The following is a 57,671-nucleotide window of genomic DNA, read 5'->3' as shown; positions in this document are numbered from 1 at the left end:
TCGGCGCGGCCTCCGCGCTGGATGACCTCGGAGATGAAGGCCTGGATCCCTCGACCGGCAGTGTCGTGCACTCGACTGCGTCCATTCCTGTGCTGCGCCCCGTACGCATCGGTGAGCTGTGTTGCGACGGGGTCCCGCGCCACGACTCGAGTTTCTGTACTCCAGAGTACGGGCAGGGGTTCGGCGGTCGCGGGCCGCCTCGGCCTCCGGCGGGTCGGGCCGGGTGCCGAGGCGACCCGCACCCTCCGCCGGCGAGGGGTAATTTCGCTGTCATGAGCACCACGTGGCAGGACCCGAAGGCTGTGAGCCTGATGCTCGACGACTGCACCACCTGGGCGGTGGTCGGGCTCTCGGGCAACCCGGACCGCACCGCGTACCGGATCGCGCGGCTGCTCCAGGAGCGCGGCAAGCGGATCGTCCCCGTTCATCCGAGTGCGCCGACGGTGCTCGGCGAGCAGGGTTACGCATCCCTCGCGGACGTGCCGTTCCCGGTCGACGTCGTCGATGTGTTCCGCCGCTCGGAGTCGGCGGGCGAGTTCGCCGACCAGGCCGTCGCGATCGGCGCGAAGGGCGTGTGGTTCCAGCTCGGGGTGATCGACGAGGACGCGTTCGCGCGCACCACCGAGGCCGGGGTGGCGATGGTCATGGACACGTGCCCGGCAATCGAGTGGAACAAGCGGCGCGGCTGATGCTTGAAGGTGCGGTGCGTCCTTTGGGCTGCCCTGGCCGCCCAAAGGACGCACCGATGCGGCGGTCGTCAGGTCGGACCGCCGGCGAGTGCCGTCGCGACGGCGCCGCCGAGCGCGACGTTGCCCCGGTAGACCTCGACGTTGACGTCGAGGCTGCGGCCGCCGGTGGCGCGGTGGAAGTGGTCGAGCAGGAACGGCGTCGTGTCCTTGCCGGCGACCCCGGCGGCCGCGGCCCGCTCCTCGGCCTCGCGCAGCACCCGCGCATGCAGTCCGGGGTCGAGCTGTGCGTCCTCCGGGACCGGATTCGCAAGCAGGACAGCGGTTTTCAGGCCGAGCGCGTCCCGGGCGCGGACCAGCTCGGCGACCTCGGCCGGGGAGTCGACGGAATACTCGAGCGGGCAGCCGCTGTCGCGGATGTAGAAGCCGGGGAAGCTCCGGGTGCGGTAGCCGACGACCGGAATGCTCAGGGTCTCGAGCCGCTCCAGCGTGGCCGGGATGTCGAGGATCGACTTGACGCCGGCGCTGACGACGAGGATCGGCACGGTGGACAGGGCGACCAGGTCGGCGGATTCGTCGAAGGTGCTCTGTGCGCCGCGGTGCACGCCCCCGAGCCCACCCGTCGCGAAGACCCCGACACCGGCGCGGTGCGCGAGCAGGGCCGTCGCCGCGACGGTGGTGCCGCCGGACAGCCGTCGTGCGACGGCGATCGGCAGGTCGCGCACGCTCAGCTTCGTCACGGTCTGCGACGTCGCGAGTTCGGTGATCTCGTCGGTGGACAGTCCGACGGTGGGGACGCCGCGGAGCACGCCGACGGTGGCGGGGACGACGTCCGCCGCCCGCAACCGCGCCTCCGCCTCGAGCGCCACCTCGAGGTTGCGCGGACGCGGCAGGCCGTGGGTGAAGATCGTCGATTCCAGGGCCACCACCGGGCGGCGGGCCGCGACGGCGGCGCGCACCTCGTCGGATATCCGGATCACCGGGTCCATGCGGCTCCTCTCGTCGCCTGCAGCGTACCGGCACGGCGCCGAGGGTCCGGTCACCTCAGAGCAGTTCGCCGATTCCGCACACCGGCAAATGGATCCATCCCTCCCGGACCGCGACGGCGTGCTGCGCCGCATCGGGCCGGACGGTTCTGCCGAGGGCGGCCGCGCGGGCGACGAGGCCGGCGACGACCGCATCGAACGCGTCGTCGGAGTCGACGCACAGGTCCCGGAAGCCGCCGAGCGTCAGTCCCGGCAGGGCCCCTTCCAGCGCAGCCACCGATGCGGCGCGCACCTCGCGGTTCTTCGCGCTCTTGTACCCCTTGAACGGCAGTCCCCAACCCTGCAGCGCGGCAGCGGGATACGCCTCCACCACCGCACCATCGACGCGGTCGACCTCCACTCCGACGGCATCGAGTTCCGCGAGCAGGCCCGCACACCGGAGCGCCACGTGGGCGATGAGATCCGCGGACACGCTCAGCGGGACGATCCCCGTCCGGGCATGCACCACGCGGTCGGTCGATCGTCGCACCAGCGGGAGGCGTCCGGGCCGGCTGCTCAGGGCGCGTTCGCGCGAGTACTCGAGGCGGTGATGCGCGCCGAGGAACTCGACGAACGCGTCGGGCCATCCGAAGGGCGCGTCGATCCCGCTCCGGTCCGCCGCGACGATCGCGGCCACGATCTCCGGGTCGGTCGCGCCGAGCCGCAGCGCCTGCACCGTCGCGGTGCCGTGCTCCCACGCGAGGGTGGCGACCGCCGTCTTCGCCGGCTCGGCCGCGAGATCGACACCTACCGTCTTCACGAACGCCACGGTATCCGCTGCCCGTCCCGGGAGCTTGCATCCGTACTGCGCACCTTGCATCCCCTCTGTCCCGCCACAACGGGTGCAAGCACGCCACAGGGAGTGCAAGCCGGTACATCATCAGGCGCGCACAGCCGTGGACTACGTTCCGCATCCGTGCCACGGTGGAGGCGGATATCTCTTCCAGGAGGTGCAACACCATGGAGCACACCCAGCAGAACAGCGCCGCCCAGGAATGCCCGGACTGCCATGCGCTCGCCGCGGACCTCGCGGCGCACAAGCAATGGCACTCCCGGGTCGTTCACGACCTGGCTCTCGCTGTCGAGAAGGAAGTGGATCGACGGACCCGGACACCCTGACCGGGACCGCTCCCCGGTCCGGTTGCGTCAGCGGAAGGCGTCGCCCTTCGTCGCGAGCGCCCTGACCCGTTCGACGATCCTGTCCTGCAGCTTCTTCGGCGTGCGCCAGCGCATGGCGAGGCGGTCGTGGTCCATCGCGTGCTCGGCGACGATGTCCTCGAGCTGCTCGACATCGAGGGGCGCCAGCTTCTCGCGCAGGCCGGCCTCGCCGCCGTCACGGAACGGATCGAAGGGCCCCGGGGCACGTTTGCCGCACCCCCAGCACCCTCGCTACTCGTTCGCTTGGCAAAGTACACCGGGACCCGGACGAATCCGGCGCCGGGCACCCGCGCACCCCCTAGATTCGAGGCAGTCGGCGACGGGAGGCCGCGTGCGCGAGGGACGGTGGTGGCGCTGGTGGCCGCTCGCGGCCGCGGCGGCGCTCGTCGTGCTGCTCGCGGTGACGAACGCGGTCCCGACGTGGCCGGGGCTGATCCACCTGGTGGCGTTGCCCCCGCTGGACCAGTTCGCCGACCTGCGACTTCTGCTGTCGCGGGCGCCGTCGTGGCCGGTGTTCCTGATGTTGCTCGCCGCCGTGTCCGCGGCGCGGGTGGCGCTCATGGCGTGGCTGCTGGGCGGTCTCGATGCCCGCCGCCTGCGGTTCGCGGCCCTGTTCTACGCGGTCGCGTTCGGGCCGGTGCTGCTGGCGGCATTCGCCGACGCCACCGCCTACGCCGTCCTGTACTCCCGGCTGTTCTGGCCGGCCGTCGCCCTGGTCGGGGTGCTGGTGCTGACGCTCGGTCCGGTTCCGTGGCAGGGCACCGTACGGCTGCGGGAGGCGCTCGCACTGACCCGGCGGCGGGGGCTGCGCGTCGAGGTGACGCTGCCGTACTGCGCCGTGGTCCTGGCGCTGGGCGCCCTGGCCGAACGGGTCCCTGTCCTGACCGTGCCGCTCGTCCCGGTCTCGGCCGTCACGACCGGCCTGGCGATCCGGGCGATGCACCGCCCGGCACTGCGCCGGCCGGGGGCGGCCGTGAGCGCGTTCGTCGCGGCGCTGGTCGCCGTATCGATCGCTTTCGTCGCGACCCGCGGGTACGACGAGCCGGAACCCGGCCCGCCGCAACCGGGTTCGCTGCTGATCCTCTCGGGGATCAACTCGGCGTCGGGGCGGGGCGCGATCCACGCGACGGACGTACACCGCCTCGGCTACCGCTGCGAGCAGGTGTACTACTTCTCGTATGCCGGGCCGGGCGACGGGCAGCCGCAGCGGGACGCGACGTGCCCGATCCGCACGGGCGCCCCCTACGGACCGAGCGACACCCAGCGCCCGTTCCAGGAACAGGTCGATCTGTTCGTCGAGCAGGCGTCCGGGCTGCCTCGTCCGCTGGTGGTGGCCGCGCATTCGCACGCGGTGTGGGTGGTGTGGGAGGCCGTCGCCACCGGGCGGGCCGACGTCGACGCCCTGCTGCTCGTCGGCCCGTTCCCGAGCACCCCGACCGGCTACCCACCGCCCGGCGTGAACGCCCCCGGCCGCGTCTTCGCCGACCTGCTGCGCCTCGCCGCACCGGCCACCGACCTCGTCCGGTTCCACTTCGATCCGGAGACCCCGGCCGCCCGGGACCTGCTCGGCACGGCAGGTGCCGCGGAGTCCGTCCTCGCTCGGCCGCTGCCCGGGGCGGTGCGCGCCTCGAGCCTGCCCTCGGCCACCGATCTGCCGCTGATGCCGGACGGCCGGGAGCTCGACGTGGAGCGCAACGAGTGTCCCGCCCGCGTCGCCCACCCGTACCTGCCCGAGTCGGCGGCCTTCGAGGACGCCGCCATCCGGTTCCTGAACGGCCGGCCTCCCCCACCGTGCCCGCCGTGGCGGGACTGGGGTGCCGTGCTCGTGCGGCCGTTCGGGGTGCCGGCCGGGCAGGCGCTGCGCTGATCCCGAATTCCCCCGCGACGATCGCCGCCGAGGGGGATATTCGGAGGAGGCCACCACCGGTCCCGAACAACGGCATCGCCGGACGCAGCGCGGTGCTCACGACCAACGACCGCCACGACGAACGACTGCCACGACGAACGACTGCCACGACGAACGACTGCGGAGTACCCATGACACTGCTTCCCCGCCCCGGTCTGTCGGCGATCGTGACGGTTGCCGCCGCCGCACTCCTGTCCGTGTCGATGCCACCGAACGCCCCGGCCTTCGCGCCCGACGTCCACGGGACGATTCTGCGGGCAGCGCTGCCGCCGGCCCCCGGCGACGGGGGCGTCGACGACCTGGCACTCGCCGAGATCACCGGAAGCCTCCTCACCGGCACCGGCAACGAAGGCAGCGACCTGTTCCAGGGCGACGCCTTCCGGCACTTCGACAACGCCGCGGGGCCGGCGGACGTCTGCGACCGTGCCCGGGACGCGTGGAACTTCTTCGTGCCCGCCGTGATCGCCGGCGCGCAACCCGCCGGACCACCGGAGTTCCGCACCCCCGTGAACGGCTTCGGAGCCCGCAGCGCCTTCGGCGGCCTGACGCACGCCCTCGCCGACTTCTACTCCCACTCGAACTGGGTCGAGGTGGCCGTCGCCGCGAACCGGGCCCCGGGGCTCGCTCCGCTCTTCCCGACGTGCGATCCCGCCGCTCTTCCGGCCGGCCTGCACACCGGGTTCTTCGAGCTGACCCCGGCCAACGGTCTCGACGGCTGCCCGAGCGGTCCGCCCGCTCCCCCGGCCGGGTCGTCCGTCCCGCCGAGCGAGGGCCCGCCCGCCCCGCCCGCCTCGTTCGAGGAGTGTCACCTGACCCTGAACAAGGACGATCCGGGCACGCTCCGCGGCCGTGAGCCGGTCCCCGGACAGGACGGGACGACGTACCACCAGCTCGCGGTGCAACTCGCCGTCGAACACACCACCGCGCTGTACCGGGAGGTCCGTGGTCTCGTCGCCGGTTCCGTCCCCGGCGGTGTCGACGGAGAGTGCGTCACCGACAATCTGTTCCAGGCCGCGCGATTCGCGCCCTGTGCGGTCCCGGCGCCCACTTCCGTTTTCCCCGAACGTATTTCGGTACAGCCAGTCGGCGTTGCGCCGAGTCCGCCGGCATAGGGGCGAGACCGGCCGCACCGGGGCGGGGCCCCGGCCTCCGCCTTTCACCTCATCGCTGCCACCGCGGCCGGGGTGAGACCGTCCAAGCCGGGCAGCACCAGCCCGGCGAGGGCGAGCGCATCCGGGTCGGGTGGGTACCGGGGATGGGGAATCGCGATCACCCGCATGCCGGCCGCCGCCGCCGACCGCAGCCCATTGCTGGAATCCTCCACCGCCGCACACCGAGCCGGGTTCGTCCCGAGTCGCTCGGCCACCGTCAGGTAGATGTCGGGGGCCGGCTTCCCCCGCGCCACACCCTCGGTGGACAGCGCCACCGCGAACGCATCCCCCAGCGCTGCGGCGTCGAGCACGGCCTCGATCAGCGCCTGCGGGGACGAGCTGGCCAGCCCGAGCGGCCACCGCGCCGCCATCGCGCGCACCGCCTCGACCGCACCGGGAATCAGCGGCAACCGCTCGGCGTAGCGGGCGCCCATGCGCTCGATGACCAGCGCCGCCACGTCGTCGGGTGGCAGGCCGACACCGAGACCCTCACTGAGATACCTCGCCCACTCCGGGGTACTCATGCCCATCAACCGGCTCTGCGCATCGTCGGTCCAGCGGCCCCCGTGCTCGGCCACGACCTGCCGACGCACCTGCTCCCACAGCGGTTCGGAGTCGACCAGCACCCCGTCCAGGTCGAACACCACCGCTTCCACACCACCGTTGTCGGACACAGGACCAGTCTCGGCCACACCGCCCGCCGGCAGGACACCGACACGCAGACGAGCGGCACGACCGGCCCCTCGCCGCAGATGGGCCCGCGATCCCCGAACCCGCCGAGTGCCGGACACCCGAGGTGTTGTGCGCGCAGAATCGGATCCGACATGACGTCGCGGCGGGAGGAGCCCCGTGGACATCGGAGTGGTATTCCAGTGCAACCCGCCGGCGGCGCGGGTCGTGGAGCTGGCCCGGCAGGCGGAGACACACGGCTTCTCCCACGTGTGGACGTTCGACTCGCACCTGCTGTGGCAGGAGCCGTACGTCGTCCACAGCATGATCCTCGCCGCGACGCGCACCGTGACGGTGGGGCCGATGGTGACCAATCCGGCGACCCGCGACTGGACGGTCACGGCCTCGACCTTCGCCACGCTCAACGGCATGTTCGGCAACCGCACCGTCTGTGGGATCGGCCGGGGCGATTCGGCGGTGCGCACCCTCGGCGGCGCGCCGGCGACGCTGGCGACGCTCCGCGACGCGATCGAGGTCATCCGTGAGCTCGGCAACGGCCGTGAGGCCCGGGTGCGGGACGTGACAGTGCGCTTCCCGTGGGCAGAGACGTCGGCGCTCGAGGTGTGGGTGGCCGGGTACGGGCCGAAGGCGCTCGATCTGATCGGCCGGGTGGCCGACGGATTCATCCTGCAACTCGCGGATCCGGAGATCGCGAGGTGGACGATCCTGCGGGTCCGCGCGGCCGCCGAGGCGGCCGGTCGCGACCCGGCGGCGGTGACGATCTGCGCGGCGGCACCCGCCTATGTGACGGACGGATCCGCCGCGGCCCTCACGCATGCCCGCGAGCAGTGCCGCTGGTTCGGTGGGATGGTCGGGAATCACGCCGCGGACCTGGTGGCGCGGTACGGCACCGACAGCGACGTGCCGGAGGCGCTCACCCGCTACGTCGCCGGGCGTTCCGGGTACGACTACAACGAGCACGGCCGCGCCGGGAACCCGCACGCGGAGTTCGTGGCCGACGAGATCGTCGACCGCTTCTGCATCGTCGGCGACGCGGAGGAGCATCTGAACCGGCTGAGGGAACTCGAGGAGATCGGGGTGGACCAGTTCGCCGTGTACCTGCAGCACGACGCGAAGACGTCGACCCTCGAGGCATACGGGGAGACCGTGATCCCGGGGCTCGCGCCGCGGCCGGCCGCGACGACCGCCCAGCCGGCCGGCGAGCGAGTGAACCGTTCGCCCGGATAGCCGGCACGTCCGCTCATTGCGAGCGTCGCTCGGCTTCTGCGGATCACGCGATCGGCGCCGCATCGGCGCGTATCGTTCTCCGATGTATGCACGTCGTGAGGGGGACGACCGTGAGCGAAACCGTAGGGCTGGTGGTGTCCGGCGCGGGCGCCCGGGGGGCGTACGAGGCCGGGGCGATCGCATCGCTGCTGCCCCACCTGCCGCGGTCGGAGCGCCCGCCGATTCTGGTGGGAACCAGCGCCGGCGCGCTGAACGTCGTCGGATTGGCCGCCTTCGCCGGGGACGGGTACAAGTCCGCCACCCACAAGATCGTGAGCCTGTGGTCGACGGTGGGACTGGACGACGTCTTCGGGCCCGTCGGCACGCTGGTCGGCACCGGCCTGCGTTACCTCGGTCAGGCCGCCGGTCTGGACGTCACGCTGCCGAGCCTTCTCGACACCGAGCGCATGCGCGACCTGCTGACATCTCTCATCTGCTGGGAGGACCTGCACGCCAACATCCGCAGCGGGGCCATCGGGGCGGTCGCGGTGACGGCGACCTCCGTCGCCACCCGCGGCACCGTGGTCTTCGTCGAGAAACACCCGTCGGTGCCGCTGCCCGACTACGACGAACAACGCAACATCACCTACGTCGAGACGGAACTGTCCGTCGAGCACGTACTGGCCTCGGCGGCGGTGCCGGTGCTGTTCCGGCCCGTCCGGGTCACCGAACCGGCGGCGTGGGCGGGCTGGTACGTCGACGGTGGTCTGCAGCTCAACACCCCGCTGAAGCCGGCCCTCGCCCTCGGCGCGGACACCCTCGGAGTCGTCGCGACCCAGCCGCGGCACTGGATCGAACAGCCTGCCGCCGATCTCGCGCCCGGCGACGACGAGCCACCCGACGTGTTCGGTGCCGCCGCACTCGTCCTGCGCGCCGTCCTCTCGGACCGCATGATCGAAGACCTGCACCAGCTCGAGGTCCGCAACGACCGGCTGATGCGCATCCGCGCAGCCGGAGTGGACAGCGCGGACGTGACCTCGGATCGGGAGATCGAGGTGCGGTTCGCGGGCCCGTCGCTCGAGCAGGCATACGACCTCGGCCGGCTCGCCTACGACATCTACAGCGAGAAGGGCGCGGGGGTGGGCGGCCTGCGCCACCCCTGGCTGTCGGTGCTGGGCCGCCTCGTGGGAGGGACCCGCGAGGACCACGGCGACCTGCTGAGCTTCCTGCTCTTCGACCCGGACTTCACCTCCGCCGCAGCCGAACTCGGACTCGCGGCGTTGCACCGGTTGGCATCCCGCGAACAAGCACCTCGGACGTCGTCGTAGGTGGGACCCTACGTCTTCAAGCGCCGAATCGGCGGTCGAGCACATACGCCTCTCCCGCCCGCACGAACACCAGTTGCAGTGCGCCCACCCGTTCCCCAGCGGCTCGGGTAAGCAGCTCCGCGTACAGGGTGAGCTGGGTCCAGTACGCTTCGAGCGTCTCATGCGTCACGGCAACGTCGGTCTTGTAGTCGACGATCACCAGAGTTCCGTCGTCCTCGCGATAGACGAGGTCCGCGATGCCTTCGACGACGGTGTCCGAATCGGCTGGCACGCCCGCGAGCGGCAGTTCGCGCCAGTGTTCGCGGGTGGCGGCTCGTCGCACAGGCGCACAGGTCAGGGCCGCCCGAACGAGGGCAACGAACCGGTCCAGGTCCCGCACGCCGGTTGCCACCGCAACCGCGGCGGCACTCGCATCCGATTCGTCCGTCGGGGCACGCAGGTCGACGGATTCGAGCGCGGCATGCAGAGCGATGCCGAGATCCGTGCCGCTCTCGAGCACTCCGGTGGCCGGTGGGACGACCTCCGGGCCGACGGGCGGTGGGACCAGGGCACGACAGGCGGCGGCGAGCGTGGCGACCGGCTCGGGTGGGTCGTGCGCGAGGCGAGTGGCGGAGACGGATGCCGGTAGCCCCGACGTCGCCTCCACCTGGTCGCTCTCGTCCTCCCACTGCTGCCAGCTGACACCGTGGTCGGCTGCGGTGGCGCCGTCGTGCTGTTCGGCGACGGGCTCGATCAGCTCGGGTGTCCGATCGGGGTGTCCCTCGATCCCAGCGGCGAGCAGAGCGCCCCAGCCGTCCCGGGCAGACCGGTATCCGGAGACGGCGAGCAGGCTCTCGGCGCGAGTGCATGCGACGTACAGCAACCGGATGCGCTCGGCGCGGATGTGCCGGCGTTCGACGTCGGCCAGCTCCTGGTAGCCGGGCGCGCAAACTGCCTTGGAAAGCCGCAGGCGCACACGACCGTGCTCGTCCCACAGGGCGGCCTCGTCGACCGCGCGGAATCCGCTGCTCATCCCTGCCACGACGACCATCGGGAACTGCAGCCCCTTGGCGGCGTGCATGGTCATGATGCGTACGGCGTTGACCCCGACCTCCGGCAGGACCGCTTCGGTGACGCGAGCGTCCTCCTCCTGTTGCGTTGCAGCCCACGCCAAGTAGCCGCGCAGGTCACCGCGCTCGGCGTCGTACCAGGCGTAGGCCTGGTCGATGACGAAGCGCAGCCGCCGCCACACATCCCGGTGCCGCGGCGAACCCATGGAGACCTCGAACACACGCCGCTCGTCGGCGAGGCGGGCGAGCAGGCTTCCCGGATCGGTGTGGGACAGATCCCGGCGCACCGTCCGCAGATACCTCAGCGCCTCGGCGACCGGCGAGTCCTCCTGCCCCAGCGGTGGTTCCGCGCCGAGGTACCACTGACCGCCGGCCTTCTTCCAGCGCAACAGGTCGTCGTCGCCGCAACCGAACAGCGGAGTACGCAGTGTGGCCACGAGTACGGCCTCGTCCGCGGTATGGGTAAGCGCGCGGGCGGTGAGCAGCAGGTCGTGGACATCCTGGGTCGAGTACACCAGTGAGGACGCCTCGGCGCGGAACTCGATCCCTGCGCGGTCGAGCGCGTCTTCCAGGAACGGCAGACAGGTTCGGGCCGGGATGAGGACGCAGATGTCGCTCTCCCGGACCGGCTCGTGACAATAGTCGCCGTCGCGGCCGGTCTCCTTGCACCAGCCGCGCCTGAGAGCGGTGGCGACGACGCGGGCGACATCGCGGGCCTCGGCCCCGCGTACTGTATCGGCGGTCGGTTTCTCGTCGAGGTCTTCGGTCGCAAACACGAACGGCAAGGGGCCCTGTGAGGTGTCCCACTCCGCTCGACCCGGCGCCGGGTCGAGCGGGGTGTACCCGGGCTGGAGGTGTCCGTCCGACACGATCAGGCGTCCGAAGACGTCGTTGACCCAGTCGAGGACCGGGCGGGTGGAGCGGAAGTTGGTGGTCAGTGACACCACCTGGTCGGCCTCGTCGCGGGCGGCCATATAGGTGGCGATATCGGCGCGCCGGAAGCGATAGATGGACTGCTTGGGATCCCCGACGGTGAACAGCCGGCCCGTTCGGTCGGGGCCGGCGACGATGCGCCGGGCGATGTCGAGTTGCAGTGGATCGGTGTCCTGGAACTCGTCGAGCAGGATCCGCTGGTAGTTCTCGTGCAGCGCCGCCTGCACGCCTGGATCCTCGAGAATGTCCCGCGCATGGATCAGCAGATCGTGGAACTCGAGCTCACCGCTGCGGCGACGAGCACGGGCCTCGTCGAGGACGATGCGGATGATCTCGCCGCCGACGATCTCGAGGGCGGCCGCGTGGAAGCGCTCGCACTCCTCACGTGCGACCGTACCCAGCTGCTTCAGTTCCTCCCTGAGTTCCCGGACCCGGTTCGTGCCCCCCAGCCAGTTCTTTCCCGCCCCGCCGGTCCCGACCCCGGGGCATCCGGCCGCTACGGCCGCCCACTCGTCGTCGCGAGCCGCGGCGAGACACGACCGCCACTCGCGGACCTTGTCGAGTTGTGCGGCGAACCTGTCGGTGCGGTCGGTGCAGTCGGCGAGGGCGTCGAGGAGCACGTCGGCGCGTCGCAGGATCAAGTCGATATCGGGGACCGGCAACGCGACGGGCGGGTCGACGGGCGTGAGCCGGTCCCAGTGCCGGTCGAGGCGGTCTGCGAGGTCGCGGAACCGGTCGAACGTGACGTCGGCGGCGACGAGGACTCGGGTGGCCTGCCCCACCTGATTCTCCTGTACCGGGAACAGCGCGGCGCGGATGCGTTGCCACCGTCGCTCGAACGCCAGGTGGGAGCCCATCGCGTCGACGACCCGGACGCGCAGGGGCACGCCCGCGTCGAGCGGATGCTCCGCGACGAGGCGTGCCGCGAACGAATGCAGGGTGCCGATCGCAGCGGTGTCGACCTGAGCGAGCGCCGCCTTCTGCCGCTCCGATTCGGGACTCTCCGCCAGGCGCGCCCGCACGCGCTCCCGCAGCTCGGCAGCGGCCTTTTCCGTGAAAGTGATCGCGGCGATGCGGTCGAGTTCGGCCCCGTCGTGCAGGACGAGGTGACAGATGCGTCCGACGAGGGCGTACGTCTTGCCGCTCCCGGCACCCGCCTCGACAAAGAGATTCGCTTCGGTGTCGTTCTCGATGCGTTCGCGCTCGCATCGGTCACGAAGGTCCTCGCCTACTGCCGTCACATTGCCTCGCTCTCGTCGGCGTGGACGGCGGCGAACTCCGCGAGCTGCGGGTCGTCACGCAGAACTTGCCACCAACGCTGCATACCGAGCCGTCCGATCACATTCGTTGTGTAGCAGTACCGCTTGCCGGGACGGGGTGGGAACTGACCGGCCGAAATCGCACGGTGCACGAATGCGAGGTCGTCTCGCACCGTAGCGAACACGTCGCCGGTCATCGTGTAGCCGATAGCCGCGAAACGGTAGCGCTCGGTGATGAACCAGTAGCGGACCTCGACCGGGTCGTCGACGTCGGCCGTCGCCCGCGCAAACACGCCGTAGACCGGAAGCTGGTAGCGGGTGCGCCCGGCGGTGGGGGCGTCAGCCGTCAGGGACTCGTAGTCGCCCGTGCCGCCGGTCTTGTAGTCGGTGACCCGAAGGCGCCCCTGCCGGTGCCGGTCGATGCGGTCCACCGTCCCTCTGAACATCAGCGTTGCGGCACCGATGTCGAACTCGACAGGTCGGTCCGCTCCGCCGAACTCGATCTCCGTGCCGATGGGCGCCCAACCGTCGGCTCGGTCCTCGGCGTCGTGGTCGTGCCACGATTCCAAATCGTGCCGGATGGCCGCGCTGTCGCGTTCCCACAACTGCGGCAGCCAGCCGGGTGCGGCGGCACGGGCCTTGCACAGCTCATGCTCCGCGATCTCGCGCAACCGCGTGCGTCCGCCGTCGGATCCCGAGATACGCTCGGCCACATATCTGTTCAGGATCTCGTGGATGAGGCTGCCGCGGGTGAGCGGGTCGATTCCGATCACCTCGTCCGGATCTTCGAGATGTTCGGCGTGCAGGATCTTCCGGATGAAGAACACGTACGGGCTCGTCACCCACGCCTCCAGGCTGGTCGGCGCGATCGGCTCGTCGAACACGCCGAGAAGGTCGGCAGCGGACGCCAGGTTGCCGTTGAACCGAGTGAACCTGCCCCACAGCCGGTCGCTGCGCATCTGCATTCCACGCTCGACGACGGCGTCGTCGAGCAGACCGGAGCGACGGGATGCCGGGACCGCGGCGAGGGCGCGCAGCCGCCATTCGGTTGCCGACGCTGCGCCGGTGCCGATCCGGGGGTCGGAGTTCTGTGTCGCGGCGTCGAACGACGGCACGATCACGACGTGGTCACACCTGTCCGTGTCCTTCGCCCAGCTCGTGGTGCCGACCCGGATACCCGTGAGGGCGTCCAGGGTAGGCAGCACCCAGCGCGAGGGCACCCGCTCTCCCCCGCCGCGCAGGCTGCCGCGAGGAAAGGTGAGCACGCGGTGGTGGCGTCCCGCTGCGACGGTCCGGAGGAACTGTCGATACTGCACCTCGAGCCGGTCGGACTGCCCGAACCCGGTGACCGCATCGGGCAACAGCGGGTCGTCGCGGCGGACGAACGGCAGTAGTCCTTCGGCTCCGCCGACGACGATGCTCACATCGAGGCTGCGTCCGCTGCCGATGGGAATCGGACCCACCGTGACTCCCGCCCCGCCCGTGCCCACAGTTCGGCGGTGTGCCTGCACCCGCACGGCGACCGCGCCGACGATGCGTTCCGGGGAGGGCGGCGGGGCGATGCTGTCGAGATCGCCCAGGCCGGTTGCGATGTGGTGGAGGACTGCCAGGTCGTCAGGGTCTCCGGCGGTCGGTCGGAAGTAGCGTCCGAGCAGGCCGGTGAGCCCCGTCGCCACATCTGACCACGTGTCCGCGCCAACTACGGCAGCGAGGTCTCCGCGCAACGCATCGATCAGCCCCCGCAACTGCTCCGCGGTCCGAAACAGGGGGCTCGCCGATTCGACGGTGGTCAGCTTGTGCCAGTCGTCGCCGGCGACGATCGGCATCTCATGGCACGTGAGCAGTTCGGCGAGACGGACGCCGAGGACGCCACCCCTGTCGTCGCGCCAGTACACGGCCTGCTCGGCGAGGATGGCGAGCAGTGCTCGACGCGGCATGGCGTCGAGGTCGAGTTGCAGCAACCGCAGCAGACTGCGCGCGGCCGCCCGATCACCGACGGACCGGTGCTCGGGGCCGTGGAACCCGATGCCGGCCCGTCCGAAATGCTCGTGCAGTAGGACCAGGTACGGATCCTCGGCCGCATAGAACACGCCGATGCGGTGCCCCGGAACACCGTTCGAAAGATGCCGCCGGACGAGCCGGGTGACCGCTCGGATTTCGTCGTCGGAGTCGGACGCATGAACGACCAGGGTGCCGGGCGGGGCAGCTTCATCCTCGACGTCGACGGTGACGGTGCGGTCCCGCAGGTGTTCGAGGAACAGCCGCGCCGCCGGGTCCTCCTCACACGGCAGGAAGACAACGATCGCGCCGGCCTCGCCGAGACGCTCGCGCGCAGCCGTGTATGCCTCGTGCTGCACGTGGAACCGGTGAGCGTGGGCGGCGATGCAGCGCCGGTGGATGCGGAACACCCCGTCTACCAGCGGGTTCGCGTCCTCCGGGCACGGAACGTCGAGGGCGCACAACTGCCACGACGCGTGCGCGAGCGATTCCGCGGTCGCGGACTGGTCGGCGACATCGGCGAACACTCCGGGATCGTCCAGAAGCGCTTTCTGCACGGCGGCCTCGAGCAGCGGATAGCGCAACGGCGCGCGTGGGGCGAGTGCCGGCCGGGCCAGGTGCTCGACGAACTGCTCCAGCGTGCGCACGTGGGTGTTGGCGAGCCCGCCGGTGCGCGCGAGATGGGCGGTGACGTCGCGGCCGACGCCGTGCCCGGGGACGACAACCGTCACCGGCGCGAGTGGCCGCCCCGCCTTGGCGTCGGCGACGGCGGCCGAGAGCCGGTCGTACGCGTCGATGATCACGATCCCATCATGACCGCCCCGTGGGACACGGGGCGTCCGAATCGGTCGACGCACTCTGGGGAAGATGGAACCCGGCAGGATATCCACTACCCCTCGGCTGTCCCGTCGGGGAAACCGCCCCATGCCGAGAGGGCGGTATCTCCCTCCTTCCGGCGGACGGCCGTCGGTTTTCAGACGTTCGACCCATCGACCGGGATGCGACCGTTGCTCGGTCGAGACGAGTACGGATCCGGTTGCTGGACGGCCATTTCGATGTCGCATGCACCGAGACCGACGTCGTATGTCGTCGCCGTGCCGTCCACCGGTCCGGGTTGCCACGGCCACCATGCGCGCAGGCGGCCGTTGGACCCGGCGAGTGGCACACGTAGTCGGGTGCTTCCGTCCTCCCACTCGGACAGAGTCTCCACGTCGCCGCGCGCCAGAGCCTCGAAATCCGGCACGATCTCGATATCGTCGACGACGATCAAAGCGGTGGAAGGTGTTCGGTCGGAGATCCGCAGTTCGACCGTAGCCGGCTCCGCGTCGCCCGTGCCGACGACATGGACGGCCCACCGTTCACTCCCTTTGACCGCCTCGAGTTGGTGCCCCGCGAACCCGCTGACATCTGTGACCCGGTATCCATCAGCCTCGAGGAATCGGCTCGCGGCTTCGAGTGCATGACCCTGTATCGCGGCGCGATACTGCGGGATCAAGTCCCGGACGACGGAGCGCTTCCGGAGTACCTTCGATGCACCCGAAGTCAGAGTCGCGAGCTCAGGCAACCGGGGAAGAACTCCCAGCAGTGGAGTCGGGAACCACGCTATCGCATAAGGACGTGGCTTCCTGATCTCGCGTTTCTTGTTCTTCATGAATGGGACAGCGAGCGGGCCTTGTGAATCGTCCGAGCTCTCCGACTCTTGGACGGCGAGGACGGTCTTGCTCGCGCGGCGTACGTCGGCAAGGGTCACCGGCTCGGGAAGTTCCCTTTGCCAGGACAACGGAACGAACAATCGGCTGCGACTGATGTCGAGTGATTCGGCCTCGGAGTCACCGGGCTCCGGCCTCGGGGTGATGGACTCGGCGTCATCATTCGTCGCGGTGTAATACAGGGCAGGGTGGTCGACCACCACAGACCACCCCCAGATGCCGGACGGGGCGTCGTCGCCGCACCACCAGTGCAACACCACGTCGCCGGGCAGCATGCGCTGGGCAAGCGCTGCGGAGGCGCACACCTTCCCCTCCTCCTCGAAGTAGGGAACGTCGATGGTCTCACCGAGGGTGTCCCATTCGTGGTCGGTTGTCTCCATCCACACCACCGGACCCGAGGACAGCGGAGTAGAGGGCCGACCGGGTTCCAGCGGTCCAGGTGTCTGGGGTTCTCGTCGCACGGTATGGCCCTGCACGTCGGACCGCGCTCCGTCTGCAGTAATGACCGAGTGCCGGACGTACGGACCCCACGCGGAGTCGACGAGTTCGGCGCGGTACTCGCCGATCACGAGTTCGTCGTCCCCCGCCGGCTCTCGTGGAAGGGTGCGGGCGCGGACCCGCTCCCGGGGACGGGGTCGGCGACGGGCCGAGAGCAGACCACCGTCCCCGGCAACTGGGCCGCCGTCCTCGGACCAGAGGAACCCGCACTGGGCGCACGAGTATTCGGGCATCCCGGTGCCCACAGGGATCACGCAGCCCATGGCCGCCACACCGGGAGGCGGCGGTCCCGGTGGCATTCCCCAAAGACACAGATCTGTGCGCCGGGCTCGACAAGCCGGGCAGCGCGGGCGGCGGGAGTACATCAGATCCTCGACGGACGGACCGAACGGCTGATGCAAAGTACTGTGGCAGCTTTCGCACACCCATGCTGCCTGCGCAGCTCGACCGAGTGGCTCGGCTCTTGTAGAAGTCCAGGCATCGACGCCATCCCGACCGGGGTCGTACCAGTGGAGTTCGAAACCATCGGGTCCGCTCCCGCCACTGGTGTCGCCAGCCATTTCACCGCAGCACAGGCATTCGCCGGGGTGGCCGTAGGCGCTGTCGGATTGCTGTGGCGCCTGCGCGCAGCCGGTCGTGTCGGTGACCTGCCAGGGTGTCGGCTCGTGCCGCTCTCGATCGATAGCTTCGAGCAGGCGCTGGGCATATCCGTCGCCCAGGGTCACCGGAGGCGCGGGGAACGGTTCCCGCATCCGGAGTTCGAGGGCCCGGACCGAGATCCCATCTGTAAAGGGAAAGTCGTAGGTCTCCGTGCCGATGAAGTCGTCCTCCGATCCGGTCGTGAGGACCTCGACGTTGAGTATTGCGAGTTCCCGCGCGGATACCACGACCACGAGTGTGTCGTCAGCGGAATACTTGTCAGGCATGCCCCAGTGCAGATCCCTGATGTCCGCGTCGTCGTCGGGCCCATAGCAAGCCAGAGCCTGCCTCCATGGGGTCAACAGACACAGGTGCGTTCTGGGTCCTGGTTCGCTGTGCGGCATGCAGCACAGAGTTCCCGAAGTGCGTGAACCGAAACCTGCGTCCTCACTCCACGTGGGATGCGATCGTATGCAGCATCTTCCGCCCCATGACGAACGTGATCGGTTCCATCAGCGTCGGGCCGAACGCGAGCCGGCTCCCGAGCGACGAACCGTAGCGTCCCCGGCCGTGTTCGAGGAGGCGGGTGCCCCCGCCCGGGGCCGGACGCAGGTGGAACGACCACAGGAATGCGTCGCCGGTCTGCTCCGTCGCGCCGTGCAGGACGAGATCGCGGTTCGGCTCGAGCACCGCGACGGTGAGCGGTGGGGCCTTGGGGTGCTGGCGGATCGGGTCGCCGACGGCGAGGTGCTGCAGGTCGGGGCGGATCGCGGTGGCATTGGTGATGCGGCAGCCGATGAGGTTCTCGGGGCCCTCGTAGCTGTAGAAGCCGCCGCGGCCCTGACCGATCTGCACGATCCACGGCCACACCCGCTCCGGCGGCGCGTCGACCGTGACGGCGCGGGTGAAGCCCCAGTCCGGGGCGGGGACCACGTCGTCGCCCGGATACTGCGCGGCCAGTTCCCCGGCGGTAGCGCCCCAGGTGGTGCGCCACCGCCGCAGGATCCGGGTGGTGAGCAGGTGGAACGCGATGAGCAGGGCACCGCCCACCGACTCGGACAGCGAGCGCAGCCGCCCCATCAGTCTCCCGGCGTCGCCGTCAGCAGCACCTTGAGCGCACCGGTCTCGGCGGCCCGGCCGAACACGTCGTAGGCCTCCTCGAACTCGTCGAGGGCGAACCGGTGGGTGATCATCGGCGAGGTGTCGAGCTTGCCGCTGCGGACCAGGCCGATCAGCGTCGGGGTCGAATGCGTGTCGACGAGCCCGGTGGTGATGGTGAGGTCCTTGATCCAGATGCTCTCGAGGTGCAGCGTGGCCGGCGCACCGTGGACGCCGATGTTGGCGACGTGGCCGCCCGGTCGCACCAGCTCGACGGCCTGTTCGAACGTCGCGGGCACGCCGACGGCTTCCATGGTGACGTCCGCGCCGAGACCGTCGGTCAGGTCGCGGACGACGGCGGCGACGTCGTCGCGGCCGGGGTTGAGTACCAGGTCCGCGCCGAGTTCCCGGGCCGCCTCGAGCCGACTGTCGGCGAGGTCGACCGCGACGACGTGGCTCGGGCTCAGCAGCCGGGTGGCGAGAATCGCGGCGAGACCGATGGGGCCGGCACCGACGATGACGACGACGGCGGCGGGGCGCACGCATCCGTTGAGCACGCCGACCTCGTAGGAGGTGGGCAGGATGTCGGCGAGCATGAGCATCTGCTCGTCGCTCACCCCCTCGGGCACGCGGTGGGTGGAGTTGTCCGCGAACGGAACTCGCACGAGTTCGGCCTGGGTGCCGTCGATGAGGTGGCCGAGGATCCAGCCACCGCCGCCGAGGCACTGGCCGTAGCGACTCTCGCGGCAGAAGCGGCAGCGGCCGCACGAGGTGATGCACGAGACGAGGACTCGGTCGCCGGGTGCGAGGTTCTGCACGCTCGGCCCGACCTCGACGACGGTGCCGACGGCCTCGTGCCCGAGGATGCGCCCGTCGGTGACCTCGGGGACGTCGCCGCCGAGGATGTGCAGGTCGGTGCCGCAGATGGTGACCGCGTCGACGCGGACGATCGCGTCGGTGGGGTCCGTGATTCGGGGGTCGGGGACGTCCTCCCAGGAGCGTTTGCCCGGACCGTGGAACACCAGTGCCTTCATTGGTTCGGCCCTTTCGCCGATCGGTGGGTGCCGGGTCCAGCGTCTCACCCGCAGCGCCGTCGGAAAATAGCCATTGGGCCTCGAATCGGGCGGGTGGAGGTCCCACCGGGGCGGATCAGTGGCCGGCGACGATCGCGAGCCGGTCGGTGCCCGGGTTCGCCTCGACCAGGGCCTCGGGGGTGCCGTACCCGTCGACCTCGACGACGGGCGCGCGGTCGACGGTGGCGCGCACGACGGCGCCGTCGGACATGAAGACGATCAGACCCTGACCCGTGGTCTGCGGGAGGTTTTCCCACACGGTGCCGGTCAGGCCGAGGTCCCGGTTGATCGAGCTCATCAGCAGGGGCATCGAGAAGCGGTACATGCGGTCCCACGACCCCGGCGGCAGCCCGGCCCCCTCGGCGACGGAGGACAGGGAGCGGGGCTCACCGCTGAGCAACACCGTGTCGAACTCCGCTTCGAGGATCGGGTCGTCGCGCACCCGGACCGTGTCACCCGATCCGCCGCATCCGGCGAGCACGAGCACGGCAGCCGGCAGCACCGCCGTCACCAGGCCCTTCGCCATCGGCATCGTGTGCAGCACCCGGTCACCCCCCAGTCGCTTCGCTCGAGAACGCGTGAAAGCTACAGCACCGGGCGCTCGCGGAGCAGGGGCGTCGGGCCACGTCGGAACCGTCGACGAGAAGGTCTGTGACCGCTGACAATCCGGCGGTTCTACTCCCGCGCGGTGAGCTCCGCGATGTCGCCGTGCAGCTCCGACCGGAGCGAGCCCATCAGCTCCGCGGCGATCCCGAACTGATCGCCGACGAAGTGGGTGTTGTCGGCCGAGAGCTCCCGCGCTCCCGAGCGGCCGATGAGGGAGTCGATCCGCTCGTCGAGGCTGGCGGTGCGGGCCTCGACCTCGGCGGTGCGCAACTGCATCTCGGCGACGGTGAGCAGCTCGCCGATGCGTGCCAGGGCCGCCACCCGGTCCAGGAGCTGATCCCACACCGGTTCGAGGGCGGCGATCCGCGCGTCGACGGCCGCACGAGCGGACGGGGCCGCGCGGCGGGCGTCGGCGAGTTCGGCGAGCAGGCCGCGCAGCGTGACGGTGTCGACGGCGATCTGGGTCAGCTCGTCGGCGAGATCGAGCTGGGACCGCTGCACCGCGAGGTGCTCGGACCGCCACGCGGTGGAACCTTCGATGCGGTCGTAGAGGGTGCCGGCGAGGAACAGCAGGGTGTCGTACCGGTCGACGAAGTGGTCGTCGTCGGGCACCTGCCGGCCAAGGGCGTCGGCGGCGCGACGTCCCGCGGCGGCCGCCGCGGTGCCGTCCGACCAGCGCGTCACGCGGTCGACGGCCACGCCGAGCACCGCACCGCGCACCTGATCGGCCATCTTCTCGGGGACGGGCGCGGGCGTGTGCTGCAACGCCGCGAACAGGGCGTCGCGCTGGTGCGGGTCGAGGTGCACGCCGTCGCGTCGTTCCCGCCGCACGGCCCGCACGCCCTGCGCGTAGTGCCGGCCGGAGACGGTGAGCGTGTAGTGGGCGTTGCGCAGCCGCTTGGCCAGTTCCCCCGCCCGGTACTCGAACACCAGCCGGGCGGCGCCGGGGCGCAGGTCGGCAGCCCGCACCGTGAGACGGGCGTGCTCGTCCGTGAGGTGCCGCAACGCACCGAAACCGCCGAGGGTCGGCAGCCCGCGCCCGATCCGGCGGCGCCGGGCCAGGATGTCGCGGGTCTCGTCGTCGAGACGGCCGGCGGCCAGGCACAGGGCGGCGGCGTCCGACAGCGGGGCGTGCCGGCCGTCGAGCCGGTGCTGCTCGCACCAGCGGCGCACCTGCGCGGCCATCCGCTCGCGGCGCTGCTCGGCCGGTTCGAACCCGACCGGGAACTGTGGGGCGTCGGACATCGGGACCTCCTCGTGGCGTCCGGACCTCTCCACTGTTCCAGAAATCCCGGTGCCGCGGCGGGGGCGCCGGTCAGGCGAGGAATTCGGCGACGGCGTCGACGGCGGCGCGCTGGGCCCGGCCCTGCCCGGCCGGGGTGCCGCCGAAGGCGATGCCGCCGGTCCACTGGGCGTCGCCGGGGAACATGCCGAGACGGATGAGGTGGCCGGCGTCGTCGACGGACAGGTGCCGGTCGCGGCCGTCGCCGCGGCGGGCGAGCAGTGCGCCCGCCATGTCGGTGGACGGCCACAGCTGGTCGTCGGTGCCGGTGATGCACAGGATCGGGGCGTCGACCTTCTCGGCCCGCAGGTGGGCGGGGCCGGGTGCGTCGCGCAGTCCCGCGCGGTAGGCGTCGGCCAGGCGCAGCAGCGACGGCCGGTGCCGGGCGACGTCGCGGCCGGCCCGCCAGGCGTTGCGGATCATCTGCGGCATCAGCGCGGAGCTCGGCAGCGGCGCCCAGGGCTGGGCCTCGCCACCGAGGGTCCACGAGGGGGTGTCCGGGATCTCACCGTCCGGGCCGAGCCCCTGCCACGCGACGGAGCTGGGACTGATCAGCACCAGCGCCCGCAGCGGCGTGCCGTCGGCGGCGACGGCGGCGAGGAGCCCCTCGGCTCCCCGGGAGATGCCCACGGCGGCGATGCTGCCGATCTCGGGGCGGCCGGCGAGGTGGCGCAGCGCGCCGGTGAAACGCTCGAGCGGCACGTCGGCGACCTCGGAGTTCTCGTCGAGCCACGAGTAGGCGAGGGCGACGTGGCCGTGCGAGGCGAGGACGGCGATGGTGGCGCGCTGGGAGTCGACGCCGCCCTCGGAGCCGCCGACGCACAGCACCGCCGGCCACCCGCGGGGCGGCGTCGGGCCGTCCGGGCGGGCGAGCAGGCCGGGGCGGCCGTCGATGTCGAGGTCCTCGACGGTCACCCCCGGTGCGGCGTCGGCGCGGATCACCGTGCGTCGCGCGGTGTGGGGGCCGTCGGTGACGGTGAGCGTGACCGGCCACCGGCCGGGCGGGGGGACGAACAGGTCGGGCACGCGGTCGGGTTCGTCGAACCGCATGTCCCACAACGGTTCGTCGACGACGTCGACACTGCCGTCGTAGGTGCGGCAGGACCGCCAGCGGGCGCCGAACATGTCGGTGCCCTCCGCGGTGACGGTGATCGTCGCGTCGGGCCGCGATCCGGCGACGGTGAGCCGGAACGGTTCGTCGTGCCGGGACTGCCGCGGTGCGACGAGGTGGACGCGGGCGGAGTCGAGGTCCGGCGGTGGTGCGGCCGGGGATTCGGGTTCGGGGTGCGGGTTCGCGGTGGCGGCGAGCGCGGAGTTCGTGTCGAACCATTTGGGGAACAGGGCCGAGGCCAGCCCGGCCGCGCCCAGGACGACGAACGGGACGACCCAGTAGCCGACGACGGACAGCGCGTCGGTCTCGTCGCGGACGGTGGCGTCTCCGTCGACGATCGGTGGGATCAGCGAGGACACGGTCATCACGGCGAAGGCGGCGGCCCACATCCACGTCATCGCGGTGGTGACGTACCGGAATCCGCCGGCGGCCGCGGTCGCGGGATCGACTGTCTCGACGGCGTATTCGCGTACGAAGGGCCGTCCGGCGAGGATGCCGCCGAGGACGACGAGCAGCAGTCCGAGGTTGCCGATCGGTTGCAGCCAGCGTTCGAGGACGGCGTCGTCGAGGGTGAGTGCGGCGACGAGCAGCAGCGCGAAGACGACGACGGTGCCGACGTCGAGGGAGCGCCACGGCTTTCCGCGCATGCGCTGCACGAGCGGGCCGGCGGCGGCGAGGACGAGGGCTGCAGCCACGGCGGTGACGAACCCGGTGTTGCCGACGAGGATCCAGTACAGGACCCACGGCGCGAATCCGACGACGAGGGACATTCGCGGATTGTCTCCCGCCGCCGGGACGCGTGGGAGCTCTTCCGCGATACGCCTCAGGTCTTCACGGGTACGTAGATCACCGTGCGGATCTCCTCCGCGGGAGTGCCCGGCGGGCTCCAGTACTCCTCCCACGCGGTGCTCAGGTCGAGATCGTGGCCCTCCCGGGCGGCCCAGGCGGCGAGGGCCTCGTAGGTGTGCTCGAGCGTGTCGTAGGGACCGAGGTGGGTCTCGGTCGCGACGTCACCGGCGGGCAGGTCGACCGGGACCACGTGGCCGTCGCCGTCGACGGGGTCGGCGACCTCGAAGCCGGCGGCGCCGTCGAAGCCGTCCTCGGTGAAGTTGCGGTAGTAGGCGAAGGCCGGGCCGGACGGCGGCGTGCCCGCGCCCGCCAGGTACCGCTCGACGGCGCCGTACGCCTCGCCGATGTGTTCACCGATGTGGGCCAAGTCGGTGTGGAATTCCACGGCGGCCAGGTGCCTGGCCGGGGCGTGCACGATCTCGGGCATTCATCCTCCCCTGTCGAAGCCTGGAGTCACGATAGGCGATGCGCCGGTGGGCCCGATGTGACATCGCGTCGATGTGATCGAACCGGTGTGACATTCGGCCGCACCCGCGGGCACCCCGGGCACCCGCGAGCACCCCGGGCGGCCGTGACAATCGTCACAGCGGGTTTCCGCCCGCTCGCGCCGCCGGAGCGCGGAGGCGAGGGACCCGGCATCCGCCGGCGCGTGTCCGTTTCGACCTTTTCGAGGGGTGGATGCCGGTCCGATACTGGACAATTGGCGTAGGCGGGGGTGTTCGCGGGCCCGGCGGCACCGTGCCCGAAAAATCAACGGGCCGAATGTTACTGCCCGGTGTTACCCGACGGTATTCGTGAGCGCGGCCGAATCGAACCGAGTCCGCGCCACATTCCGGGATCGGAAAACAGCTTCCGCCAACATCTTTCACCGGTATATCCGACGAGAGCCACCGAACCCGGACCCCGAGGCCCTAAAACGTGACAAACCCTCATGTTTCCTTCATGCTGTTAGCGGAAGGATCGTCCCCACCGGGGGGCACTCGGCCGTCGACGACGACGGTCCGCGGGACGAGGCCGACCGCCTGTCCGCCGACTCCCAGGCACCCGCCGGGACAGTCGGCGCACACGTCCGCACGCATACGCCGACACGAGGAGCCGACCGATACATGTTCTTGCTCGCGTTATCAACCCGTGACGTGGGCCTCGGCATCGGTTAACTTTCTTCACTCACTGGCGAGAAGCTTCGACGAGCGTCGCACGAGCGCGCACAAACCTGGAGAACGGTGGCAACGAGTATGTTCAAACGGATCGCGGTGGTCAACCGAGGTGAGGCGGCAGTACGTCTCATCAGAGCAGTCCGGGAGCTCAACTCCGAGCACGACTACGACATCAAGACGATCGCCCTGCACACCGAGGCCGAGCGGCGGGCGATGTTCGTCCGCCAGGCCGACGAGGACGTCACCCTGCGGCCGTCCACCACGGCCGCCACCCCCTACCTCGACCATGCCGAACTCGAGCGCGCCCTCCTCGAGGCCGAGGCCGACGCCGTGTGGGTCGGCTGGGGCTTCGTCGCCGAAGATCCCGCCTTCGCCGAGGTCTGCGCCCGCCTGAACATCACCTTCATCGGCCCGTCGGCCGAGGCCATGCGCCTGCTCGGCGACAAGGTCGAGGCCAAGCTGCTCGCCGAGAAGGTCGGCGTGCCGGTCGCCCCGTGGTCGGGTGGACCGGTCGAGACCCGCGCCGACGCCCGCCGGCACGCGCAGGCCATCGGCTACCCGCTGATCATCAAGGCCCGCTCCGGCGGCGGCGGCCGCGGCATCCGCAAGGTGTACTCCGAGGACGAGCTCGAGCTCGCCCTCGAGCGCACCCAGGGCGAGGCCGAGCGCTCGTTCGGCGACCCCGTGGTGTTCATCGAGCGTCTCGTCACCGACGCCCGCCACGTCGAGGTCCAGGTCATCGCCGACGCCCACGGCAACGTCTGGGCGCCGGGCGTGCGCGACTGCTCCATCCAGCGCAAGAACCAGAAGGTCATCGAGGAGTCGGCGTCGCCGCTGCTGACCAAGGAGCAGGCCGACCACCTGCGCTCGGTCTCCGCCGACCTCGTGCGCGCCGCCGGCTACTGCGGCGCCGGCACCGTCGAGTACCTCTACCAGCCCGACCTGAAGATCTTCACCTTCCTCGAGGTCAACACCCGCCTGCAGGTCGAACACCCCATCACCGAGGCCACCACCGGCATCGACCTGGTCAAGCTGCAGATCCTCGTGGCCTCCGGGGAGACGCTGCCCGGCGACTGCCCGCCCGAGTTCGGCCACGCCGTCGAGGCCCGGCTCAACGCCGAGGACGCCGACAACGGCTTCGCCCCCGCCCCCGGCTCCGTGCAGCTGCTCAAGTTCCCGCTCGGGTCCGGCCTGCGCGTCGACACCGGCATCGCCCAGGGCGACGTCATCCCGCCGGACTACGACTCGATGGTCGCCAAGATCATCGCGTGGGGCCGCGACCGCGACGAGGCCCTGGCCCGCCTGCGCACCGCGCTGCGCGAGACCACCGTCGTCCTCGAGGGCGGCACCACCACCAAGTCGTTCCTGCTCGACCTGCTCGACCGCGACGAGGTGATCTCCGCCTCGGCCGACACCGGCTGGCTCGACCGCACCGGCGCCGGCACCGCCACCGGGCCGTCCCGGGTGGCCGACATCGCGCTGATCGCCACCGCCGTCGACGTCTACGACGCCGAGGAGACCCACGAGCGCGCCGCGTTCCTCACCTCCGCCCGCGGTGGCCGCCCCCGCGCCCGGCACTCCGTCGGCCGCAAGGTCGAGCTGAGCTACCAGGGCCAGGCGTACGAGCTGCTCGTCGGACAGGTCGGCCCGCACCGCTACCGCGTCGACGCCGGCAACGGCGAACTCGAGGTGGACGTCGACCGGCTCGGACAGTTCGAGTCCCGGCTCGTCCTGGCCGGCCGCCGCCACCACGTCGTCTCGATCGCCGGCGCCACCGGCTACCTCGTCGAGGTCGACGGCATCAGCCACCAGATCAGCCAGGACGAGGCCGGCGTCGTGCGCACCCCCGCCCCCGCCGTCGTCGTCGCCGTGCCGGTCGCGCCCGGCGACGAGGTCGAGGCAGGCCAGACCCTGGTGGTGCTCGAGTCCATGAAGATGGAGACCGCGGTGCGCGCGCCGTTCGCCGGCCGCGTCCGCGAGGTCCTCGCCGTGGTCAACTCGCAGGTCGACGCGGGCACGCCGCTGCTGCGGGTGGACCAGGTCGCCGAGGAGGCCGTCACCGAGACCGTCGAGCGCGTGCAGTTCCCCGCGCCCGCCGCTGTCGTCACCGGCGACGCCGCGGCCGACGCGCTGGCCCGGCTCGACGCCCTCGAAGCGCTCGTCACCGGCTACGACGTCTCCGGCAAGCGCACCGCGACGCTGCTCGCCGAGTACGACCGGCTGCGCGGCGAGACCACCGAGAACTGCGACCTGGTGCGCGCCGAGCTGGCCCTGCTCACCACGGTCGCCGACGTGTGCGAGCTCTCGCGCAACCGCCCGACGCAGGACGAGGAGACCGGTGACGAGCGGGTGCACAGCCCCCGCGAGCACTTCCACGGCTACCTGCAGTCCCTCGACGTCGAGGTCGGCGGCCTGCCCGAGAGCTTCCGGGCCCGGCTGGCGCAGGCGCTGCGGCACTACGACGTCACCGAACTGGACCGCACCCCCGAGCTCGAGGAGGCCGTCTACCGGCTGTTCCTCGCGCAGCAGCGCATCGAGACGCAGGTGCCGGTGGTCTCGGCGCTGCTCGAGCGCTGGCTCGAGGAGACCGAGGGACCGGCCGGCATCTCGCAGGAACTCAACGAGGTCCTCGACCGGCTCATCGTCGCCACCCAGGTGCGGTTCCCGGTGATCGGCGACGCCGCCCGCAACCTGCGTTACCGCCTGTTCGAGGAGCCGGTGATCCGCAAGGTCCGCGAGCAGGTGTACGACGGGGTCCGCGGCAGCCTCGCCCACCTCGCCGACAACCCCGGCGCCGCCGACCACGCGCAGCGGGTCGAGGCCCTCGTGGCCACGCCCGAGCCGCTGATCGACCTGCTCGCGCAGCAGATCGCCCGGCCGGAGACCGTGCCGGGGCCGCTGCTCGAGGTCATCACCCGTCGCGCCTACAAGATCCGCACGCTCGAGCAGGTGCAGTCCGACGTGCGCGGGGGCCGGCAGTTCGTCACCGGCAACTTCGACCTGCGCGGCACCCGCCTGTACCTGATCTCCACCGAGGCCCGGCACGCCGAGCTCGGGGCGGCACTGGACATCGTCGAGGAGTCGGCGGGCACCCTGCCCGGCACCGAGAACCTGGTGATCGACCTGTACCTCGCCTGGGACGACGCGCCCGCCGACGCCGACGCGCAGGCCGAGTCGCTCCGCGCGGTGCTGTCCGAGCGCGCGGTGACCGCCTCCGCCCGCCGCGTCACGGTGACGGTGTGCCACACCGACCGGGCCGAGGAGCACGTCTTCACGTTCCGGCCGTTCGAGACCGGGTACGCGGAGGAAGCCAACATCCGCGACATGCACCCGCTCACCGGTCAGCGTCTGGACCTGTGGCGGCTGAAGAACTTCGTCGGTACCCGCCTGCCGGCGAACCCGGACTCGTACCTGTATCACATTGCGGCGAACGAGAATCTGTCCGACGAGCGGCTCATCGCCCTCGCCGAGGTGCGGGACCTGACCCCGCAGCGCGACGAGACCGGCACGATCGTGGGGCTGCCCGCGTTCGAGCGGGCCCTGTCGAGCTGCCTCGACGCCATCCGCCGGTCGCAGGCCGGCCGCGGCAAGCGCCGCCTCGACGCGAACCGCGTGGTGCTGTTCGTGTGGCCCGAGGTGGACCTGAGCATCGACGACCTCAAGCGCGTCAGCCGTGGGGCGGCCCCGCTCACGGTCGGCGCCGGGCTCGAGGAGATCACCGTCATCGGCTGGTGGCGGGAGACCGCCGACGCCGAGGCCCGTGAGGTGGCCCTGCGGTTCTCGTACCGCTCCGGCGCCGGCGTGGTGGTGCGCGTGACCGATCCGCCGAAGGAGCCGCTGCAGCCGCTCGACGAGTACACCCAGAAGGTGCAGCGTTCGCGTGCCCGCGGCACCGTGTACCCGTACGAGCTGGTCCCGCTGCTCACCGGCAGGAGCGGCAGCTTCGTCGAGTACGACCTCGACGAGTCCGGTGCCGTGGTGCCGGTGCAGCGCCCGTACGGCCGGAACACGGCCGGGCTCGTCGTCGGGCTGGTCACCACCCCGACGTCGCGGTACCCGGAGGGCATGACCCGCGTGGCGCTGTTCGGTGATCCGACGAAGGCGCTCGGCACCGTCGCGGAGGCCGAGTGCGCGCGGGTCGTCGCCGCGATCGACCTGGCCGAGCAGCTCGGCGTCCCCGTCGAGTGGTTCGCGCTGTCCTCCGGCGCCACGATCTCCATGGAGTCCGGCACCGAGAACATGGACTGGGTCTCGCGGGCCCTGCGCCGCATCATCACCTTCACCCAGGGCGGCGGCGAGATCAACGTCGTGGTCACCGGCATCAACGTCGGCGCCCAGCCGTACTGGAACGCCGAGGCGACGATGCTCATGCACACCAAGGGCATCCTGGTGATGACCCCGGACAGCGCGATGGTGCTGACCGGCAAGCAGTCCCTCGACTACTCCGGTGGCGTCTCGGCCGAGGACAACTTCGGCATCGGCGGCTACGACCGCGTCATGGGCCCCAACGGTCAGGCGCAGTACTGGGCGCCGAACCTGTCGGCGGCGGTGGAGGTGCTCTTCGGGCACTACGAGCACGCCTACCTCGCCCCGGGCGAGCGGTTCCCCCGCAAGGCCGAGACCGTCGACCCGGTCGACCGCGACGTGCGGGTGTACCCGCACGTGCATCCGTCGAGCGACTTCACGACGGTGGGCGACATCTTCTCCGCGGAGACCAACCCGGACCGCAAGAAGCCCTTCGACATCCGCACGGTGATGCGCGCGGTGGTCGACCAGGACCACCCGGTGCTCGAGCGGTGGGCGGACATGGCCGACGCCGACACGTCGGTGGTGTTCGACGCGCACCTCGGTGGCAACGCGGTGACGGTGATCGGCATCGAGTCCCGCGCGATCTCCCGCAAGGGCTGGTTCCCCACCGACGGACCGGACCAGTGGACGTCGGGCACGCTGTTCCCGAAGTCGTCGAAGAAGACCGCGCGGGCGATCAACGCGGCGAGCGGCAACCGGCCGGTGGTGGTGCTCGCGAACCTGTCCGGGTTCGACGGCTCCCCCGAGTCGCTGCGCAACCTGCAGCTCGAGAACGGCGCCGAGATCGGCCGGGCGATCGTCAATTTCGACGGCCCGATCGTCTTCGTCGTGGTCTCCCGCTACCACGGCGGTGCCTTCGTGGTGTTCTCCGGCGCGTTGAACGAGAACATGGAGGTGCTCGCGGTGGAGGGCTCGTTCGCCTCCGTGCTCGGCGGTGCCCCCGCCGCGGCGGTGGTGTTCACCCGCGACGTCAATGCGCGCACCGCGGCCGATCCGCGGATCACCGAGCTCGAGGCGCAGCTCGCTGCGGCCGAGGACGGCGAGAAGGCCCGCCTGCGGGTCGAGCTGGCGACGCAGCGCACCGCGGTGCGGTCGGAGAAGCTCGGTGAGGTGGCTGCGGAGTTCGAGGCCATCCACAACATCCAGCGCGCCCAGCAGGTCGGCTCCGTGCATTCGATCATCCCCGCGGCGGGCCTGCGGCCGGAGATCGTCGCCGCCGTCGAGCGGGGCATGGCGAAGGTGCTCGCGCAGTAAGCAGCACGACCCCCGAAAGGGCCTCGCACCGATTGCCGGTGCGGGGCCCTTTCTCGTGCCCCGAGGAGCCCGCCAGGGGCTCTGCCGGCCGTCCCCGGCACCTTCCCCGCCCGGGGCGGCTGTCCGACGCCCTGGGGACATCCGGTCGAGTCGGTCCGCTCGTGCCCACCACCCCCGGATCGGGGTGGCCCAGGCCCGAAAATCGTTGGATGGTGAGCAAGCTCACAGGTTTGAGGAAGTGGGGGTATGGGTACCGGATTTCACCGCGCACGACCCCGGTCGATGCCGCTACATGCACCCTGTTGGCACTCGGTGCTACCGAGCGAGCACGGTCGCTGCCGGACCGCTCCGTGGGCGCTCCCTATCGAATGCTGTTGTCATACAGTCGATTCGAACTCGATCACATCGAGTCTCCGACAAACCGGCTGCATGTACGACGTAGTCCTGACCGCCGGGTAGCATCGCGCGCCATTTCGAACCACCCTCCGGCCGTTGCGTTTTGTGGCAAAGGTCCCGGAACGGACATGCAGTCGGCCGGTAGGTGAACAACGGCCGAGATTCGACCGTAACTCCTTGCCGAACAACAGTATTCAATGTCGTTAGCGTACGTCATGGCCCTGCACAAGATATTTGCCGTCGGACATGACACACCGGGCGCAATGCTGCATCATTGGTGTCGACAGGGGAGAACGAACGGAGCATCTACGTGAATTCGGTTGGCAGGGGCGAATATCGCGGAGCGTGCAGGGGCGCTCACATCAGCATCTCGCGGTAGCAGCCACGCCGGCCGGATTCCGGGCACCGACGCTCGGGACACCGGTATCACCGGTCCGACACATCTGTACTCGACGGCATCCGTCGAGCTCGCCGCATTCGAGGGAGAACCGACATGACCAGCACCATCGAACCGTCGTCCCGCACCACCGCCGCCGGCACCAAGCTGCGGGGCCGGGTCGCATTCGTGACCGGTGGAACGCGCGGCATCGGCGCGGCCATCAGCCGCAGCCTCGCCGCCCAGGGCGCCACGGTGGCTGCCGGGTACGGCCGCAACACCGCCCAGGCCGACCAGTTCCTCGCGGGCATCCAGGCTCACGGCCAGGACGGCGTCGAGTACAGCGTGCACAAGGGCGACGTCGCGAACGCCGACGACTGCCGTCGCACCATCGACGAGGTCATCCAGCGGCACGGCCGTCTGGACATCCTGATCAACAACGCCGGCATCACCATCGACCGCACGGTGCTGAAGATGGAGGACGACGACTGGAACAACGTCATCGCCACCAACCTCTCCGGCACGTTCTTCCTGGCCCAGGCGGCGCTGCGGCACATGCTCGAGCGCGGCACGGGACGCATCGTCAACATCTCCTCGGTCATCGGCGAGACCGGCAACATCGGCCAGGCCAACTACGCGGCGTCCAAGGCCGGCATGTTCGGCCTGACCAAGACCCTCGCCAAGGAGGCGGCGTTCGCGCTGGCCCGCTCCGGCAAGCTCACCCCGGACAGCATCGGCGTCACCGTCAACGCCGTCACCCCGGGCTTCGTCGCGACCGAGATGGTCGAGTCCATCCCGGAGAAGGTCCTCGACCGCATCAAGAGCACCATTCCGGTCAACCGCCTCGCCGATCCCGAGGAGATCGCCCGCGTCGTGCACTTCCTCGCCGCCGACGCCTCGTCCTACATCACCGGTCAGGTGTGGGGCGTCAACGGCGGACTGGACATGTGACCCGGCCGTCCCGGCTCCACGAACTCACCCACGACTGAACGGCCCGGCACATGCAGCCCTTCGAAACGAACCGCCACGGGCGAATCGTCTTCCCGTCCAATTTCTTTCCCGACATCGACTTCTCGACCGTCACCGACGTCGAGCAGCTCGACTCCGTGATCCGCCGCGACTTCGACACCAAGGCGCCGACGGCCTCGGAGATCCTCGCCCGCCACACGCGGGGCGACTACCGCAACAAGGTCGAACTCCTGCGTGATGTCGCACTGAATGCGTACTGGGCCAACCGTTTCGCGCTCACCATGTTCGACAAGCGGCCGACCCGATGGGCCGACGTGCCGCGCACCCGCGACGACCTGTACATGCCGGTCCTCACGCCCTGGCCCGATCAGGAGAGCAAGGTCGCCGAGGTCGAAGCCGCCTTCCGGCAGCTGCCCGCCGGCTGGGACGACGCCGCCGAGGACTGCATCTTCGAGACCGTCTTCGACGTCTTCGCCGCCCGCAAGCACGTCGCGGGCGCCCTGCCGACGGTCAAGCCGACCGTCGCGCAGCTCACCGCCGACCCGAAGAACATGACGCTGCGCCTCGGCAGCTACGACCCGAACTTCCGGGTCTACAGCTACGACGAGATCCTCGACTGCCACGAGGACGTCCCCGCGCTCGAGGCGCTGCGGCGCTGGTCGATGGTGCTGCACAACCAGCAGCCCTGGGACCGCAAGCAGGTCGAACTCGTCGAGGTGGGGCAGCTCCGCGACGACGACTACGTCGTGGTGTTCCACCCCCGCGACCGGCACGTGCAGCGGTTCATCTCGCGGGTCACCTCGGGCCGGACTGCGCCGGCGCCCCAGCGCGCCGCCGTCGAGCCCGTCCCGCCGGCCACGCCGTACCCGACGATCGACGTGCGCCGCGACTTCGCGGTGCAGCCGCGCATCGAGGCGCTCGCCGTCGCGCACGGTGACGTGGTGTGCACCAACGAGGACCTGATCCGCAACTCGGCGTACAACTGGTCGGCCATGACCGCCGACGAGGTGACCGCCAAGACCGGGATCGAGCAGCGCCGCTACACGTCGGGCTCGTTCTCCGAGCTCGCCCTGCAGGCGGCCCGCGCGGCCGTCGAGAAGGCACAGGTCGGCCCGGCCGACATCGGGGCGGTGCTGGTGTGCACCTGCACCAGCGACCGGCTCATCCCCTCGCTCGCGACGTACCTGTCCGGCGAACTGGGTATCGCCCAGACGCACGCGTCGTTCGACCTGGTCGCGGCGTGCGCGGGACTGCCGTACGGGCTGGCCGAGGCGACCCGGATCCTGCAGCATATCCGTCGTCCCGTCCTCGTGGTCTGCGTGGAGAAGTTCTCCGACAAGATCGGCAGTGTCCGTCCGTCCCGGATGATCTTCGGTGACGGTGCGGCCGCGCTCGTCGTCGGCGTCGCCCCCGAGGGTGCCGAACCCGACATCGAGTACCTGCAGACCTACGCGAGTGGACCCACCAGCGAGGTCAACTCGATCATCTGGCCCAACCCGGACTTCGACAACGCGATCACGGTGTACGGGCCGGAGGTCAAGAGCCTCGCGGGCCGCTACCTCACGCAGATGCTCGACGAGGTCCGCGCCCTGCCCGGCCTCGACGAGAGCGAGTCGCTGCTCGACGACATCGATCTGGTCGTCCCGCACCAGGCGAACAAGACGATGATCATCGACCTGGCGGCGAAGGCCGGACTCGCGGCGGACCGGCTGTACTTCAACATCGAGCAGGTCGGCAACGCGTCGTCGGCGAGCATCCCGCTCGCAATCCACGACGCGGTCCGCGACGGCGTCATCACCGAGCCCGTCCGGATCTTCGCACCCGGCTTCGGTGCCGGTGCCGTCGCCGGCTACTCGGTGATGCGGATCGACCCGGCGGTCGTGGCGATCGCACAGTAGCCGGCCCGGCTACCCGCTCGGCCCCCAGTCGTCCGCCACTGCGATCGCAGCAGCGGACGACTGGGGGCCGCGCGGCTGTGTTCTGCCGGCGCTCTGCTACGGCAACGTGCGGACCCAGTCGACGATCGCGCTCGCGACCTCGTGCGGAACCTCCGGGATCAGGGCATGTCCCGCACCGGGAACCAGCACGACGGTGACCCGGTCGGCGCCGAACTCGTCCGTGAGCTCCGCCCGCGTCGACGCCGGACGGAACACGTCGTCGCCGGCCTGCACGTCCAGCAGCGGCGACGGCGCGACCGGCCACCAGGATTCCTTGTCGGTGGCGGCCATCGCGCGGCGCTCCGCGACGATCGCCTCCGGCCACCAGCCGTCGAGCCAGACCGACGGGTCGTGCCCGTCCGCGAAGAACACCGCCCGCAGGTGCTCGAGCCGTTCGGAATCCGGCAGCGACAGGTCGGAGCACTTGGCGACGCGCTCGGTGAGCGAATCCGGAAATCGACGGGCACCCGCGGCGAGAATCGCGACCCCACGCACCAAATCGGGTCGATCCGCCGCGAGGACCCGCGCGACGTAGTGGCCGAAGGCGTGCCCGGCGAGGACGGCCGGGCCCGCACCCAGCCGCTCGATCACCTCGGCGACGTCGCGGGCGAGGTCGTGCAGGTCGAGGTCGTCGAGCGGACCGCGACTCGTGCCCACGCCGCGCGGCTGGGGCCGGATCGCACGGAACCCGGCCTCGGCAAGGTCCCGGGCGATCGGTGCGAACTCGTACGTGTCACGGCCGAGCGACGGCAGCAACACCACGGCCGGTCCGGTTCCGTCGACGAGCACTTCGAGGTCGACGTCGTCGAACGCGACCCTGCACACCTCGGTCATGGGATCCACCCCTTCCGGATGAGAATCTTCTCATCCCTCTCTCATTCGCGCGTCACGCCGCGGCCGCACCGTGGAGTCATGCGAACAGTGTGGACCGCCGCGATCGCCGTCGCCGCCGCCGTGGGCGTCGGTCTGCTCGCCTGGCTGACGTTGCGGCCGTCCCCGCCGTCGGAGCCGATGCCCCGCTCCCCCATCGTCGCGCCCGCCGTCGTCGCGCCGGCCCCCAGCCCCTCCGCGCCGGCCAAGCAGTCCCGCGGTTCTGCCCCCACCGTGCCCGGTGGGCTGGTCCCGCCCCCGCCCGCCGACGACCGGGACGACGACCATCGGGACGACGACCATCGGGACGACGATCAGGACGACCTCGACGACGACTGGGACGACGACCTCGACGATCGGGACGGGTAGGATCGCCACGTGAGTCCGGGCCGGTCGCTGCCGAGCATCCGGCGACCTCGATTCCGCAGCGCACGTACCCGCATCACCGGATGGGTCCTGCTGCTGGTGCTGTGCGCACTGGCCGTCGTCAGCGGCCTGACGTGGCTACTGATGATCCGCTCCATCGACCAGCGCATGCTCGACTCGCTGCGCACCGAGATCGCCGAGTTCACCGCGCTGACCGAATCGGGCGTGGACCCCGCCACCGGTGCGCCCTTCGCGAACGTCGCCGACGTACTCCGGGTGGTCATCACCTACAACCTCGCGCGCCCCAACGAGAAGTTCCTCGGCTACGTCGACGGGCAGTTCCGGTTCCAGAGCCGGGAGCAGGCACCGATCCGGCTCGCCGAGGACGCCGGATTCACCGCGGTCGCCGGATCGGTCACCGCGCCCCAGGAGGGCTCCTACGAGAGCGGTGCGGGCGAGGTCCTGTACCTCGCCGTGCCGGTCGGGCTCGACGGCGACCCCGCCCGCGGAGTCGTCGTCGCCGCGTACTTCGCCGACCAGGAACGCGAGAGCGCAGCGGACACCGCCCGGCTCATGGTGCTCGGCGGTGCCCTGACCGCCCTGGCCGCGGCCGGCGCCGCCTGGCTGCTCGCCGGGCGGATCCTCGCCCCGGTCCGCAACATCACGGCCACCGCCCAATCCATCACCGACACCGACCTGTCCGGCCGCATTCCGGAACCACCGGGTCCAGGGGACGAGATTTCCGCTCTGACAACGACTCTCAATGCGATGCTCGACCGGGTCGAAACCGGAGTCGCGGCACAGCGTCGCTTCCTCGACGACGCGGGTCACGAACTGCGCACGCCCATCACGATCGTGCGCGGACACCTCGAGGTCATGGATGCCCAGGACGCCGAGGACGTGCGCCAGACCGTCGCGCTGGTGGACGACGAGCTCGAACGCATGAACCGGATCGTGTCGGACCTGTTGCTGCTCGCGCGGGCGGAACAGCCGGCATTCGTCCGGCCGCACCGGGTCGACGTCGCGGAGTTGACGGCGGAGATCTTCGACAAGGCACGTCGTCTCGCCGACCGGGACTGGCGGCTCGAGACGTCGTCGCCGGTGTCCGTCGAACTGGACGCGCAACGCATCACGCAGGCCGTGCTCGCATTGGCGGACAACGCAAGTCATCACACCGAGCCGGGCGACCGCATCGGCCTCGGAACACAGTTCTCCGACCGCGAGCTCCGCTTCTGGGTGTCCGACACCGGCTCCGGAATCGACCCGGCAGATCAGGCCGTGATCTTCGATCGGTTCGCGCGGGGCGACTCGGGCAGCGTCCGCTCCGAGGGCGCCGGACTCGGCCTGTCCATCGTGCGTGCCATCGCCGTCGCGCACGGCGGCCGGGTCACCGTCGGCAGCGTGCCCGGCCAGGGCTCCACGTTCACCGTCACCGTTCCCGTCGAGCCCGTCGCCACCGGGCCGGACGCCGCAGGAGAGTACCCATGAGCAGGATCCTGATCGCCGAGGACGAGCAGCGCATCGCGTCCTTCATCGAGAAGGGCCTGCGCGCCAACGGATTCAGCACCGAGGTCGTCGCCGACGGGGTCACGGCGTACGGGCGGGCACGCAGCGGCGACCACGACCTGATGGTGCTCGACATCGGGCTGCCGCAGATGGACGGCTTCGCGGTGCTGGCCCTGCTGCGACGCGACGGCTCGACCCTCCCCGTGATCGTGCTGACCGCCCGCGACAGCGTGCAGGACGTGGTGGCGGGCCTCGAGGGCGGCGCCGACGACTACATGCCGAAGCCGTTCAAGTTCGAGGAACTCGTGGCCCGGATCCGATTGCGGCTCAACCCCGATCGCGGCGCAGAAACGACGGTGCTGCGCAACGGGGACCTGAGCCTGGACCTGCGGACCCGCCAGGTCGGGGTCGACGGGCGCACGGTCGACCTCTCGGCCCGCGAGTTCGCTCTCGCGGAGGCGTTCCTGCGGCACCCGGGACAGGTGCTGAGCCGGGAACAGCTGCTCTCGCAGGTGTGGGGGTACGACTTCGACCCCGGCTCCAACGTGGTCGACGTCTACGTGCGGTACCTGCGGGCCAAGATCGGCGCCGGACGTATCGAGACGGTGCGCGGGATGGGCTATCGACTGCTCGCGCACCCCTGACCTGCCGGCGGCGCGGGAGGCGTCGGCACGCGGCCGCGCCCCCGCGCCGTCGATGACTCAGTCGTCGTCCCGGTCGTCGTCCCAATCGTCGTTGCCGTCGTCGTCTCGGTCGTCGTCCCGGTCGTTGCCGTCGTCGTCGAGGTCGTCACAGCGGTCGTCCCACGCCTCGAAGTGCTCCTCGACGTAGTCGGGGTACGCGTCGTCCCAGTCGTCGAACCACCCCTCGCAGGTGGTCACGTCGATCGCGGGCCACCCGTCCCCCGGCGGGACGACGACCGCGGCGGCACCGGGCTGGGGCGCCGACGTCGCCGGGACGCGAGGGGTGTCGTCGGAATCGTCTGCCGTCGCGACCCCCGCGGCACCGAGGGTCGCCGCCGCGGCGAGAGCGCCTACCGCGATCCACTTCCTGCCGAACTCCATGACCAACCTCCTGTCGGTGGTGCGCCCTGTTGCGCAACACCCACTCTCGATCCCGCGCGTGAAACCTCGGGGAGACCGGCATGAGGGAGTTCTCATGATCGAAAACCGGGGGGTGGGTGCTGTGCTGCGAGGCGCCGCACGGACAATCGATCGACCGCACGGATCCCCCGGTCCGTGCGTCGTCCCGAGAGAAAGAGACACGCATGAAGATTCGTCGACTCGTCGCCACCGCGGCCGGGTGCGCTGCCCTCGTCGTCGCCGCGCCGGCCACCGCGAACGCCTTCTCGCTCGCAGACCTGCTGCCCACCGGCTCCGCGGACTTCCTGTTTCCGCAGCCCGCGCCGCCGGCACCCGCCCCGGCACCCCAGGCCGCGCCGCCGGCTCCCGCCCCCGCCCCGGCGCCCCAGGCGGCCCCGGCCCCTGCGCCGAGCGCCGGCTACAAGAACTGCACGGAGGCGTGGAACGCGGGCGTGGCACCGCTGTACCGGGACGAGCCCGGCTATGCGCCGAAGCTGGACCGCGACGACGACGGCGTCGCGTGCGAGGTCGATCCCCGCTAGGACCGCCCTCCACGACAACGGGGGCCTGCGACCGTCGCCGGTCGCAGGCCCCCGTTGCAATGCGCGGTGGTCGGAGCCGGCGCGGTGGTCAGAGCCAGCGCGGCGGTTGTTCGTCGGCGCCGGCGGTGAGTCCGACGGCGCCGCGCCCGGCGGCCCAGCGCACGACGGCGGCGAGCGGGCCGCTCACCTTCGCGGTCGTGGCGGCATCGTCGCGGACCGCGATCGGGGCGCGCCCCTCCACCTCGAGCACGAGACCGGCCCCGAGGTCCTTCCTGCGCCACATGCCCACGACGTCGTCGAGCAGCGAGTCGAGGACGACGGGCGGGAAGTCGCCGAAGCGCGCGCCGTTGCCCAGGTCCACCGCGTGGATCCACACCTCGCGGGTGCGCATCCACGCGGTCTCCTCGGCCGGCACCATCCGGCCCTGTGCGGTGCGGACCTGTGCCTGCCACGCCGATTCCGGCAGGTGCCGCCACTTCTCGTCGAGCCGGGCCACGGTGTGGGCGAACAGGTTCCGCAGCGCCGCGGCGTTCAGGGTGGCGCCTTCGGCGATCTCCTGGGCGCGCTGCTCGGTGGAGGCGTACATGGGTGTCTCGACGCCCGTGGCCGCCCAGTCCATGAGCCGGCACAACGCCGCGGCGTTGTAGCCGACGTGCGCGACGAGGTGCTTGCGGGTCCATCCCTCGAGCGCGGTCGGGGTGTCCAGCTCGTCGTCGGTGAGTTCGGCGAGCCGCTGGGAGAAGTACGCGGTGCCGCGCCGGGCGATCAGCAGCCGCTCGGACAGGTCGAGATCGTTGAACCCCACAGGCATGCTCCTACTTGACGACGGTCTTGTTGCGCACCGTACCGAGGCCCTCGATGCTGACCTCGACCGTCTCCCCGTCGCCGATGTAGCGGGCGGGCTTGCGGGCGTGCCCCACCCCGCCGGTGGTGCCGGTGATGATGACGTCGCCGGGCTGCAGGGTGACGATGTGGGAGATGTAGTCCACCAGCTTGGCCGGGGTGAACACCAGGTCGTCGGTGGTGGCCGACTGCATGACCTCACCCTCGAGCCGGGTCTCGATGCGGCTGCCGAGGGTGTAGTCGGTGCTCAGGAACGGACCGAAGCCGCTGGTCTTCTCGAAGGTCTTGCCCTGGTCCCACTGCAGCGTGCGGTACTGGTAGTCGCGCATCGTGTAGTCGTTGATCACCGAGTAGCCGGCGATGTACTGCTCGGCGTCGGCCTCGGACACCTGGTACGCCTGCTTGCCGATCACGACGGCCAGCTCGGCCTCCCAGTCGAGCTGACCGGCGGCGTACTCGGGGACGATCACGTCGTCGTAGGGGCCGGTGAGGGCCTCCTTGAACTTCGAGAACAGCGTCGGATACTCGGGCAGGTCGCGGCCCATCTCCTTGATGTGGGTGGCGTAGTTCAGGCCGACGCAGACGATCTTGCCGGGGTTGGGCACGACCGGCGCGTAGTCGGCGTCCGTCAGGTCGACGGTGCGGCCGGCGGCCTGCTCGGCGACGGTCTTCCAGTTCGGGTCGGCCAGCAGTGCGGACAGGTCGGCGTAGCCGTCGACGACGGTGGCGGTGGTGTCGGAATCGACGCGCACGGCGGCGGTGGTGCCGTCGAGGCGGAGGGTGGCGAGTCGCATGTCGGGTCAGGCTCCTTCGGAGATGTAGGTGCGGTTGAAGTGCAGGCGTTCGACGATGGGGGCGTCGGAGAAGGCGAACAGGTCGACGCCGCCGTCGGTCTCGAGCGACCATTCCACCCAGGACGGCACGACGATCATGTCGCCCTTGGTGACGTCGTGGTCGGTGCCGCCGAGGTGGAACCGGCCTTCGCCCTCGAAGACCTGGAACACGGTCGAGCCGACGTCGCGCCGGGTGCGGGTGTGGGCGCCGGCCCGCAGCCGGTGGAACTCGGCGCGGATGGTGGGCATGACGTCGCCGCCGGTGGTCGGGTTGGTGTACCGGATCGCGGCATGGCCCGGTTCGGGGGTGGCGGCGTAGCCCTCGTCCTCGAGGGCGAGCTGCTCGTTCAGCGCGGCGTCGGTGTACTTCCAGCGGTAGCACGCGATCGGCGAGCTGGCCTTGGCGTCGAGACCGACCAGCGGGCGCAGGCCCGGGTGCACCCACAGCCGCTCGGACCGGGAGACGTCGGGGGTGGACTCGTCGGTCACCCCGTCCGATCCGAACTCGAAGAACCCGGTGTCGGTGTAGTTGACGAACGGGATGTCGAGGCCGTCGATCCACGCCATCGGGTGGTCGGTCTCGTTGTGGTGCCCGTGGAAGTTCCAGCCGGGGGTGAGCAGGAAGTCGCCGCGGCACATGGCCACCGGATCGCCGTTGACCACGGTCCACACGCCTTCACCCTCGACGACGAACCGGAAGGCGTTCTGCGAGTGCCGGTGCTCGGGCGCGGTCTCCTTGGGTCCGAGGTACTGGATCGCCGCCCACAGCGTGGGGGTGACGTAGGGGACGCCGCCGAGTCCGGGGTTGGCCAGGGCGATGGCACGCCGCTCACCACCGCGGCCCACAGGGACGAGGTCACCGGCCCGCTGAGCGAGCGGGTACAGGGTCGACCACTTCCACACGAACGGCACGGCCTTCGACGTCGGCACCATCGGCATCAGGTCGCCGAGCTGGGTCCACAGCGGGTTGAGGTGCTCGGCCTCGAAGTCCGTGTAGAGCTGCTGCAGCTCGGGATCGGTGTTCTCGGTTGCGGTCATGACCTCTCCTCGTGAAGCGGGACACCTGCGGCGTTGCTCTCAACGTAGGTCGCCCGGTCCCGCGCCGCCCATGCAATTCTGCTATACGGAATCCGAGGCCCGATCCGTGCCGCATCGCCCCGCGTCACTCGATGTGCGCTACCTCGACCTCGATCCCCCGGATCGCGGTCCGCATCCGGGAGACGAGAGAGCCGTCGAGGTGCTGGCGGTAGCGCGTGATCGGCACCGCCGCCGTGAGCGCCGCGATCGCCCGCCCGTGCCCGTTGCGGACGGCGACGCCGAACGCGGCGACCCCCTCCTCCGTCTGCTCGACGTTGACGGCGAACCCCACCTTGCGGGCCGCCTCGAGCTCGGTGAGGAACACCTCGAACTCGCCGGGGGCGAGCCGGCGGTCCACCCCGTAGCCCACCGTCGGGCGCGGATCGACGTGCGGCTCCTCGGGCGGTCGCAGGTAGAGCTGCTCCAGCGTCTGTCTCGGCAACTCCGCCAACAGGATTCGACCACCGGCGGTGAGCTCCGCGGGAAGCACCTGGCCCTGCCGGTCGCCGACCCGCAGCATCGACTCGGATTCCGCGGAGTAGAGGAACCGGGCCTGCGACCCCACCCGGACGACGAGGTTGATCGTCTCGCCGGTCAGGATCGCCAGCGCCTCCATGTGCGGCCTGCTGAGGTCGGCGAGCTCGCGCGTCCAGCCCTGCTGTGCGGGCCCCACCCCCATCGCCGGCCCGGGATGGTAGCGGCGCTTCTCGTCCTGCACGGCGAACCCGCGGTAGACCAGCATCGAGAGCAGACGGTGGGCCGTCGACGGCGCCGTCCCGAGTTCCTCCGCGGCGTCCTTGAGCCGCAGCGCGCCGACGTCGCGGAGCATCTGCAGCAGCCGCAGCGCGTTGTCCACCGACTCGAGCGCGTACGACGGCCGGGTGATGGTCTTGGACGCCCTCTTCGGCGCCGACGGTTTTTTCTGCACAACAGAACTTTATTGCAGCGGCGGAGTGGGGCGCATCACGGTAGAAGCATGCACAGTTCCCCCGACGCCGTCGCCACCGGCGACCGCACGATCGTCCTGCATCGCGGGACAGCGCTCGCCGTGATCGTCTGCTGGCTGTTCGTCGTCTTCGACGGCTACGACCTCATCGTCTACGGCAACGTCATCTCGAGCCTCCAGGACGAGTGGGGCATCAGCGCCGCGACCGCCGGCACCCTCGGCAGCCTCGCCTTCCTCGGCATGATGATCGGCGCGGTGCTCGCCGGGCGCCTGTCCGACGCGATCGGCCGCAAGCAGGCCGTCATCGGCTGCGTCGTGGTGCTGTCGGTGTTCACCACGCTCTGCGCCGTCGCCACCGGCCCCATCATGTTCGGGGCGATGCGGCTGATCGCCGGCCTGGGCCTCGGCGGCCTGGTCCCCACGTCGAACGCGCTGGCCGCCGAACTGGTCCCGCCGCGATGGCGTGCGGCCGTCGCGACGATGATGATGTCGGGCGTGCCGATCGGCGGGTCCGTCGCGGCCCTGCTCGGCATCCCCGTCATTCCCCACTGGGGCTGGCGCCCGATGTTCCTGTTCGCCCTCGTGCCCCTGTTCGTCCTGGTGCCGTTGGCGCTGAAGTACCTGCCCGACACGCATTCCAAGACGGACGCCCCCACCGGCGGCGGCTTCCGCGAGCTGCTCGGGTCGCGGTTCCGGACCATCAGCGTCATGTTCGCTCTCGTCACCGTGGTGACGCTGCTCGCCTGGTACGGCCTGGGCACCTGGCTGCCGAAGCTCATGCAGAACACCGGCACCGACCTCGGCAGCGCCCTGACCTTCGCGCTCGCGCTGAACCTCGGCGCGGTGGCCGGCTCGTTCATCACCGCGTGGGGCGGCGTGCGGTTCGGCACCGTGCCCACGAGCATCGTCGCCGCGTTCGTCGCCGGTGTCGCGCTGCTCGCCCTGCTGCTCTCCCCGCCCACCGCGATCGTGTACGCGATCTTCGTGCTCGCCGGCGTCGGCACCCACGGAACGCAGTGCCTGATCATCGCGGCGGTGGCCTCCTACTACCCCGACCACCTGCGCGGCACCGCGCTCGGCTGGGCTCTGGGTGTCGGCCGGATCGGCGCCGTCGCGGCCCCGCAGATCGGCGGCTGGCTGCTCGCCGCCGGGCTGGGCGCGAACTCCAACTTCATCCTCTTCGCCGTGAGCGCACTGATCGCCTCGCTGCTGCTGACCGTCGTGTGGAAGCGATTCCCCGTCAGCGACGACGCGCCGCGCGGCCCGATCCTCGCCCACTGATCCACCCCTCATCCCGATACCGATCACAAGGAGTGTCATGTCCGATCTGAAGGACGCCCGGGTTCTCGTCGCCGGCGGCGGCATCGGCGGCGTCGCCAACGCCCTCGCCCTCGCCCTCCGGGGTGCCGAGGTCACGCTGTTCGAGCGCGCGTCGGAATTCGGCGAGGTGGGCGCCGGACTGCAGATCGGCCCGCACGGCTCCCGCATCCTCCAGGCGCTCGGCGTCTACGACGAGGTCATCTCCAAGGGGGTCCTGCCGAAGAACCTCGTCTTCCGCGACGCCGTCACCGCCGAGATCCTCACCAAGGTCGACCTCGGCCACGACTACCAGCAGCACTACGGCGGGGTGTACTTCGTCGTGCACCGTTCCGATCTGCACTCGGTGCTCGTCGAGGCCGCCCGCCGGGCCGGCGCCGACCTGCGCACCGACGCCGCCGTGCACGACGTCGTCACCGAGGGCGACAAGGTCCGCGTCATCCTCGAGAGCGGCGAGGAGCACGTCGGCGACATCGCCCTCGGCATGGACGGCCTGCACTCGCGGCTGCGCCCGAAGCTGTCCGACGACAAGCCGGTCGGCTCCGGGTACGTCGCCTTCCGCGGCACGTTCCCGATGGACGAGGTCCCCCTCGAGGAGGAGATCGAGGACGTCGTCGGTTACATCGGCCCGCGCTGCCACTTCATCCAGTACCCGCTGCGCCAGGGCGAGATGCTCAACCAGGTGGCCGTCTTCCAGTCGCCCGCCTTCCTGCGCGGCGAGGAGAAGTGGGGCAGCCCCGAAGAACTCGCGCACGCCTACGACCACTGCCACGAGAGCGTGCAGACCGCGCTGAAGTACCTGTGGACCGACCGGTGGTGGCCGATGTTCGACCGCGACCCGATCGACAACTGGGTCGACGGCCGCATGATCCTGCTCGGCGATGCCGCCCATCCCCCGTTGCAGTACCTCGCCTCCGGCGCCGTGATGGCCCTCGAGGACGCCAAGTGCCTGGCCGACTACGCCGCCGAGGACTACCGGGGCGACAACGCCAACTGGCCGCAGATCCTGCGTGACGTCAACGCCGAACGCGCCCCGCGCTGCAACCGCATCCTCACCACCGGCCGCATGTGGGGCGACCTGTGGCACCTCGACGGCGCCGGCCGCGAGGCCCGCAACGAGCTGTTCCGCACCCGCGACACGTCGAGCTACAAGTACACCGACTGGCTCTGGGGCTACAGCTCCAACCGCCACCGCTGACTCCCACCGTCGCCGGTCCGATCGCCCGAATGCGCGGGCCGAATGTCACACCGGTTCGATTGAATCGAACCGGTGTGACATTCGGCCACGGGCTCGTAGGCTGGCGCGCATGGGGTCACTGCGGGCTGCCGTCGTGGGTGGGGGGATCATCGGGGCCGCCACCGCGCGCGAGCTGGCGACGCACGGCGCCGACGTCACGCTGTTCGAGAAGGAGCCCCGGCTCGCCGCGCACCAGACCGGTCACAACAGCGGCGTCGTGCACGCCGGGCTGTACTACCCGCCCGGCAGCCTCAAGGCGCGCCTGTGCCGGCGCGGGGTGCACCTGCTCGCCGAGTTCACCGCCGCCCGCGCCCTGCCGTACGACGAGTGCGGCAAGATCGTCGTCGCACTCGACGCGAGCGAGCTCGACCGGCTCGACGCCATCCACGAACGCGCCGTCGCCAACGGCGTGCCCGGGATCCGCCGCATCGGGCCGGAGGAGATCACCGACATCGAGCCGCACGCGCGCGGCATCGCCGCGCTGCACTCCCCGCACACCGCGATCGTCGACTACGTCGCGGTGACCACCGCCCTCGCCGACGACGTCACGGCGTCGGGCGGCACCGTCCGCCTGGCCACACCCGTCACGGCGATCCGCCCCCGCGGCGACGAGGTGCTCGTCGGCACCGGCACCGGCACGGACGGCTTCGACCTGGTGATCACGTGCGCGGGCCTGCAGTCGGACCGGCTCGCCCACGACGCCGGGGACCCCGCGACGCCCGCGATCGTGCCGTTCCTCGGCGACTACCACCTGCTGCGGCCCGACGTGGCCGGGCGGGTGCGCGGACTGATCTATCCGGTGCCCGATCCGCGGTACCCGTTCCTCGGGGTCCACCTGACCAAACGGATCGACGGGGCGATCATGCTGGGGCCCAACGCATTCCTGGCGCCGGGACGCGAAGCGTACGACGGCCGGTCGAGGTCGCTGCGGGACCTGCGCGACGCCGTGCTCTTCCCCGGCTTCCGCAGGTTCGCCGCACGCAACGTCCCGGCCGCGATGCGCGAGCTGCGCACGGCGGTCAGCATCCGGCGGTTCGTCGCCGAGGCCGCGAAGTACGTGCCCGGACTGACCGTCGCCGACGTGCTGCCGGGCCCGCGGGGGATCCGCGCGCAGGCAATGGACGCCGACGGCTCGCTCGTCGACGACTTCGTCATCACCGGGCACGGGCGGGTGGTGCACCTGCGCAATGCGCCCTCCCCCGGCGCGACGTCGTCGATGGCGATCGCCGAGTACCTCGTGGACGCGGCCCTCGAACGGGCGGGCCTGCGGACCTGACGCCCCGGTGTCACCGTCGCCAGAACAGGTGGTGGATCACGCCGCTCGGGCTGGGCACGACCTCGAGGTGGAACCGATCGAGCAGCTCGTCGGGCGACTCCCACAGGCGCACCCCGGCTCCGAGCTGCACCGCCGGTACGACCGCCACGTGCATGGTGTCGACGAGGTCCGCGTCGAGGAATTCCCGGATGGTGGTGGCCCCGCCCCCGAGCCGGACGTCCTTGCCCTGCGCCGCCTCCCGCGCCTGCGTGAGGACCGTGGCCGGGTCGCCGTCGACGAAGTGGAACGTCGTGTCGGACAGCGTGAACGACGGTCGCGGATGGTGGGTCAGCACGAACACCGGGGTGTGGAAGGGCGGTTCGCCGCCCCACCAGCCGCGCCAGTCGTGGTCCTGCCACGGCCCCCGTTGCGGACCGAACTTGTTCCGGCCCATGATCTCGGCACCGATGTTGCGGGCGAAGTCCCGCGTGAAGTAGTCGTCGAGGCCCCGGCTCCCGCCCGGATCGGTACGGTTGGGCCAGCTCGCGGTCGCGCCGGCCCACGCGAACATCGAACCGGGGTCCGCGTGCCCGAACGGCCGCTCGAGGCTCTGGCCTTCCCCGGCTCCGAAACCGTCCCCCGAGACGGCGAAGTTCTGAACCCTCACCAGCTGATCCACCGGGCACCTCCTGCACTGTCGACAGCATTGCACAGGTTCGGACTCCGCGAGGCGGGCAAACTCATCGGCGCACGAGGGATCCGTCCGTTCACACGACGTACGTCTCGAGCCACCGCTTCATCACGGCGGTGGCGTGCGCGAGCGTCTCGGGCTGCACCGACCGCAGGTCGGCGGCGACGGCGTCGGCCGCCCCGGCCCCGAGGGTCGCCTCCAGCGACGCCCGGTACTCGTCGATCGCGAGCCAGTCGGCCAGCTGGTCGGCATCGGCCTCGAGATGGAACTGCACCCCGTAGCTGCTCCCGTGCCGGAACACCTGGTTCGGGTAGGCCCGCGACGAGGCGAGCAGGGTGGCGCCCGGCGGCAGGTCGAAGGTGTCGGCGTGCCACTGCAGCACCGGGAAGGTGGACGGCAGCTCGCCCCACACCGGGTCGGCGGCCGAGGCGTGCGCGAGTTCCACCTCGCCCACGCCGACCTCCGGGACGGGGCCGGTGTGGACGTCGGCGCCGAGGGCCGCGGCGAGCAGCTGGGCGCCGAGGCACACCCCCCACACCGGAATGCCGGCGGCCACGGCCGCCCGCAGGTAGGCGATCTCCTCGCCGAGCCACGGCACCGTCGCGGCGTCGGCGACGCCCATCGGGCCACCCATGACCACGACGGCGGCGTAGTCGAGCGCGGCGGGCACCGGGTCGCGCCAGAGCCGCACGGTGTGGACCTGCACGTACTGCTCGAGCACCGGCAGATACGCGGCCGGGCCCTCGCAGTCGAGGTGGCGGAGTTCCAGGACGACAGGGTTCATCGCCTCAGCATGCCCGCTGCACGTTGCCCCGCGGGTGCCCGGAGCGTGAACGTTCGGTGAGCGAACGTCGCCGTCGGTGCTCCCCCACCGACGACCGTCGCCGTGGTGCGATGGGGGAAGGCGGCCCGACGGGCGGGCCCGCGACGGAAGGATTCGACATGGCACGGATCGTGATCATCGGCGGCCACGGGAAGGTGGCCCTGCACCTCGAGCGGCTGCTCGCCGACGCCGGCGACGAGGTGACCGCGGTGATCCGCAACCCCGACCACGCCGACGACGTGCGCGCCGCAGGTGCGACGCCGGTCGTGGCCGACGTCGAGCACTTCGGCGTCGACGACCTCGTGCCGCTGCTCGAGGGGCACGACGCGGTGGTGTGGTCGGCGGGCGCGGGCGGCGGCAACCCGCAGCGCACGTACGCCGTGGACCGCGACGCGGCGATCGGGTCCATGACCGCGGCCGAGCGTGCGGGGGTCCGCCGCTACGTGATGGTGTCGTACTTCGGGGCCGGCCCGGACCACGGCGTTCCCGAGGACAACGGCTTCTACGCGTATGCCGAGGCGAAGGCGGCCGCGGACGCGCACCTGCGCGGCACGGACCTGGACTGGACGATTCTGGGCCCGAGCGCGCTGACCCTCGATCCGCCGACCGGCCGGATCGAGACCGGCCCGGACGCCGGCAAGGGACAGGTCTCGCGGGCGGATGTGGCGGCGGTCGCGGCCGCGGTACTGCACCGGCCCGCGACGGTGCGACGCACGATCGAGTTCAACAACGGGGACACCCCGATCGGGGACGTCCTCGACGCGCTCGGCTGAGCCGCCCTTGACGGACGCTGCGGGCGAGGCCGATCGTGGACACCGTCGGCAGTATCGCGGCTCGACGACAGGGGCACCACCATGAAGGTTCTCGTTGCGTACGCCAGCCGGCACGGCGCCACCGCCGGGATCGCGGAGCGGATCGCCGAGGTGATCCGGGCAGAGGGGCACACGGCGGACACGGTGCAGCTCCCGGCTGCGACCTCGGTGGACGACTACGACGCCTGCGTCGTCGGCAGTTCCGCGTACCTGGGGCACTGGGAGAAAGCGGCGAGCGCGTTCGTCCGCGAGCACCGCGACGGGCTCGTCGCCCGCCCGGTCTGGCTGTTCACCAGCGGACCGCTCGGCACCGAGGAGGTCGACGAGCAGGGACAGGACGTGCGGGAGAGCGCGGCCCCGCGGGAACTGCCGGAGCTGACCGATGCGATCGCATCCCGGGAGCATCACGTCTTCTTCGGCGCGCTGGACCCGAAGACGCTCGGGGTCGGCGCGCGGGTGATGCGCAAGCTTCCGGCCGGCCGGAAGCTGCTGCCCGAAGGAGATTTCCGGGACTGGCAGGAGATCGAGGACTGGGCGCGGAGCATCGTCCGGGCGCTGGCGTGATCGCAGCACAGGAGGGCACCTGGGACCCGGGCATGCCCTACCTGTGCGCCGGGACGGGACCGCCCCTGCTGTTCATGCCCGGATTGTCGACTCACCACCGGCTGCCCCGCGGCTTCGACCGGCGCACCCAGCTCGCGCAGATCGCGCCCTGGACGACGATGCGGCGGGTGTGGTGGGTGAACCGCCGGCCGGGCCTGCCGCCGGGGACCACCATGGCCGATCTCGCCCGCGACTACGCGGTGGCGATGCCCGGCCGCTTCCCCGGTCCGGTCGATGTGCTCGGCGTCTCGACCGGCGGCAGCGTCGCGCTCCAGTTGGCTCTCGACCATCCGGAGCTGGTGCGCCGGCTGGTGCTCGTGGCCTCGGCGGCCCACCTCGGCCCGGGCCGCGACGTGCAGCGCCGGGCCGCGGCGGCCGTGCGGGCGGGGCACCCGCGGCGGGCGATGGCGGAACTCGCGGCGACGACAGGGGCGCGGCGATGGTCGCGCGCGCTGCTGTGGGTGCTGGGATGGCTGCTCGAGCCGTCGGGGGCCCGGCACGGGTACGACGATTTCCTCGTCGTGGTCGACGCCGAGGACCGGTTCGACGTGACCGCCCGGCTCGCCGAGGTGACGTGTCCGGTGCTGGTGCTCGGCGGTGACCGGGACGGGTTCTACGGCGCCGACCTGTTCCGGGAGCTGGCGGCCGCCGTGCCGCGGGGACGAGCCGTCGTCCGGCCCGGGGTGGGCCACCTGGGCGTGATGACCGGCGACCGGTGGGTGCGGGACGCGTCGAGCTTCCTCGACACGCCCGGCACGCCGGGCTTCCCCGAGACGTGGCAGCCCCCCTCCGTCGCGGCCGGATAATCGGCACGTCCGGCGTGGCCGGATGATCATCGGGACAGGCCGGCGGAGGGAGCGCACGTGAAGGTACTGGTCGCGTACACGACGGCGTACGGGGCGACGCGCGGCGTGGCGGAACGGATCGCGCAGCGGCTCACCGAGGCCGGGCACGAGGCGGACCTGCACGATCTCGCCGAGCCGGTCGATCCGTCGGCCCATGCCGCCGTCGTGCTCGGCAGCTCGGTGCACAACGGGCAGTGGCTCGCTCCCGCCGCCCGATTCGCGGATCTGCATCGCGCGCACCTCGCGGGCAAGCCCGCGTGGTTGTTCTCGGTGCAGACCATCGGTGCGACGAGCGCGATGATCTCCGGGCGGCTCGCCGGCTGGGTGCGGCCGAAGATGAAGGAACCGAAGGTGGCGGCGACGCTGCGGGCGACGGCGACGGTGCGCGAGTACCGGGCCTTCGCGGGCGCGATCGAGCCGGAGCAGTGGCCGGGGATCGTGGGCCGGGTGGTGTTCCGCCTCGCCGGCGGCCGATACGGCGATCACCGGGACTGGGCCGACATCGATGCCTTCGCCGCCCGGATCATCCGGAATATCGACCGGCCGTAGCCGAAAATCACGTTTCCGGTCGACCTCGTATTTCACGCGAAAGGCACATTTCGGCTATTTTCCGGCGCATCTTCGCGCGGGTCCGGCAGAAATTCTATTTCACCGGCGGAACGCCCTGAACAGCGGCGATACACGACGATCGCCAAAACAGGTTGATCGGTATCTTCGTACGCCTGCGACACGCCCACGCCCCGTGTTACACAGGGAACGAACACCCGCACATCGAACGGAAGGACTCGCATGTCAGCGCAAATTCTGGAATTGCTCGGCTCCCTCGACCTCGGAGAAATCCTGAAGCGACTGCTGGACAGTCTCGGTAGTTGATCATCGGAGAAGCGAGGGTCCGCACACGCCCCGTGCGGACCCTCTCCCGTCGCAGCATCGAAGATCCGGGACCCGCCGACCCTCGAAGGTGACTCATATGCGCCGTGCGCGATCGTCCCGCTCGCGAACGACCGCGGCGCTGGCGGCCGTCCTGGCCGGGGCCGCCCTCGTCGTCGGTGCACCCGCGGCCGCCCAACCCGATCCCGGCGGCTCGTACATCCAGCGGGTCGAGGAGCACGGCGCCCGGCAGCGCACCCTGTTCGTGTATTCGGCGTCGATGCAGCGCGTGATCCCGGTGGCCGTGCTGACGCCGCGGGACACCGGCGCCCCACGCCCGGTGCTCTACCTGCTCGCCGGCGCGGGCGGCGGCGACGGCGGCACCCTCACCTGGCTCGACCGCACCGACGTGGCCGACTTCTTCGCCGACAAGGACGTCAACGTCGTGCTGCCGCTCGACGGCGCGTTCAGCTACTACACCGACTGGAAGCAGGACGACCCCGTCCTCGGCCGGAACAAGTGGACGACCTTCCTGACCCGCGAGCTGCCGCCGATCGTCGACGCGGCTCTCGGCACCACGGGAGCCAATGCCATTGCGGGACTGTCGATGTCGGGAACGTCGGTCCTGAGCCTCGTGCAGTCCGCACCGGGGCTGTACCGCGGGGTCGGCGCGTTCAGCGGCTGCGCCCAGACCAGCACCCGTCCCGGCCGGACCTACGTCGAGCTCGTCGTCGAGGTGCGCGGCGGAGGCGACACCGACAACATGTGGGGACCCGAGGGCGATCCCGCGTGGGTGGCGAACGACCCGTACGTCAACGCCGAGAAGCTACGCGGAACACAGATCTACCTGTCCAACGGCACCGGGCTGCCCGGTCCGTACGACCGGCTCGATCACCCGAACGTCGGCGGCGACCCGGCGAACCTCGCCGAACAGGTCGTCGTGGGAGGCATCATCGAGGCCGCCACCAACGAGTGCACACACCAGCTGGCCCGCCGCCTCGCCGAGCTCGGCATCCCGGCCACCGTCGACTTCCGGCCCGTGGGTACCCATTCGTGGGGCTACTGGCAGGAGGACCTGCACCGCGCGTGGCCCATGCTCGGTGCCTCGGTGGGTGCCTGAGAGACACGACGGCGCCGACGCCCGGGATCGCCGGGCGCCGGCGCCGTCGCCGGCCGGAATCAGGCCTGTGGCGCCAGTTCCCGGGTGGACACCGGCGACGTGTCGGTCGCCGCTGCGATGGCTTCTTCGAACTCGCGGTGACCGGCCTGCGACCCGAGCTGCAGCGCGAGCCGCACCAAAAATCCTTCCCGGTCGGACGGATCGACCTGGTCGAGCGCGTCGGACAGGCCGAGCCAGACGTTCTCACGACGCTGCTCGTCCTCGGTGAGGATCTGTGCCGGGCGCGCGGGGACCGCCGGCCCCTCGGGGGCCGTGCCGGCGCGGAGTGCGGCGGCGACACCGGACAGGGCGCCGACCGGCACCCGGCACAGCAGCAGCCCGTCGGGCCGGATCACGAAGGCCTCGCCCGGGGTGGCGCCCAGCGCCTCGGCCAGGTCGGGCGCGTCGAGCACCGTGACATCATCGGAACCGTCGGCACCGGAACTATCGGCACCGACGACGACGGCACGCACGCTCTCCGGCGCCAGCGCGGCGGCGAGGTCGGCCGTGGCCGCCGCGAGCGCGGCGCTGCCGGCGGCGTCGAGACCGAAGCCCACGACGGCGAAGCCGTTGCCGCGCACCGCGTTGAGCGACGACTCGGTGCCGCCGCCGGCGGTGGCGACCCGCACGCGGCGGTCCTCGACGGGGTCGCCGGGCAGGACCCCGGTCAGGCCTTCCGCGACCGGCCAGGTCAGCGGCGACAGGCGGGCGTGGGTGGCGCTGGACTGGCGCGGGTTGATCAGTTCCCCGAATTCGGGGCGGTTCACGGCGAGCGCGAGCACGGCATCGCGGGTGGTGCGGTAGCCGTGGGTGCCCGGGGACATGATGAGCGTGGACTTACCGGCGTTGGCGACGTTCTGCTCCCACGCGTCGTGTCGTTCGATCGAGTACGCCTGCAGCAGCGCGCGGTCGGCGTTGCCGTGGACGACGGCGGCGAGCTGCCAGGCCAGGGTCTCGGCGTCCTCCATGCCGGAGTTCAGGCCGCGCACGCCGAAGATCGGCACGAGGTGCGCGGCGTCGCCGGCGAAGAGGAGGCGGTCGTGGGTGAACTCGCGCAGCGCGAGGGCGCGGGCGCTGTAGAACCCGTGCCACTCGAGCGTCCAGGGCAGGTCGTTCTGCAGCCAGTCCAGGTGCTTGGTGATGCGGGCCCGGATGGCGTCCTCGCGGGTCTCGATCTCCGCGTCCTCGGACGGATCGAGCTGGTAGTCGATGCGCCAGATGTTCTTCGGCTGCTTGTGCATGATGATCGTCGAGCCGGGGTTGCTGGGCGGATCGAACCAGACCATCCGCTCGGCGGGCAGCTCCGACTCCCAGTGGATGTCGGCGATGACGTAGCGGCCCTCGTAGTTGGTGCCCTCGAGTCGCAGACCGGCGAGCTCACGCATGCGGCTGCGGCCGCCGTCGGCGGCGACGACCCATGCGGCCCGCAGGTGGCGCTTGCCGAAGGCGGTGTCGACCTCCAGGGTCACCTGGTCGTCGTCGCGCAGGATGCCGGCGATGCTCGCCTGCCAGTGCAGGGTGATCAGCGGGTTCTGCTCGATGGTGTCGACGACGATCTGCTCGTACTCGGACTGCGAGACATTGATCATCGGCGGTCGCACGTCGAACTCGCGCTGCGGCATCCGGAAGTGCAGCACCTGCTGGTCACGGTAGAAGCTGCGGCCGCCGACCCAGGGCAGGACGATCTTCTCCAGCTCGGCGCCGAAGCCGAGACGTGCGGCGGCCTCGAGGCTGTGCCGGGAGATGCAGATGGCACGGCTGCCGAAGGAGACCTGGTCTGCCGCCTCGAGGATCGTCACGGGGATGCCGCGCTGGGCGAGGCCGAGGGCGACGGCCATGCCGACGGGTCCGGCTCCGACGACGACCACGGGCAGCGCCTCGGCGTCGGGTTGCATCGACGCGAAGTCGGAGGCGGGGTACTTGCGGGGCTGGTAGTAGGTCGACATGTCTCAGGCCACTTCCTGCTCGGACCGACGGGACTGCGCCACCGCGACCGCCGGGTCGTGCGGGTGACGGAGAAGGAGGATGCTGACCAGGCTGACGAGCGCGATCAGCACGAAGTACGCGGTGACGGCGAGCGAGGTGCCGAAGGCCGCGAAGAGGGAGGTCGCCACGATGGGGGCGAGGCCGCCGCCGAGGATCGCCCCGATCTGGTAGCCGAGCGACGCGCCGCTGTACCGGATGTGGGCGGGGAACAACTCGGCGAACAGGGCGGACTGGGGTCCGGCGCAGGCACCGAGGACGAAGCCGAGGGCGACCATCGCGACGAGCATCACGGGCAGCATCGCGGTGTCCATCAGCGGGAAGAACAGGGCCGCGACGATCACGAGGGCGCTCGAGCTGATGATGTAGACCCGGCGCCGGCCGATGATGTCGGACTTGTAGGCGCTGATCGCCATGCCGGCCATCCAGAACGGGCACGAGGCGATGAGCAGGAACAGCATCGTCGACTTGCCGAAGCCCAGCTCCGCTTCGCCGTACTTGAGGACGTAGACCATGTAGGCGTAGGCGATGCCGTTGGTGGCGACGAAGGTGCCGCCGGCGAGCAGCACGGTCTTCCAGTGCTTGACGAGGACCTCGGCGAGCGGGAGCTTGACCTCACCGGCCGCGTCGCGGCTGGCCTCGAAGTCGGCGCTCTCCTCGAGCCCGAGCCGGATCCACAGGGCGACGACGACGAGGACGGCGCTGAGCAGGAACGGCACGCGCCAGCCCCAGGCCGCGAAGGCGGCGTCGTCGAGGACGGCCGTCAGCGGCAGGAAGACGAGATTGGCGAGGAGGACGCCCGCGGGGACGCCGATCTGGGGGGCGGCGCCGTAGAGGCCGCGCTTGCCGCGCGGGGCGTTCTCGGTGGCGACGAGGACCGCGCCGCCCCATTCGCCGCCGACGCCGAGGCCCTGGACGAAGCGCAGGGCCACCAGCAGGATCGGGGCGGCGACGCCGATGGCGGCGTAGTTGGGCAGCAGGCCGATCGCGACGGTCGCGAAGCCCATCAGCAGCAGCGAGGTGACGAGCATCGACTTGCGGCCGACGCGATCGCCGAAGTGACCCATGACGATGCCGCCGATGGGCCGGGCCACGAAGCCGACGGCGAGGGTCGCGAAGGCGGCGAGGGTGCCGGCCAGTTCGGAGGTTCCGGGGAAGAACTGCGGCCCGAGCACGAGGGCCGCGGCGGTGCCGTAGATGAAGAAGTCGTACCACTCGATCGCGGTGCCGACGAAGCTGCCGAGCGCGGCCTTGCGGGCCTTGCGCTGCAGTACCTCCGGCGAGGGTGCCGGTGCGGTGATCGTCATGGATGCTTGCCTTTCACGATGCGGCCCGCGTCACGGCGGACCCGGCAAGCATGACCCCCATCACAAGCCGTTGAAAAGCTCAACTATTCGCGCTGGTTCCCCGGAAAATCCGTGGTACTCCGGGTCGTCGCAGGTCAGGACCTCGCGGACGGTGCCCCGCCGGTGGACGCGAAGTGAATGAAGGCTCGTGTCACCCGGCTGAGCATCGAGTCCTGATGCCACGCGACGACCACGTCGACCGAATCCGGAACCGGGTCGACGAGCGGCCGGACGACGAGCGGAAGATTCTCGTACGTCACGTCGAGCGGGGGCCGCTGCAGCAGCAGGGTCCACCCGAGTCCACGGCCGACGAAGGCTCGCGCCGTCTCGTAGTTGGAGGTGCGGTAGGCGACGCGCGGCGCGAACCCCGCGCCCCGGCACACCTCCATCGCGTGGTTGCTGCTGGGCGGCGCGTCGAGCAGCACCATCGGGTCGTCACGCAGATCGGCCAGCCGCACCGGACCGTCCCCGCCGGCGAGACGGTGGTCGGAGCCGAGCAGCACCGTCGGCTCGCGCGTCATCAGGGTCGCCTTGCGCCATTCCGCGGACAGTTCGAGGTCGTAGACGATCGCGAGGTCGAGTTCGCCGTTGTCGAGCTGGGTGCGCAACCGGTTCTGGGTGTCCTCCCGGAACTCGACCCGCGCCCGCGGGAAGCGCTGGGTGAATCCGGCGAGCAGCGCGGGCAGCACCGTCGGTCCGAGGGCGGGATAGCACCCGATGGCGACGGGTCCGGCCACACCGCCGCCCGCGCCCACCGCGTCCGCCTGCAGTTCGCCCGCCTGGTGCAGCAGCACGCGGGCGCGGGCGAGCACCGCCTCCCCCATCGCCGTCAGCTGCACGCCCCGCGCCCGCCGTCGCACGGCCAGCTGCGTCTGGAGCGACTTCTCGAGGTCGGTGAGTGCCGCGGACAGCGCGGACTGCGACAGGTGCAGCCGCTCGGCGGCGCCGCTGATCGTTCCCGTCTCGGCGACGGCGACGAACGCCGCCAGCTGACGCATGGTGAAGGTGGGAACCGCGTCGGGCCGGGTCATGCAGGCAACGGTATCGAGCGGGAGCCTTTCGTCCCCAGCGGGAGGTTGTCGCCGGTGCCACTCGACGGATGGCGCAGCGACCGCCCGGTGGTCGCGGCAACCTCCCGCTCCCCGGGTCCGCGCCGGTCCGGCGGGCGCGCAGCACCAGCAGCGCGACATCCCGACCTCGACTACGCGCGGCGGGGCCGGGCACCGGTGCGGTGCCCGGCCCCGGGTGACGCGGATCAGGCGCTCAGGTCGACGTCCTTGCTCTCCTTGACGAACAGGGCCAGGACCACGGCGCTGAGGGCGCACCCGGCGACCAGATAGACGATCACGCTGCCGATGGAGCCGGAACCGGCGTACAGCGCGGCGACGATGACCGGGGTGAAGCCGGCGCCGAGCAGGCTGCCGATCTGGTAGCCGAGCGACGCGCCGGTGTAGCGGGCGCGGGTGCCGAACTGCTCGGCGAGGAACGCCGGCATGGGACCGAACGTCAGCGACTGCAGGACCGAGCAGGCGATCACGAAGGCCAGCACGACCAGCAGGAAGTTGCCGGACGAGGCGAGCTGGAACAGCGGCCACGCCAGGACGACCATGCCGACGAAGCCGGTCATCATGACGGGCTTGCGCCCGTAGGTGTCCGACAGCCGGGCGGCGCCGAGGATGCCGAAGATCGCGACGAACTGGCAGATCGCGAAGGCGTTGAGGCCGGCCGAGCGCGACACGCCGTTCTCGGCGGCGTAGCTGATCACGAACGTCGAGAACAATGCCTGGATCACGAAGGGCGCGGTGCACACCAGTCCCGCGAGGATCAGGGTGCGGGGGGCCCGCACGATCGTCAGCAGCGGGATGGGTTCCTTGGTGTGGGACTTCTTCTCCTCGGCGGCGCGCAGGGCCTCCTCGAAGACCGGGCTTTCGGCGATCCGGGCCCGGACGAACAGGCCGACAGCGAGCAGGACCGCGGAGAACAGGAACGGGATGCGCCAGCCCCACGAGAGGAAGTCGTCCTCCGGCAGCTGGGCGGCGAGCGAGAGGGCGACCGTGCCGAGCACGGCGCCGGTGGGTCCGCCGGCGTTGGTGAACGCCGCCGCGAAACCGCGGTTGCGGCCCTTGACGTGTTCGAGCGACATCAGGGCCGCCCCGCCCCACTCGCCGCCGATCGCGATGCCCTGCACGGCGCGCAGCAGGATCAGCATCACCGCGCCCCAGGTGGGGATCGCCGGGACGAGGCCGATGAGGAACGAGGCGACGCCCATGATCGTCATCGACAGCATGAGCATCTTCTTGCGGCCGACGCGGTCGCCGAAGTGGCCGAAGACGATGCCGCCGAGCGGACGGGACAGGTAGCCGATGGCGAACGTCGCATACGAGGCGATCAGCGCGAGGCCGGGGCTCAGGTTCGCGAAGAACACCGGACCGAACACGAGCGCGGAGGCGGTCGCGTAGAGGATGAAGTCGTAGAACTCGACGGTGCTCCCGAGGTAGCTCGAGAAGACGACGCGACGGATGTCCTTGTTCCGCTCCGCCGGTGCGGCGACGGCCGTGCGTTCTGGGTCAGCGAGGGTCATGGTGGGTCCTTACTTTGCGAGGACGATGCTAGATCCGGTCGGCGGTGCCGCTCAGAAGGGGTAAGCGGGCACGTCGCGGCTGACGGTGATCCAGCGCGACTCGGTGAACGCTTCGATGCTGTTGGCGGCACCGCCGAAGCGGGCACCGTTGCCGGAGGCGCCGAGACCGCCGAACGGGATGTTGGCCTCGTCGCCGACGGTCTGGTCGTTGATGTGGGCGATGCCGGTGGGGATCCGGTCCGCGAGCGCGAGACCCTTGCCGACGTCGCGGGTGAAGATGCCGAGCGAGAGCCCGTAGTCGGTGTCGGTGGCCAGCGCCACCGCCTCGTCGAGGGTCGAGAACTTCACGACCGGAGCGACGGGCCCGAACACCTCTTGGGCGTAGGCGGGCGCACCGGCCGGGACGTCGGCGAGGACGGTGGGCCGGTAGAAC

The 57,671-nt window shown here is 71.0% G+C and carries 47 protein-coding genes (2 of these 47 cut by a window edge); 21 read left to right on the top strand and 26 right to left on the bottom strand.

Going from position 1 to position 57,671, the window contains the following annotated elements:
* A protein-coding gene (locus tag RR3_RS01800) for a hypothetical protein (RefSeq protein ID WP_010592317.1) crosses the window boundary here: on the bottom strand, positions 1 to 71 show its 5' end (the start). Its footprint begins 721 nt before the window's first position; 71 of the gene's 792 nt are visible here — the first part of the coding sequence; its start codon is at positions 69 to 71; its stop codon lies off the left edge, out of view.
* 201 nt (positions 72 to 272) lie between these two features.
* On the opposite strand from RR3_RS01800, the gene RR3_RS01795 reads away from it, so the two are divergent.
* A complete protein-coding gene (locus RR3_RS01795) occupies positions 273 to 689 on the top strand; it encodes a CoA-binding protein (RefSeq protein WP_064065991.1) in 417 nt (138 codons plus the stop codon).
* A gap of 68 nt (positions 690 to 757) precedes the next feature.
* Here RR3_RS01795 and RR3_RS01790 read toward each other — a convergent pair whose 3' ends face one another.
* Complete coding sequence (locus RR3_RS01790) at positions 758 to 1,675, bottom strand: pseudouridine-5'-phosphate glycosidase (protein ID WP_064065992.1); 918 nt, start codon at positions 1,673 to 1,675, stop codon at positions 758 to 760.
* A gap of 55 nt (positions 1,676 to 1,730) precedes the next feature.
* The gene (locus RR3_RS01785; protein WP_082900288.1) at positions 1,731 to 2,531 is read right to left on the bottom strand and encodes a DUF429 domain-containing protein; all 801 of its coding nucleotides are present in this window, start codon (positions 2,529 to 2,531) and stop codon (positions 1,731 to 1,733) included.
* A gap of 140 nt (positions 2,532 to 2,671) precedes the next feature.
* Here RR3_RS01785 and RR3_RS24780 point away from each other — a divergent pair, with 140 nt between their 5' ends.
* The 3 genes from RR3_RS24780 (at position 2,672) to RR3_RS01770 (ending at position 5,887) form a co-directional block, all read left to right on the top strand.
* Entirely contained in the window at positions 2,672 to 2,830 is a 159-nt protein-coding gene (locus tag RR3_RS24780; RefSeq protein ID WP_003936233.1) for a hypothetical protein, read from the top strand.
* 370 nt (positions 2,831 to 3,200) lie between these two features.
* A complete protein-coding gene (locus RR3_RS01775) occupies positions 3,201 to 4,736 on the top strand; it encodes a hypothetical protein (protein WP_064065994.1) in 1,536 nt (511 codons plus the stop codon).
* A gap of 170 nt (positions 4,737 to 4,906) precedes the next feature.
* On the top strand, positions 4,907 to 5,887 hold the full coding sequence (locus RR3_RS01770; RefSeq protein WP_072786292.1) for a hypothetical protein: 981 nt from the start codon (positions 4,907 to 4,909) through the stop codon (positions 5,885 to 5,887).
* Between the two features lie 44 nt (positions 5,888 to 5,931).
* On the opposite strand, the gene RR3_RS01765 is transcribed toward RR3_RS01770, so the two are convergent.
* The gene (locus RR3_RS01765; RefSeq protein WP_010592325.1) at positions 5,932 to 6,600 is read right to left on the bottom strand and encodes an HAD family hydrolase; all 669 of its coding nucleotides are present in this window, start codon (positions 6,598 to 6,600) and stop codon (positions 5,932 to 5,934) included.
* 175 nt (positions 6,601 to 6,775) lie between these two features.
* Between RR3_RS01765 and RR3_RS01760 the strand changes: the two genes are divergently transcribed.
* Positions 6,776 to 7,843, top strand: coding sequence for a TIGR03842 family LLM class F420-dependent oxidoreductase (locus RR3_RS01760; protein WP_010592326.1), 1,068 nt, complete (start codon positions 6,776 to 6,778; stop codon positions 7,841 to 7,843).
* A gap of 86 nt (positions 7,844 to 7,929) precedes the next feature.
* A complete protein-coding gene (locus RR3_RS01755) occupies positions 7,930 to 9,150 on the top strand; it encodes a patatin-like phospholipase family protein (protein ID WP_048773057.1) in 1,221 nt (406 codons plus the stop codon).
* A gap of 16 nt (positions 9,151 to 9,166) precedes the next feature.
* Here the strand turns inward: RR3_RS01755 and RR3_RS01750 are convergent, their stop codons facing one another.
* From RR3_RS01750 to RR3_RS01710, 9 genes are all read right to left on the bottom strand, one after another.
* Complete coding sequence (locus tag RR3_RS01750; RefSeq protein ID WP_017680482.1) at positions 9,167 to 12,373, bottom strand: UvrD-helicase domain-containing protein; 3,207 nt, start codon at positions 12,371 to 12,373, stop codon at positions 9,167 to 9,169.
* Positions 12,370 to 15,192, bottom strand: coding sequence for a PD-(D/E)XK nuclease family protein (locus RR3_RS01745; RefSeq protein WP_048773060.1), 2,823 nt, complete (start codon positions 15,190 to 15,192; stop codon positions 12,370 to 12,372). Before RR3_RS01745 ends, RR3_RS01750 begins: the two co-directional genes overlap by 4 nt.
* 170 nt (positions 15,193 to 15,362) lie before the next feature.
* Positions 15,363 to 17,522 carry a hypothetical protein gene (locus RR3_RS24580; protein ID WP_124258400.1) on the bottom strand — a complete coding sequence of 720 codons (2,160 nt, stop codon included), beginning with the start codon at positions 17,520 to 17,522 and terminating at the stop codon, positions 15,363 to 15,365.
* A 160-nt stretch (positions 17,523 to 17,682) separates the two neighbouring features.
* Positions 17,683 to 18,315, bottom strand: a complete 633-nt coding sequence (locus tag RR3_RS01735) for a hypothetical protein (RefSeq protein ID WP_064066777.1) — start codon at positions 18,313 to 18,315, stop codon at positions 17,683 to 17,685.
* On the bottom strand, positions 18,315 to 19,367 hold the full coding sequence (locus RR3_RS01730; protein ID WP_064066776.1) for a zinc-dependent alcohol dehydrogenase family protein: 1,053 nt from the start codon (positions 19,365 to 19,367) through the stop codon (positions 18,315 to 18,317). Before RR3_RS01730 ends, RR3_RS01735 begins: the two co-directional genes overlap by 1 nt.
* A gap of 115 nt (positions 19,368 to 19,482) precedes the next feature.
* Positions 19,483 to 19,950, bottom strand: a complete 468-nt coding sequence (locus RR3_RS01725; RefSeq protein ID WP_017680487.1) for a hypothetical protein — start codon at positions 19,948 to 19,950, stop codon at positions 19,483 to 19,485.
* Between the two features lie 131 nt (positions 19,951 to 20,081).
* A complete protein-coding gene (locus tag RR3_RS01720) occupies positions 20,082 to 21,257 on the bottom strand; it encodes a hypothetical protein (RefSeq protein ID WP_010592331.1) in 1,176 nt (391 codons plus the stop codon).
* 70 nt (positions 21,258 to 21,327) lie between these two features.
* Complete coding sequence (locus RR3_RS01715; protein ID WP_072786290.1) at positions 21,328 to 23,175, bottom strand: acyl-CoA thioester hydrolase/BAAT C-terminal domain-containing protein; 1,848 nt, start codon at positions 23,173 to 23,175, stop codon at positions 21,328 to 21,330.
* A 53-nt stretch (positions 23,176 to 23,228) separates the two neighbouring features.
* On the bottom strand, positions 23,229 to 23,681 hold the full coding sequence (locus RR3_RS01710) for a GyrI-like domain-containing protein (RefSeq protein WP_010592333.1): 453 nt from the start codon (positions 23,679 to 23,681) through the stop codon (positions 23,229 to 23,231).
* Between the two features lie 808 nt (positions 23,682 to 24,489).
* Here RR3_RS01710 and RR3_RS01705 point away from each other — a divergent pair.
* The 3 genes from RR3_RS01705 (at position 24,490) to RR3_RS01695 (ending at position 33,612) form a co-directional block, all read left to right on the top strand.
* Positions 24,490 to 29,973: an ATP-binding protein gene (locus RR3_RS01705; RefSeq protein ID WP_064066781.1), complete on the top strand. Its 5,484-nt coding sequence runs from the start codon at positions 24,490 to 24,492 to the stop codon at positions 29,971 to 29,973.
* An 889-nt stretch (positions 29,974 to 30,862) separates the two neighbouring features.
* Positions 30,863 to 31,696 carry a 3-oxoacyl-ACP reductase family protein gene (locus tag RR3_RS01700; protein WP_010592336.1) on the top strand — a complete coding sequence of 278 codons (834 nt, stop codon included), beginning with the start codon at positions 30,863 to 30,865 and terminating at the stop codon, positions 31,694 to 31,696.
* 50 nt (positions 31,697 to 31,746) lie between these two features.
* Positions 31,747 to 33,612, top strand: a complete 1,866-nt coding sequence (locus RR3_RS01695) for a 3-oxoacyl-ACP synthase III family protein (RefSeq protein WP_010592337.1) — start codon at positions 31,747 to 31,749, stop codon at positions 33,610 to 33,612.
* A gap of 96 nt (positions 33,613 to 33,708) precedes the next feature.
* Here the strand turns inward: RR3_RS01695 and RR3_RS01690 are convergent, their stop codons facing one another.
* Entirely contained in the window at positions 33,709 to 34,485 is a 777-nt protein-coding gene (locus RR3_RS01690) for an alpha/beta fold hydrolase (RefSeq protein WP_072786288.1), read from the bottom strand.
* A 78-nt stretch (positions 34,486 to 34,563) separates the two neighbouring features.
* Between RR3_RS01690 and RR3_RS01685 the strand changes: the two genes are divergently transcribed.
* Genes RR3_RS01685 through RR3_RS01675 form a run of 3 tightly spaced genes read left to right on the top strand, consistent with a single transcriptional unit; the run spans position 34,564 to position 37,037 of the window.
* The gene (locus RR3_RS01685; RefSeq protein ID WP_234420172.1) at positions 34,564 to 34,890 is read left to right on the top strand and encodes a hypothetical protein; all 327 of its coding nucleotides are present in this window, start codon (positions 34,564 to 34,566) and stop codon (positions 34,888 to 34,890) included.
* 9 nt (positions 34,891 to 34,899) lie between these two features.
* Positions 34,900 to 36,375, top strand: a complete 1,476-nt coding sequence (locus RR3_RS01680) for a sensor histidine kinase (RefSeq protein ID WP_010592340.1) — start codon at positions 34,900 to 34,902, stop codon at positions 36,373 to 36,375.
* Positions 36,372 to 37,037, top strand: coding sequence for a response regulator transcription factor (locus RR3_RS01675; RefSeq protein ID WP_017680492.1), 666 nt, complete (start codon positions 36,372 to 36,374; stop codon positions 37,035 to 37,037). The genes RR3_RS01680 and RR3_RS01675 overlap by 4 nt, the downstream gene beginning before the upstream one ends.
* A 57-nt stretch (positions 37,038 to 37,094) precedes the next feature.
* Here the strand turns inward: RR3_RS01675 and RR3_RS01670 are convergent, their stop codons facing one another.
* Positions 37,095 to 37,457, bottom strand: coding sequence for a hypothetical protein (locus RR3_RS01670; protein ID WP_040275664.1), 363 nt, complete (start codon positions 37,455 to 37,457; stop codon positions 37,095 to 37,097).
* A gap of 203 nt (positions 37,458 to 37,660) precedes the next feature.
* Between RR3_RS01670 and RR3_RS01665 the strand changes: the two genes are divergently transcribed.
* The gene (locus RR3_RS01665) at positions 37,661 to 38,017 is read left to right on the top strand and encodes an excalibur calcium-binding domain-containing protein (RefSeq protein WP_010592342.1); all 357 of its coding nucleotides are present in this window, start codon (positions 37,661 to 37,663) and stop codon (positions 38,015 to 38,017) included.
* 88 nt (positions 38,018 to 38,105) lie between these two features.
* On the opposite strand, the gene RR3_RS01660 is transcribed toward RR3_RS01665, so the two are convergent.
* The 4 genes from RR3_RS01660 to RR3_RS01645 all read right to left on the bottom strand — a co-directional run bounded on the left by RR3_RS01660 (position 38,106) and on the right by RR3_RS01645 (position 41,698).
* Positions 38,106 to 38,822, bottom strand: a complete 717-nt coding sequence (locus RR3_RS01660; RefSeq protein ID WP_010592343.1) for a maleylpyruvate isomerase family mycothiol-dependent enzyme — start codon at positions 38,820 to 38,822, stop codon at positions 38,106 to 38,108.
* Between the two features lie 10 nt (positions 38,823 to 38,832).
* Positions 38,833 to 39,654, bottom strand: coding sequence for a fumarylacetoacetate hydrolase family protein (locus RR3_RS01655; RefSeq protein WP_064065905.1), 822 nt, complete (start codon positions 39,652 to 39,654; stop codon positions 38,833 to 38,835).
* Between the two features lie 6 nt (positions 39,655 to 39,660).
* Positions 39,661 to 40,731: a cupin domain-containing protein gene (locus RR3_RS01650; RefSeq protein ID WP_010592345.1), complete on the bottom strand. Its 1,071-nt coding sequence runs from the start codon at positions 40,729 to 40,731 to the stop codon at positions 39,661 to 39,663.
* A gap of 124 nt (positions 40,732 to 40,855) precedes the next feature.
* The gene (locus tag RR3_RS01645) at positions 40,856 to 41,698 is read right to left on the bottom strand and encodes an IclR family transcriptional regulator (RefSeq protein WP_010592346.1); all 843 of its coding nucleotides are present in this window, start codon (positions 41,696 to 41,698) and stop codon (positions 40,856 to 40,858) included.
* Positions 41,699 to 41,746: 48 nt separating this feature from the next.
* Here RR3_RS01645 and RR3_RS01640 point away from each other — a divergent pair, with 48 nt between their 5' ends.
* The 3 genes from RR3_RS01640 (at position 41,747) to lhgD (ending at position 45,546) form a co-directional block, all read left to right on the top strand.
* Complete coding sequence (locus RR3_RS01640) at positions 41,747 to 42,997, top strand: MFS transporter (RefSeq protein WP_010592347.1); 1,251 nt, start codon at positions 41,747 to 41,749, stop codon at positions 42,995 to 42,997.
* Between the two features lie 37 nt (positions 42,998 to 43,034).
* Positions 43,035 to 44,231: an FAD-dependent monooxygenase gene (locus RR3_RS01635; RefSeq protein ID WP_010592348.1), complete on the top strand. Its 1,197-nt coding sequence runs from the start codon at positions 43,035 to 43,037 to the stop codon at positions 44,229 to 44,231.
* 109 nt (positions 44,232 to 44,340) lie between these two features.
* The gene (gene lhgD / locus RR3_RS01630) at positions 44,341 to 45,546 is read left to right on the top strand and encodes an L-2-hydroxyglutarate dehydrogenase (protein ID WP_010592349.1); all 1,206 of its coding nucleotides are present in this window, start codon (positions 44,341 to 44,343) and stop codon (positions 45,544 to 45,546) included.
* Between the two features lie 10 nt (positions 45,547 to 45,556).
* Here the strand turns inward: lhgD and RR3_RS01625 are convergent, their stop codons facing one another.
* Positions 45,557 to 46,204, bottom strand: a complete 648-nt coding sequence (locus RR3_RS01625; protein WP_010592350.1) for a dihydrofolate reductase family protein — start codon at positions 46,202 to 46,204, stop codon at positions 45,557 to 45,559.
* Between the two features lie 88 nt (positions 46,205 to 46,292).
* Complete coding sequence (locus RR3_RS01620; RefSeq protein WP_010592351.1) at positions 46,293 to 47,000, bottom strand: type 1 glutamine amidotransferase; 708 nt, start codon at positions 46,998 to 47,000, stop codon at positions 46,293 to 46,295.
* Between the two features lie 158 nt (positions 47,001 to 47,158).
* On the opposite strand from RR3_RS01620, the gene RR3_RS01615 reads away from it, so the two are divergent.
* The 5 genes from RR3_RS01615 (at position 47,159) to RR3_RS01595 (ending at position 51,289) form a co-directional block, all read left to right on the top strand.
* Positions 47,159 to 47,812, top strand: a complete 654-nt coding sequence (locus RR3_RS01615) for an SDR family oxidoreductase (RefSeq protein ID WP_017681872.1) — start codon at positions 47,159 to 47,161, stop codon at positions 47,810 to 47,812.
* Positions 47,813 to 47,893: 81 nt separating this feature from the next.
* Positions 47,894 to 48,415: a flavodoxin domain-containing protein gene (locus RR3_RS01610; protein ID WP_064065904.1), complete on the top strand. Its 522-nt coding sequence runs from the start codon at positions 47,894 to 47,896 to the stop codon at positions 48,413 to 48,415.
* A complete protein-coding gene (locus RR3_RS01605; protein ID WP_234420171.1) occupies positions 48,412 to 49,260 on the top strand; it encodes an alpha/beta fold hydrolase in 849 nt (282 codons plus the stop codon). Before RR3_RS01610 ends, RR3_RS01605 begins: the two co-directional genes overlap by 4 nt.
* 57 nt (positions 49,261 to 49,317) lie before the next feature.
* Positions 49,318 to 49,848: a flavodoxin domain-containing protein gene (locus tag RR3_RS01600; RefSeq protein WP_017681874.1), complete on the top strand. Its 531-nt coding sequence runs from the start codon at positions 49,318 to 49,320 to the stop codon at positions 49,846 to 49,848.
* A 421-nt stretch (positions 49,849 to 50,269) separates the two neighbouring features.
* Positions 50,270 to 51,289 (top strand): alpha/beta hydrolase, encoded by a 1,020-nt coding sequence (locus RR3_RS01595; RefSeq protein WP_064065903.1) that lies wholly within the window; start codon positions 50,270 to 50,272, stop codon positions 51,287 to 51,289.
* Positions 51,290 to 51,348: 59 nt separating this feature from the next.
* Here the strand turns inward: RR3_RS01595 and RR3_RS01590 are convergent, their stop codons facing one another.
* From RR3_RS01590 to RR3_RS01570, 5 genes are all read right to left on the bottom strand, one after another.
* Positions 51,349 to 53,274 (bottom strand): FAD-dependent monooxygenase, encoded by a 1,926-nt coding sequence (locus RR3_RS01590; protein WP_064065902.1) that lies wholly within the window; start codon positions 53,272 to 53,274, stop codon positions 51,349 to 51,351.
* Between the two features lie 3 nt (positions 53,275 to 53,277).
* Positions 53,278 to 54,618 carry an MFS transporter gene (locus RR3_RS01585; RefSeq protein WP_017681877.1) on the bottom strand — a complete coding sequence of 447 codons (1,341 nt, stop codon included), beginning with the start codon at positions 54,616 to 54,618 and terminating at the stop codon, positions 53,278 to 53,280.
* Between the two features lie 134 nt (positions 54,619 to 54,752).
* Positions 54,753 to 55,688 carry a LysR substrate-binding domain-containing protein gene (locus RR3_RS01580; protein ID WP_040275651.1) on the bottom strand — a complete coding sequence of 312 codons (936 nt, stop codon included), beginning with the start codon at positions 55,686 to 55,688 and terminating at the stop codon, positions 54,753 to 54,755.
* Positions 55,689 to 55,912: 224 nt separating this feature from the next.
* A complete protein-coding gene (locus RR3_RS01575; RefSeq protein ID WP_010592360.1) occupies positions 55,913 to 57,238 on the bottom strand; it encodes an MFS transporter in 1,326 nt (441 codons plus the stop codon).
* A 51-nt stretch (positions 57,239 to 57,289) separates the two neighbouring features.
* Positions 57,290 to 57,671: the 3' end of a benzaldehyde dehydrogenase gene (locus tag RR3_RS01570; RefSeq protein WP_010592361.1), read on the bottom strand. Its footprint extends 1,079 nt past the window's final position; 382 of the gene's 1,461 nt are visible here — the last part of the coding sequence; its start codon lies off the right edge, out of view — the gene reads right to left on this strand; it ends in the stop codon at positions 57,290 to 57,292.

The sequence above is a fragment of the Rhodococcus ruber NBRC 15591 genome (assembly GCF_001894945.1).
GTDB lineage: Bacteria > Actinomycetota > Actinomycetes > Mycobacteriales > Mycobacteriaceae > Rhodococcus > Rhodococcus ruber.
This window is presented reverse-complemented; position numbering and strand designations above follow the sequence as displayed.

Coding starts and splice junctions, on each gene's coding strand:
- RR3_RS01795 (WP_064065991.1), top strand. CDS start 273: ATGAGCACCACGTGGCAGGACCCGAAGGCTGTGAGCCTGATGCTCGAC.
- RR3_RS01790 (WP_064065992.1), bottom strand. CDS start 1,675: ATGGACCCGGTGATCCGGATATCCGACGAGGTGCGCGCCGCCGTCGCG.
- RR3_RS01785 (WP_082900288.1), bottom strand. CDS start 2,531: ATGCAAGGTGCGCAGTACGGATGCAAGCTCCCGGGACGGGCAGCGGAT.
- RR3_RS24780 (WP_003936233.1), top strand. CDS start 2,672: ATGGAGCACACCCAGCAGAACAGCGCCGCCCAGGAATGCCCGGACTGC.
- RR3_RS01770 (WP_072786292.1), top strand. CDS start 4,907: ATGACACTGCTTCCCCGCCCCGGTCTGTCGGCGATCGTGACGGTTGCC.
- RR3_RS01755 (WP_048773057.1), top strand. CDS start 7,930: ATGCACGTCGTGAGGGGGACGACCGTGAGCGAAACCGTAGGGCTGGTG.
- RR3_RS24580 (WP_124258400.1), bottom strand. CDS start 17,522: ATGCCTGACAAGTATTCCGCTGACGACACACTCGTGGTCGTGGTATCC.
- RR3_RS01735 (WP_064066777.1), bottom strand. CDS start 18,315: ATGGGGCGGCTGCGCTCGCTGTCCGAGTCGGTGGGCGGTGCCCTGCTC.
- RR3_RS01730 (WP_064066776.1), bottom strand. CDS start 19,367: ATGAAGGCACTGGTGTTCCACGGTCCGGGCAAACGCTCCTGGGAGGAC.
- RR3_RS01720 (WP_010592331.1), bottom strand. CDS start 21,257: ATGTCCGACGCCCCACAGTTCCCGGTCGGGTTCGAACCGGCCGAGCAG.
- RR3_RS01715 (WP_072786290.1), bottom strand. CDS start 23,175: ATGTCCCTCGTCGTCGGATTCGCGCCGTGGGTCCTGTACTGGATCCTC.
- RR3_RS01710 (WP_010592333.1), bottom strand. CDS start 23,681: ATGCCCGAGATCGTGCACGCCCCGGCCAGGCACCTGGCCGCCGTGGAA.
- RR3_RS01705 (WP_064066781.1), top strand. CDS start 24,490: ATGTTCAAACGGATCGCGGTGGTCAACCGAGGTGAGGCGGCAGTACGT.
- RR3_RS01700 (WP_010592336.1), top strand. CDS start 30,863: ATGACCAGCACCATCGAACCGTCGTCCCGCACCACCGCCGCCGGCACC.
- RR3_RS01695 (WP_010592337.1), top strand. CDS start 31,747: ATGCAGCCCTTCGAAACGAACCGCCACGGGCGAATCGTCTTCCCGTCC.
- RR3_RS01690 (WP_072786288.1), bottom strand. CDS start 34,485: ATGACCGAGGTGTGCAGGGTCGCGTTCGACGACGTCGACCTCGAAGTG.
- RR3_RS01685 (WP_234420172.1), top strand. CDS start 34,564: ATGCGAACAGTGTGGACCGCCGCGATCGCCGTCGCCGCCGCCGTGGGC.
- RR3_RS01675 (WP_017680492.1), top strand. CDS start 36,372: ATGAGCAGGATCCTGATCGCCGAGGACGAGCAGCGCATCGCGTCCTTC.
- RR3_RS01670 (WP_040275664.1), bottom strand. CDS start 37,457: ATGGAGTTCGGCAGGAAGTGGATCGCGGTAGGCGCTCTCGCCGCGGCG.
- RR3_RS01665 (WP_010592342.1), top strand. CDS start 37,661: ATGAAGATTCGTCGACTCGTCGCCACCGCGGCCGGGTGCGCTGCCCTC.
- RR3_RS01655 (WP_064065905.1), bottom strand. CDS start 39,654: ATGCGACTCGCCACCCTCCGCCTCGACGGCACCACCGCCGCCGTGCGC.
- RR3_RS01650 (WP_010592345.1), bottom strand. CDS start 40,731: ATGACCGCAACCGAGAACACCGATCCCGAGCTGCAGCAGCTCTACACG.
- RR3_RS01640 (WP_010592347.1), top strand. CDS start 41,747: ATGCACAGTTCCCCCGACGCCGTCGCCACCGGCGACCGCACGATCGTC.
- RR3_RS01635 (WP_010592348.1), top strand. CDS start 43,035: ATGTCCGATCTGAAGGACGCCCGGGTTCTCGTCGCCGGCGGCGGCATC.
- lhgD (WP_010592349.1), top strand. CDS start 44,341: ATGGGGTCACTGCGGGCTGCCGTCGTGGGTGGGGGGATCATCGGGGCC.
- RR3_RS01620 (WP_010592351.1), bottom strand. CDS start 47,000: ATGAACCCTGTCGTCCTGGAACTCCGCCACCTCGACTGCGAGGGCCCG.
- RR3_RS01615 (WP_017681872.1), top strand. CDS start 47,159: ATGGCACGGATCGTGATCATCGGCGGCCACGGGAAGGTGGCCCTGCAC.
- RR3_RS01610 (WP_064065904.1), top strand. CDS start 47,894: ATGAAGGTTCTCGTTGCGTACGCCAGCCGGCACGGCGCCACCGCCGGG.
- RR3_RS01595 (WP_064065903.1), top strand. CDS start 50,270: ATGCGCCGTGCGCGATCGTCCCGCTCGCGAACGACCGCGGCGCTGGCG.
- RR3_RS01590 (WP_064065902.1), bottom strand. CDS start 53,274: ATGTCGACCTACTACCAGCCCCGCAAGTACCCCGCCTCCGACTTCGCG.
- RR3_RS01585 (WP_017681877.1), bottom strand. CDS start 54,618: ATGACGATCACCGCACCGGCACCCTCGCCGGAGGTACTGCAGCGCAAG.
- RR3_RS01580 (WP_040275651.1), bottom strand. CDS start 55,688: ATGACCCGGCCCGACGCGGTTCCCACCTTCACCATGCGTCAGCTGGCG.
- RR3_RS01575 (WP_010592360.1), bottom strand. CDS start 57,238: ATGACCCTCGCTGACCCAGAACGCACGGCCGTCGCCGCACCGGCGGAG.